A 43,951-nucleotide genomic window follows, 5' to 3' on the forward strand; every position below is an offset into this window, starting at 1 on the left:
TGCGCCATCATGTGCTTATCGTACATTTTGATGGCAATTAATGTAGATAGCAAATAGCCAAATCCATAAAAATCCGTAATCTGAATCGTTGGGAAAAAATAGAACGATAAGTAACCGAGAACCATCTTATATGCAAAACTGACATTAAAAAATAATAATAATTTATAAGCGCCTTCAATGTTTTTATGCCGGAATAATCGTGACTCTAGTAGGGCAGACGAAAGACCCAATATAATAAATGCTTCAACAAAAGAAGAGACGATTTTAATAGGTTGGTACCACTGCAAAGCCAACAAGGCTGGAATTAAAATGCCATTATATTCCCATCCATAGCGAAGATTTAATCTCGAGGCAATAAGAGCTGTGACGATTAAGATAATATAGGATTTTGGGCTTGCCAGCATGGACATAGCAATATTGGCGTACATGTATTGCAAATTGCTGACATCAAAGTTGGTCCAATCAATGAGAATATAGCGAACAAGACAATAAGTTACTCCAAGCGTAATCAAAAGCTGAAGTAAGCCACGAGTTAACCCAGCCTTCCAGAATTGGTTACTGATCAAAGCAACAATAATTAAACCAAAACTTTGCAAACTTTCACGATAATCAAGTTGCATCCCAAAATAAAGATTGATGTAGCGTGCTATTTCTGGCAAAACCAAGCCATCCATCGCAACGCGTACCAAAACACTGGCAAGAAATAATGCAAAAAAACGATCACGGCCAAATAAGTAATTAAAATAATAGGTTCTAGTGAAATAGTGAGAATACATCCATACAAACCCGTAAGTTAGGATGGCTTCTAGGAAAATCACGAATACCGATAAGGGTTTAATAATCAAAAGCGGGACTAAGTATCCTGGAATGACAAATCCAGACAACAACCATCCTAATCGTAGATTAAAAAACGCAATCACAAACACCCCAATCCAAACTGTGGTAATCACAGAACTGGATAGCGCATAAGGAAAAAGTTGTAATGGAAAAATATTCATTTTAACCTAAGGGTTCATTCAGATAGTACAAGCCATACCTAATTAAGGCTTATCTTCGATATTAATCAACTCGCATAAAAAACCTCGTCTTTCAAGTTCAAGCATTCCCTCGGCATGCATTTTATAGGGTTCAATGTCTGCATTGGGTACCGAAAGACGTAATTGGAAACGTTGTTCGTAATGGTTTGGCAGTTGAATCTCAAAATTTTTTTCAGTACCTTTTACAATGAGTTCTTGCAGAACTTCACGTGCCTTATCTAGATTCAGTTCGGTAATGCTTTCCAACAAATCCAGAGCAGATATTTCTTCGATGGGTATTTCAGCGCGCTTAAAAATTTGTTCAATCCGTTTATTTGCCAGTAATTTCCTTCCAAAGAGATCAAAATAAATGCAGCCCGTGCTCTGAGCATTTAAAAAATCTTGGGTAATGGTTAAACGTCGCTCCAATTGCTCAAGTAATAATTTCATTTTTTCAGCCACGCTATAATGACGCTCCAGGTTTAAAAAGCGAAGTATTATATTTTCTTTATATTGTTCTTCTTGAAGCCATTGTTCTCGAAGGTGTAAAAAAAATGCAATTTGATGACCTAGTTGATTAATATAAATTTTTTTATCGCGGCTTAATTTTTGTTCTTTTTCTATGCAAAACGCCCAAAATCCTAAAACCTCATTCATATGAATTAACGGAAATAAAAATTGATTTTTGCCATCACCACAGCGAATGAACGCTTCCACTTGTATTAATTTCTGTGTTTCAATTGCGGTTTTATAGGGCTCACGATGATAATCTCGCCGCCGTTCATTGATGTGACTTAGGCTACAATTTAAGGCGCTTACTTCTTTGAGTCGGTGGGAGTTTGGAATGCACTCAAGAAAGATAGCACAGCTTAATTCAAGCGTTTGGTTGAGCATCACAATAACGTTTGACCAGTATTGATCGGATGCATACAGTTTGCTGTACAGAGGTTTATCTTGAATTTTGCTTGATAACTCAAACAATGCTCTTAAAGATTTTTTCTCTTCATCAATTAATCGATAGCGTGTTAAGACCACATAAAGGGCGATATGAATGAGCCATAACCCAACGAGTGGGATCCACAACTTAAACCAGGCAAGAATTGCCCAGGCTAGTAGAAAATCTAGGATAAGTAGACTGAATAATAATATCGTTGTGGTTTGCCTGTACGTGTTATTCAACATCAATAAACTGACCATGCTGACTAGCACGAGAAGTAGAAAGCTAAAAAGAGACCCCATCCATCGAATGGTTTGTTGCGACAAAAGAGTCTGTAGGGCATAGGCATGAAATTGAGGTTCTGAAAGAGTTTGACCGTTTCGAATCAGTGGGGTAGTTAAATCATTTGAGCGTTGCGAAGCAACTCCAATGATTACCGCGCGATTTTTTATCATTTCAGACACGAGATCACCTTGAAATGCTTGAAAGAGCGTTAGAAAAGGAAGCGTGGCTGATCCGGATAAAAAATCAACATAATATCGTTTCGCTTTAGGTAGTTTGGTGCAAAGCCCCAATTGTTCTGCCACACGGACTTCAACGGCGGGTAGAGATTGATTGTTTAAAGAATAAACCGTGCGTTGAAATCGGTAAACACCGTATTGGTTTTCTGGAAGAGCCTTAACACCAAAAGGAAGATTAAACGCTTTAGCACTTTCTGGCCATGGCTCAAGCACAGAGCCTTGAGTATCTGATAAAATTCGGCGACCAAATACGACATTTTTATATTGTTTGGCTTTTGAATAAAACAAGGTGCTGGCTTGGGTAGGAAAAAATAAAAAAACCACCTGACTTGGTTTATATTGTTCAATACCCTCCAAAAACTGTATCCAGGACGCCTCACTAATTGCATGAACTCCTTGATTGGCTTGAATTAATAAGACATTAGAGTTACTCTCACTTTGAAAGTTCGGGGTTGAAACGAGCATATAGTCATAGACGTACCCTTCCACCAATTTAAAGACGTTTAACAAACTAATACCCCAGACTAAGCTGGCTACCAGAACACTAAACAGCAGGGCAGGAGGAAGATTCGTTTTAAAATCAGACCATTTCCTTTGTTTAATCACACCCAATCCTTGGTTCGTTTGATGTTAAAATACGCGGATCATCCAATATTAACGTTTTTTTATAGGAATAAGCTATATACCCGTAATCTTTCAAAATGCGAGTTTTATACTTTTCCTTTTTTAAAATTGAGCAGGAAGAAAAATAAATGCGTTTAAAATCTCGCATTTTGAAAGATTACGGGTATATCATTTAAGGCAAGATCACGAGCGAAACCTTAACGCTTTTGTGACATTTGAATATAAATAGGGAAGTGATCAGATCCTATGGTTTTAAGGCGTTTTAAAGCTTTGCATCGGAAATGAGCGGAATTAAATATATGATCTAAAGGAAAACGAAGAAAAAAATACTTGGCATTAAATGAGTTAAACATTCCTCGCCCTTGCCTTGGATCAAGAAGTCGACTGGTGGCTTGGAATTCACAGGTTGTTTTGGACCAAGCGACGTCATTTAAGTCACCTAAAACAATGGTTGGCTCATTCGTTTTAGCCACCATCTCAGCAACTTTTAATAATTCAACATCACGCTCCACACTATCATTGTTTCCATCTGCGGCAGGTGGCGTAGGGGGGATAGGATGCAAGCATATTAATTTGAAGTTTTGCTCTTTAGCTGGTTTAACGTAGGTATGAATAGATGGAACTTCAGAGGTGATTAAAAATTTAATTTCAGGGTTTACTAACTCGAATCGCGATAAAAGCAGCATCCCATAAGTATTTTCTAAGGGATGAGAGACTTGATAAGGATAATTGCTTATGACTTCGTCTAATTGTGAGACCCACCATTGGTCGACTTCTAGTAATAAAACAAGGTCTGGCTTATATGTTTTAATCATAGAAATGCATTTTTCAACCTGTTTGTTGCATTTTTGAACATTTGCGGTAATCAAGGAAAGACTTTCTTCGTGAGCGTTACTGTCTTTTACTTGTTTTGAATAGAAAACCGTGTAAGGAAGAATTTTATAGCCTTGGTACAAAGCAACTAGGATGAGCAAACTAAATATAATATATATGGTCCAATGATTTAATGAATCAGTAATAAGAAAGAGCATCAGCGTTACAATTGAAACCAGGAAAATCTGTAACCTCGGAAAATCAAAATTTCGTACCCACCATTTTTTTGAGTTATGAAAAGGCAATAACGTGCTAATAATCAGAAGAAGGCTAAACATAGATAAAATAGAGCTCCACATAACTACCTCTGGGTTATGGGTAAATAGTTTAAAAACCAATTTTTGGTTCGTTTGGCTACTTCATCTAACGCTCCAGGTTCTTCAAATAAGTGCGTTGCACCAGGAATAATTTCAAGTTTATTTTCACAATGCATCTGACTTATGGCTTGTTTATTTAGATCGATCACGACATCATCAAGTCCACCCACAATTAAAAGCGTTGGTGTTTCAACTTGTGCTAAATACTCCCCTGCGAGATCAGGCCTTCCTCCCCGCGATACAACCGCTTTGACTGTCAATCATCACCAATATAGAGCCATTCCATCATCACCTAATAGAGCCATCTGATCATCACTTAATGGAGCCAGTTTGATCATCACCTAATGGAGCCATTTCGTCATCACTTAATGGAGCCATTTGATCATCACCCAATGGAGCTACCCTAAATACTCAAATTGAATTTAGTTTTGTACTCTGATGTCAGCAATGAAGGCAATCAGGGAGCAAAGCATGAGCAATAGGAGTATTCCAATGTATGAATATCGTCAGGTTATTCAAAGTATTCGTTTAGGTGAGTCGTGTCGCTCAATAGCCAAGCATGGCTTAGTTGGGCGCCATAAAGCAGAGCAAATTAAAAAGGTAGCCAAGGAGCAAGGCTGGCTGATAGCTGATTCTAAATTGCCTGAAGAGCCTGTTTTAGCGGAGTTTTTTAAAAACTCATCCACCAAAGAGCCAAGCTCACCGGTACGAGCATACGAACAGGAAATTCGTACCTGGACAGAGCAAGGCATTCAGGCCACCACCATGCTTTTAACTTTGCAGCGCAAGTATAACTTTACGGGGTCGTATAACTGTGTGCAGCGACTGGTAAAGAAAATAAAAGAAGAAACTCCCGTATCTATCACGACAGTTCTGGACTTTGTTCCTGGAGAGTGTGCTCAAGTTGACTTTGGTCAAGGGCCAGAGATTGTTGATGCTATAACCGGTGAGAAGAGCAAAACATGGTTTTTCGTAATGGTGCTTTGTTGGAGTCGACATCAGTATGTTGAGTTAGTCACAAACCAAACCGTTGAGACCTGGGTTGGTTGTCATCGTCGTGCTTTTGAATTCTTTGGTGGTGTTCCTAAAAAGATAATCATCGATAATCCTAAATGTGCCATCACCAAGGCATGCTACCATAACCCAGAAGTACAAAGGTCTTATGCCAGTTGCGCCGATGACTATGGCTTTATCATATCACCATGTCCCCCAAGAGATCCTCAGAAAAAAGGACGAGTTGAAGCTGGGGTGAAGTACGTTAAAAAAAACTTCATGCCACTGCGCGAGTTTCGCAGCCTGCACCAGGCCAATGAGCAATTGACTGAGTGGGTTCTTGAAACAGCAGGGAATCGTAAACATGGAAGCACTTACCAAAAACCTCTTACCCAATTTACAGAACTAGAAAAACACGCGCTTAACTCACTGCCTGCACAACCATTTGAGTTATCTGTATGGAAACAAGTAAAAGTCCATGGGGACTGCCATGTTCAATATGAAAAGTGTCGTTACTCTGTTCCTTATAAATATGTTCGACAGGCATTGTGGTTAAGGGCTTGTGAAACAAGTATTCGCTTATATCAAGAGCACGAATTGGTCGCCATTCATCCAAGACTCAATAAAGCGGGAACTCGCCATACGCTTGATGAACATATTCCACCAAATGCATTGGCTTATAAAATGCAGGATACTCAATGGTGTTTAAGCAAGGCAAAAAAAATAGGTACGAGCTGTACCCTAATAATAGAAACGTTGTTGGCCAACAAAGTGTGTGAACATCTGCGCTCTGCTCAAGGGATCTTAGGGTTAACTCGGCAGTATGGCGATGCACGCTTAGAAGCAGCCTGCCAGCGGGCACTTGAATTTGACACGATCAATTATCACTCCATTAAAAATATTCTAAAAGCTGGTCTTGAATATGAGCAACTTCCAAGCGAAGTCGCTTTTGACAAGCTTGCGGCCACCTATACTGGAGGTGGTCGTTTCGGTCGTAATACACAACATATCATTCAACAATAAATAGGAGAAAACATGAGTAATCATCCAATGCCAGATATTGAGCCATTGTTAAAAAACCTTAGGCTTTCTGGCATCAGTGAAAGCCTGGCACAGCGTAATAAAGAAGCCATTGAAAGCAAAATGAGTTACGCCGAGTTCTTAGCGTTACTGTTACAAGATGAAGTTCAGCGACGTGAAATGAAAAAGTTTTCGGCTCGCTTTAAGAGGGCTAGAATCAATATGAATAAAACGATCGAGCAGTTTGACTTTGGTTTTAATCCCAACATAGATCAGAAAAAAGTCAAAGACATCGCTAGCTGTCGCTTTATTCATGAAAAAGTACCAGTTCTTATTGTTGGACCCTGCGGCACAGGCAAAAGTCACTTAGCACAAGGCATTGCTCACTGCGCAATAAGGAATGGCATTGATGTGCTATTTTTTACTCAGACTCAACTACTAAAAACCCTTCAAGCTGCTCGTGCGATTGGAGAGTATGATAAGAAATTCAAGCAACTGGTGAATGTACCTTTGCTAATCATTGATGACTTCGGTCTTAAGCCTTTTAGGACACCACAAGATGAAGACTTTCACGATTTGGTTGCTGAGAGATATGAAAATGCCTCCACTATAATAACTAGCAATCTTGAGTTCTCTGAGTGGGGCGATGCATTTCCAAATAAAATTCTTGGAGCAGCAACTATAGATCGTCTCGCGCATGGGGCCTATAAAATTGCTTTTGATGGACCTAGTTATCGAACAATGAATGGAGGAAAAAATGATAAAAAATAACGGTTTGATTTTGATAAAAAACACCGTTTTATGATACCTTAATTTACGTGTATTTGGGGTGGTTTATACTGGCTCCATTAAGCGATGATCGGTGGCTCCATTAGGGTGATGATTGACATTTGACCGCTTCTTTTCTGTGTGCGGCTGCAACGAGTGCGGCCCCCCCTCCGGTACTTGAACCAAAATAACCACAGTTTAAATTAGGAAATTGCTCCTTACTCCAATTAGTCACTTCAATAAGTCTCGTTGCTAATAATTCAATATCAAACCGATATTCGCGAGTATACGCATCCACCGATTCTTCATCTGGAGTCAGTAAATCAAATAAGAGCGTTGCAAGTCCAGTTTGGTTTAAATACTCTGCAACATATTGATTACGAGAGCTAAATCGACTACTGCCACTACCATGAACAAAAAGCACGATCCCTTTCGCATCATCCGGTGTAAATAAAAATCCATCTAAGATATCGCCGCCGCTTGGTATTTCCACTGCGTGTTTTTTTCCCTGCGAATAGGTCATGAAATCCATTCCTCTTTAATATCTTTCCAATAGATTATTATTATAGAAGAGAAAATTTAATTTGAAGGTTAAGCGATTGAGTTTGCCATGGGAATGGAAAAATGAAAAAAGGATTGAATGAGAGATTCTAAAGTCACTTAACGCTGGGCTTCTAGGTTGCCCAGCGAGTTCTTAAGTGTTTAAGCAAACATGCCAACCCACTTCAGCCCTAGGTATGGTCCTTGAATACCAAAATCGGAATCAAGGACATGGTTATGACGCTGACTATCTCTTAAAGCATGGAAATAGTTAACAAACATATAACCTAGATCTACACCAAAGTTTCCTGCTCCAAGATTGCAGTCGTAAGTAAGACCTATTTTCAATTCAAGTTCTGGTATTAGCATCGTTCTACTTCCGCTATCCGAAATGGAAGTAACGACAGATAGAAAATCGCCAGTGCGTTCAATAGCATCTACAGTATCTGTTGCAGTTCGACTAAATTTACTTCTACCCCAAAGCGTGGTTGCAGCGCTTTTGGCATAAACGCCAAAGCCATATTCCATGTCATATGCTAAGTCTAGGCCAATTCGAGGTCCGATCCCTGAATATTCTAGTGAATGATTAACGGTATACGTGGCTGTTTCGGTTATGGTTCTAGCAACGTTTGTCCATACGGTGACCGTTCCTGTGCGAACTATATCTGTATCAATTTCAGTGTATTGAAGGCCACCGTGAAAACGGATGTTTTTAAAAGGGCCAAAATCAGCATGTTGGCCAAATTCAAAATTTACTGCATCCCATTGGGGTTTAATACTAAATTGTATTGTTTCTGGAACGTGATGATTTACCCAGGGAAGCTCTCTTAAACTAGGGCTGATCACGTTTGCAACGCTGGTCGTTGTGGTTTGAGGTGCAAGATGATACCAATTTAATGTGAGATCATTTCCCGTTAGAAAAAAGTAAGATGCTTCAAGCTTAAATCCCCAATTAAAATCTGGTTCGTTGGTGATATCAACAGTAACATTTTCAGGTCCAAAAAGCCCATAAGCGCCAGTTGTTGTGGAAAGGACTCGTGAGGCTATTACATTCAAGCTTCCGCTATAGGAAGGTTTTAAATACAGCGCCTGTGCTCCGATAGCCCACCCATATTGCTCACAAGGAACGGTCACATTCTCAGCAGTACACATTGTTCCCATCCCACCGGCGTAAGCGGAGCTAGCGGTCGCAATCAAAATCGCCGTGACAGTTTTCTTAAAACTTAACATCCAAAGTACTCCTTTAAAAAAATAAATTTCCCTGGCATCCAGATTTGTGCCGTGCAACTATATCAAGATATTGTGCTTAAAAAAAGAATGATCTAAACATTAATTCTGTACATGACCGATTTATTTTGTTATGTAATGAGAAACGTTAGAGTATGGATTGAGTTTTAAAGCGCAGCCTAACTTGATTGGGAGGAGAAGCACAAAAGACTTATGCTCCAACTTGCATCGGGTTAAGCACCTTTTCCATTTCCAAAACAGGTTTTGTGAATTCGTTTGGCACTGTAAATAAGCGAAAACGGCCTGTTACGAAATAGGTTATAAAGCAGCTGGCTACGGTTAGTATCGCGCTAGCAATATCCGCTAAAATTTGTTTCCAATGAAGGTGACTTCCTAATGTTGACTTGGCAGTATCAATAGCTCGTAAAGCATTCGTTTTAAATTGTTCAAGTCGCAAATTAAGCGGTTCATCTGAGTCTAAAAATTGTCGTTTGGCCTCTAGAAGATTAAAGTAAAGCATCCTTGCTTTCGATGCGCTTTTCTCATATTTGATTTTATTGCGAGCTTTGACTTCTAAAATCTTTGTTTGCTCATCAATGATTGCTAAATAATGATCAAACTTCATATCAGCTAATATTGCTTCAGCTTCTTGTTTTAAGAAGGCGACTTCTTGGCGTTTACTTGTTTGACGAATCGAATCTATTTGACTTTGAATGATCTCATTAAGATAGGTATCCGATTGATTTAAAACATTTAATGCCTCATGCAGATCAGGGTCATGTTCTATACCGCGTAATCGATTAATTAATTCAAACTCATGGTTTCTTAGTTGAGTTAAGGATGTAATATCCTTTAAATTAAACACAACCTCTGCAATGCGCTCTCGGTATTGATTTAATGTATTTTCCGCTTGCACTTGTAATAAACGTTTCTCTGCTAATGTGATGATCTCTTGTGCTTTGCATTCCAGGGCTAACGTAATGCGAGGAGGAAGTTGATTTTTAAATCCAAAGATTAAAGCGCTCTTTTGCAGTTGCGTTTGGTCTTTTTCGGTTAACCTATACAACTCCTCTAGAAGATGAGAACAATAACTATTAATGTCCGATTCGTTTTTAAATAACTGGAAAGTTACAGGAAAGGTTTGAATGTTACATTCAACAGAATGAATCGTTGCCTCTGCGGCGGTTAAGCTTTCTTTGCGGGCACGACAGGCCGTATCAATCTCGCGAAGCTTTGCCGTTAAAGCGGACATAACCGCCGGATGAAGTTCGTTTTCTAAGCCCAAGCTTGCCTGTGCTTCTCGTAATTGAGGATTGTTTTCAATATAACAATTTATCGTATTTTTTAGTACATTTTGGTGAGAATGTATATCTTGTAAGCTGTAGCAGTTGTGGAAATAGACTTCAAATAATCCAATCGTTTTCACAATGGTCGCGATTTGAGCTCTTGCAAGCGCAAGCATGCGGATTTGATCTTCCGCTGCTTGATAAAGTTCGCTAATTTTGTGTTCAATTTCTCGCTCAAAAGCTTTTAGTATAGGGTTAGAAGTTAATAGGCTTTTTGCAATCAACAAATCCTGCTTAGATTCATACAATGCCTTAAACTCTCTAATGCGTTCATCTCGATAATCTTCTACTGAATCAACAATGCCTGAAAAGGAAACGGAGAAAAGTTGAATGTTCGTGATGTAAGCCGATACGGTATCTTCTGCTCTAGTAACCTCAGAATCTGAAACCAATGCAGTACGGGTATCAATAAACCATGTACTAAAGGGACTTGGGATCTCTTGTTGAATTTCAAGACAAAAGGCATCAAATGTGACTGAGAAATAAGCAGGAAGTGTCGCTTTACTGTACTGATAAAGTGCATTGGCTAAACTCGGATTGATTTTACTTAAACGATGCAACCCGATGTATAAATCACGAGGTTTTTTAGCGGCGCTTTGTTGAATTATGTCTGCAAGAATAGAAGAATGGGAGAGATGAATAGAGCGCAATCGATTGTTAAGATAGTCTGGATACGAAGCCGAATTAATAACTTGGGCTACCATCGCTATCATAAATCCTTGAGAATCTAGCGTTCGTTCAAGCAATACAGGGGAGTAATCGGGAGCTGAAAATAGCGTGTGTAAGCTTGGGTAAGGCTTCAAAACGTTTTTATCACTTGATAAATAATAATGAAGCAATGCGCTACGGATATCGTCACCTGCACGGGTGAGACTTATTTTTTTAGCTTGCGCGGTTTCAGATATTGCACAACTAAATACAAGCTCAAAGAGCGCGTGCTCATCAAAACTATAATCTGAAGAAGATTTTGAAGGGCCAAAATAGCGAATAATTTTCTGTAATCGTGCTACATCAATAGAAGAAAATTGCGCTTCGAAATTCACAAATGCTCTGAAATGCACATTTCGCTCTAGTTTGAAAAGTGATAGCTGAGAGATAAGATCAACTTCAGGGCTTACTAATTCTTGATAGAGTTCAAGAGAATTTGTACTAACGGCCCTATAGAGGGCGCTTTGCGTGGTCATAGAACAAGGCGGTTGGATTTTAGCCGCTGAGCTTAATAAGCTCACGGCTACATCATCGCGGGGAATGTCTCTTAAAAACGCTTGTAAAAATCGTTCTCGGTTGCCTGCGGCCAGGTTAATTATCTCTAATATTTTCGCTTGGTGCTCAGAAGATACTTTTGAATAGACCTCACAAATGATTGGCAAAGCGCGGTATAAATTAAAGCATTGTTCAATTGCAAAACCCACTGGACTCTTTTGTGCGCGGCAGGTGTACTGTTTAACTTCAACCATAAGCTTGGTTAATTTAGTATTTGATAAAATTTCAAGTCCCCAATCTTTGGGGAAATTTAATAATAGCTTGGCTAGCTCATATTTTTCTGGAGAAGTTTTAAATACACAGCAGTGATAACGACGTTTTGTGATTTCATCTAAGGTAAATATCTCGCGTCGAGAATTATCCCAGGGATTGGCCAAGAGAAAATCATAACCTCCAGAAAGATTGGGTATAAGTTTATCAACACGTAAAGCATGACAATTATGAATTTTGCCATTTTGATCCGGTTGTCCGTAGTCTATATGAACATAAACAGGCAGATCAGAATAGATGGATTTTAAACGAATGATTTCGTCAATGGGCTTTTTGTCTTCCGTCTCCACACCCAATAGATTTCCCACAAAGGTTGGGGCGGTACCTGAATATCTATCTCTTAAATCATCGTGAGCCTTCATGCTTGCATGTAAAGGAGCAGGATCCCAGTCTGCGCGAAAATAATAAGCGCTGATTCTTTCTAAAACTTTTACGGCTAAAGAGTTCGTGCGTGCTCCATTCGGGGCTTCATCAATTTCTTTAAGTCGCGCATTACTAATAATAAATACATCTTCATTACGCGCTTTATCAAAGTGGTAATCGTATTTCCCTGTCATTTTCTGGGGGCGTAAATAGGTGCTATGCTGAGACCGTTTTATACGTAAAGTGACCCCATTATCAGTTTCAGTGAATAAGGACTCAAGCTTTTGATAGCCTTCTTGCGTGCTCAAAATGCAATCTAAACTCGCAAGAAGATAACAATCACCAACGGTTCCTTGCTTAATAGATACCCATTTATTTGCTGTCCTTGGAAATAAGGAGGTTCGTGGCATGATGTTCAAAATTCTCCAAGCACGGTTCGTGAAACTTCAATAAAGCCCTGATTTTATGAGGCATTAATTAGAATTCGACTTGCATGTAAAATTGACACATTATACAAAAATAACCCAATAAAGGCAAGTTTTTACAATAAGTACAGGTGCTTAAATAAATGAATACGATAAAAAAAGCTGAAGCTTAGGTATGCCTACACCGCATCAATGAACTTCCTTAGCTTGATTTAGAAAATGAAAATTCTAAGTGATCATCAACTGTTAAGTCTGTTATGGGCGGTTTTACTGGTGAGTACAAGGTAAAATGGCCACGAAATGTTGAGTTAGAAGTAGGTGGTGAAGGAGTTTCTCGAACAACATCGGTACTCGCTCTTGCTGCAGCTACCTCTACTACCATGACTATAGGATCTTCATAATTTTCCCAATAAATATTTGGATTTTTGATAACATTAATCATCAATCTTTCAAGTTCGTCGGGTTTTAAGGGTTTATCTAAGCGAGTATTAGCCCCTTGGAATGGAGCAAACTCGCTGTCTGAGCAACTAAAAATAACACTTTCAGGCCCACCAAAACGCTCTTGCTCGATTCTTCGTATTTCTAGAGTTGCTTCTCTTCCACCCATTTCTGGCATTAAGCCATCCATGTAAATAATATGAAATGGATCTAGGGAATTTCTTACAAATTCACATGCCATAAGCCCATTATCAGCAGTAATAATATTGGCATCGACTACCCCTTTTCTGGTGAATAATCTTTTGGCCTGCTTTTGGTTGACCATACTATCTTCGGCGATTAGAACACGCAGATCGGCGGGAGTAGCGCTTTGAGGTAGAGAATTTGATTTACCCATAGTAATCGTCTCAAGGTTAAGAAGATGCAAGAAAATTTTAACTCAATTGTTGGGTTAAAATCAATCAACTTGGATTTTTATTTGTAATTTTTAGCGTTTAAGTGGAACGCCAGTCATATTCACTCCAAATAATACTAATATAAGTGTTATAAAGCCCGAAAGGGCCATGCAGGATAAAGCAGCTGGAAAGCCGTATCCTAAAGGTTCAAATAATGCATAAACACCAAAAACAACTTGTCCGCAAACGGCGCCACCTAAATGACCTAAACCGTCCGTGATTGAAATACAAGTTGCGCGAATCGTGGTTGGAAAGTGTTCCGCTGTATAGGCATACATAATCGGGATAATGGCCGCTATAGTTATAGAAGCAATAAATCCACAGGGAATGATGATCCAGGCTATTGGAAACCAACCAATGGCTAAGAGCACCAAGCTCCAAATAAAAGCCGTAGCTGCTGCAAAATATTTTCGCTGTATTCTATCGCCATAAAACACAGGAATTAAGCTACCCAGAATAAATCCTAAGGAGCCAATAGCAATAAATTGTAAGCTCTTGGCCAGTTCAAATCCTTTATCAATCAACAATTCGGTGCTCAAAGTGAGCCAAGCGTAGTTTCCAAGATAGTAAAAAAACCAGATAGCAACAAATAAAATAAGACGGCCGCTATAAGGAGAACGTAGCATGTGAAGCATGCCATAACGAATAGGGGCTTCTTCTATCTGTGGCATGAAAGGGGGTAACTCGGTTCCCATTTTTTGTCGAGCACGCTCTTCCGCTTTCTCGACGATCTCCTTTGCTTCGAGAAATTTTCCTTGCGCGATAAGCCAGCGTGGCGACTCTGGAACCCACCAACGGGTAAACGCAATCACAAGCCCTCCAAGACTTCCTAATGCAAATAAAATCCGCCATCCCCATTCGTAATGAGGCACAAGCCCCATACCAACAAAAGGTACCAACGCAAAACCAAGCATGCCAAAAGCCGAAGCACGGCTTGTGTATTGACCCCGATAATTTGCAGGTGCTAGCTCACCCATTATTGCAGTCACTAACGCAATTTCTGCTCCAAGACCTAAACCAGAAATAAATCGCCATACTACAAGTTGAAAAAAGGTTTGGCTAACGGCACATCCGAGTGAGCCTAAAGAGAAAAATAAAATGGAGAGGTATAAGCCTGGACGTCGTCCAAAATAATCGGCAATTCGACTATCTAGAAACGATCCAATGATGTAACCAACTAAGCTACTGGTGATTGCCCATGCAGCCATTTCATTTGATATTTGAAAATCTTGTTCGATTTTAGGTAAAGCAATGCCAATTGAAACGATATCAAAAAATGCGAAAAAAAATCCCGCGCCTACAGAGAGTAGAACTGCGGTGGAGTAAGGCCAAACTGGAATTCTATCCAGACGATTTAAAATAATGGCGCCTTTTGAGGATTCAGACTGCATGCACACTCCTTGTTATGGCTAAGCAGAATGAATAAGCTTAACTTTTTTTTATTCGGTTTAGCAATTGAATTGTAATCAATCCTATTTATCAGATGTTTGTCTTGTCAAATTTTGATTGGCAGCATCAAGAAAAGATTCCAGGGCGTTTTCTAGTGGAGTTTTGGGATTAAAAAATCGGAATTTATTCAAAAAGGCTGAGCTGGCTCCCGCAGAGACGCCAAAAGCAAGGGCGCCTGCAACAAGCGAACCTGGCCCAGCCCAAAGATGTGTGGCAATTCCGATTAAAGCGATAGTTAATGACAAAAAGGCCGATATAACGACAACGGCTACTTTTTTCATGATGGACCGATTGGTCGGAGCAGAAGCGTCTTTTATGGATTCATGACAGTCTTGATGAAATTTTATAATCGCCTCTTGTTTCTCTTCTAAAGTGTATTGAATCGATTGCAGGGTATCGATTAATTGTTTGGAGGCATCAATAATTGGCTTTTGTTGTTGGACTTTTAGGGGCTTGATTGCCTCATTTAACTTCAATAGTGGGTTGTATAAAATCGAACCTTTCGGCACATTTTTTAATATAGAAGACATGGGATAAAATATGGAGGTTTCTGGTTTATCTAGAAGGGAGTTTTTATCGGCGTTCTCTACAATGTTTTTGATTTCAGCAAATAACGTATCCACATGATCATCTGCTTGGGCAGAAGTGATTATTGGCTTACGACAACGATTTTCTGCTGCAAATTGGCTTAATTGTTCACTTGAAGTTTGAGGATTCGCTAGATCAGATTTCGTTCCAACCAGCAAGACCTCAACTTTGGAATTTTTTTCTCTAATTAAGCGCAGTTCTTGTTCTATAGCCTCTTTATCAAAGGGCTTGGAAAGATCAACACAATACACGACTAAGGCCGCTTTTTCATAATGCCTAGGCTTAATGAGTTCAGAAAGACGGTCATCTCTTAAATCCCATATTTTTAATCCAATATCGCCACGTCTCACGACATAATAAACTGCTTCATCATCTGAGGATTTATCTTTAGAAAATAAATTTTTCCATGCTCTTTTAATAAGAGATGTTTTTCCTGAATCTTGTTTTCCTAAAAAGAGCGTTATAGAAGCACTGGAGGTCATCAGGGTCTCATCATAGTTGGGTAATATAATTATAAAAAAACAATCAAAATGAGTCAAATTAATAAATTGTGGTTATTTATTTTTCTTTTGGTGTGAGTTGTCCTGGTTAATAATGGTCAAGTTTGCATTATGGATGTTGCTAGTATATATTTTGTGACCATTCTAGCAGGTAAAAGATCACTGGAAAATTGTTATGTTTAAAAGTCAGCATTCAGAGGCATCGCGTCCAGAACAACCATGCTCTGTAGTCATTTCAGAGCACCCAAAGGCTCTGGCCCATCCGAAATTCAGGTTAAGACGCTCTAATGCACTTAGCATTACAAGTGGTCATTCTGAGAGTGATGGGACACCTTCGGCATCCGTTCTTGCAGTTGCTGAAGCCGCAGCAGCGCCTGAAACCACGGCAAAGCGTCCGCGAAAAAAAGGCATTGGATTTTTTGATTTAAAACATCCTAGTAACAGAGATTTATTAAGTCCAGACGTTACACCTGAAACCAAATCCAAACACTCTGAACAACCCGGTGCTCAAGCTTACCTAGGTAAGTAAACTCCTATTTGCGTCAGAGTTGATTCGTCGGGCAGGGTCTTTTAACCACTAAACGTCAAACTAACACTAACCAATGAGTCTGGCTTTTTTTCTCTCCCAGTAAATGTGCAGGAGTGTTGATGAGCTATATTGATATCATCGGATAGCTCGGACGAGGGGGGTGTTTCAATCAAGACTTGATACACCTCAGACATTCTTTCCAGTTCATCCTCGCCTAATTTTTCTCTTAATTGTTCTTGTAACTCTGAAAAACACGCGATCAAGCACGCCGCGTTTGGGATATTTTCTGGGTGGATAGAGGTCATAGAAGCAACAAGAAATCTTAAAGTACCACTTATATCGTTTTTATCCAGACCTCTAAATCGCTCTTCAAAGCTTAAGGGATAAGAGGTAGCAGAGGTAGCTTTTTGCGCTTTATGAAATTCTAGGCCTTTTATCATAAGATATTTCCACGGCATTTTTAGAAAAAATTCTTGATAAAAAATTCGGGCGCCCGGATAAAGAAGGAGTTTTAATGTTTGGCCTAGCCCATAAATATCACTATAACTTCTGGCTGACTCTGAATTTTCTACCATGCCCGCAGGATGAGAAAAGTAAAATGTGCCTTGTAACATTTCGTTACTATCTTTCCTAGTAGAACAACCTAAATCAAACAAGCACCAGCGTCCTAAATGAAAGCCAATATTTTCAGGTTTAATATCTCGGTGAACCACATTGTTACAATGCATGTAATCCACTGCTTTTAATAAGTCCAGCATCAACTGGATGATAATAAAATAAAAGAATTCGGGGTTTAATTCTTTTATTTTCTGTAAAGTTATCATCTGCTTATCTAGTGTGGTTTCACATAAGGGAAAGAGAGCGTATTCTTGAACGCCATCCTTAAAATTTGAAATGATTTTTATGATGTTGTGATCGGTTGAGGATTCATCAGCCTCAGTTAGAGCAAGGTTAATAGCCGTTTCTTTCGCTTGACTCTCATTTCCCATGGATTTCAGCACACACCATCGATAGTCATTATCAGGGAGTTTTACTTTAACTAAATATACTTGTCCTTGAGCTCCACGACCTAAATGACTCCAGCTTTCTTTAACAATCTCAGCACTACTATCTGCGATTAACTGAGAGATCATATGAGATGAAACTCGGTGAATAGGGGGCGAAGAGCAAGGAATTTGAAAAAATCGATCGGATCTTGGCATAAAACCTCCCCTGGTAAAAAAACTCCTAATCGGTATTAGCGTATTGCTATAAACCAATATCCAGCAATTATTTATGAATTACAAGCCATTTTTTTCAATAAAAGTTATCTGCAATTAGCGAATGTCTGATTTTGATTAGGTTCATAATTATCAGATTCTTTAGAGGTATTTTTAGAACGATGGTTTGCGGTAAGTCTTTCTAGGAAAGATACTGATGGAGTGGACACAGATAGTGGGCTATCTACATTATCTTCATAGACACCACATAATTCTTCAATATATTCCAATAGTTTGGGTAAAACTCTCCGGGAGTTTCTCAAGCACTGCTCCTGCTCCGCTTTCATATCCTGCCAGTCATTTTGTTCATATATAGCGATTCGTTGTCTAATGACGTTTTCTTCCTTTTCGATTACTGTGGATGCAATCTTATAAATAGATAGCTCTGTTCCTGGGTTTTTTGAAACAAAATCGCCTACTTTTTTTAGCAAATTGCTGTAGCCATTTTGCCGATTAAAATTAACGACTTTGCTGGCTAATACATTATATTGAGTGCGTTCCGCTTCGGATCTAAAACTAAACAAACCACAAGGATTTGAGCTTCTCCCGCGAAGTTTGCTATGAAGTTCATGGTAATGAGCAAGTTCCTCTAGTTCTTTCGCTTCATGCTTTCTTAAAAGCGCTTCTAAATCGACGGTATGAGGGGTATAAGGTGAAATTCGTAATTTCATGGTATTTCTATCAACAAAATCAAATTTGTTTATTATAATGCCATTTGATTCATTTTGGAAGCAAAATGATTTTAATCTGACTTTTTATGAACGCATCACAGAATTTATAAAAATGAGCCATAATTATATCTTCTAGGTAAAAATAAGAAAGATAACAATGAAAAAATATATAATAAAAACAAAGCGGTTAGGCATGCGGTTTCTTAAACAAGATGATATAGATTTTTTAAGAACGCTCGATAAAGACCCTAAAGTCGCTAAGTTCTTTCCAGATGGTACATTAAGTGATGATGAAATTAAGCAATTTGTAAGAGATTGTGTAGAAGAGTGCAAGAAAGAAGGTTTGCCTTGTTTTGTTATTTTTAACCTAGCGACGTCAAATTTTGTTGGCGAAGCCTATTTTGATGCGCTTCAATCTGGCGAAGTGAAAGTAGGATACCTTTTTCATAAGAAGCATTGGAATAAAGGCTATGCAACTGAAACATTGTGCGCGTTATTGGATTGGGCTAAAGGGCATATTGAGGCGGATTATATTATTGCTTATGCTCACAAAGACAACAAAGCGTCTATTCGCGTCATGGAAAAGTGTGGTATGCACTACTATAAAACGGAAAATCACTTAGGGATGATGAGTGAGTTTTATCGCATTAAAAATAACTAAGACGTGTTGACAATTCGTCGGCAATCCACGACCTGTCTACGTTGTGCGGCTTGACTGCGCAATCCATAGGCCCCGCGGAAAGCCGGGCGCGTAGGGCAGAGGTAAGTTGTCAACAGGGCCTAATTTCCTGTTAAATCACAACAAAATAAGGTCACAATATTTCTAAGCACATGTTCACATAATTTCAATTGTTCTATTGAAATATATTCATTAGGACCATGCGCCTGCTCAATATTTCCTGGCCCGCATAAAATGGTAGGAATATGGGCGTCTTGAAAAATACCTGCTTCAGTGGAGTATGAAACCTTAAGTCGTTCATTAATACCAGTGACTAACCGTGTGAGTCGAGTAATATTAGCATCTTCCATCGCCAAAAAGCCTGGTTCATCGGAAATGGTTTCAAAATAAATATTGGCTTTTGCGTAGGATTTCTTCATTTCAGGAACAAGAATCTCTTTAATATGTCGTTCAATTTGACAACGAAGATTGTAGATAGGAAATTCAGGTAAATATCGAATTTCAAGCAAAAATTCACAAATACCAGGGATAATATTTGAGGCAATCCCACCACTGATTAGATTGGTTGTTAGGGTGGTATAGGGAAGATCAAAATCATAATCAAAAGGCCCTTGTTGCTTGAGCATTTCCGAAAGAGTATGGATATAATGCACCAAACGGCAGGCATATTCGATGGCATTGCACCCTTTAACACTTAACGAAGAATGCGAAGCTAATCCTTCAATCTGACCATGATAAACCTGGCGGCACTTCTCTCCTACCACAGGTTTCATACTGGAGGGCTCTCCCACAATGCATCCTTCGGGTTGTATCTTATGCTTTTGCAAATATTCCACAAAATACTCAGCGCCCACGCATCCAACTTCTTCATCATAAGTAAATCCGAAGTGAATAGGTTTTGCCAAGTTAAGTGCTTTAAATTCAGGAGCTAAAGCTAATAATACGGCCAAAAATCCCTTCATATCACAAGCCCCTCGACCATAAATATTGCCATTTTTTTGTTTGGCCGCAAAAGGATTGCTATTCCATAACTGTCCACCCACATCAACAACATCGGTATGCCCAGATAAAAGTAACCCTCCTTTTCTTCGCCCGTTTTTTGCAGGAATCGTTGCTAACAAATTTGCTTTACCCATCTCAGGCCCTGGGAGAATAAAAGAAAGAATCTCATGTTCTTTAAACCAAGTGTCAATACGCTCAATTAATTCCAGATTAGAATGACTGGATACGGTATTGATGCTAATTAATTCCGTGAGCCATTGCTTTGAATCCATTCTGTACCTAGTTATTCGCTTAGTGAAACAAATCAGTACTTTAAGTGTAGGACATAACCTGAATTGCACAACCTGTGCGAGGAGTGGTTTTATTACTATCTGATCTATAATAATACTATAGCTATCTTGTAGGAACTAAATGATTCAGTCAAAATGCACAGTAGGATTACTCGCTCATTTCGCCCAGGCAGCCTATCGCGTTAAACGCAGAGACGATGGGAATGACTCTTTTATTGATCCAACCGATCGTAAATCTGGAACAAAATATGCTAGAGGGTTGATGCTTTACGCAGAGAATGGCTATGCCATCACAAAAGCTATAACCCCAGAAAAAAAAGGCACTAATTTGCCTACAGGAGATAAAAAGACCAATGCTTCTTTGGCTGCTTTGTGTTTTGAACCACAGGATAATCAAAGTCCTATTGTGATTTCTTATAGAGGTACAAAAACGCTTCGAGATGTTGGTTCTGATATGTCGCTTTTATCAAGAGGTGTCGTTGGAAAAAAATTTCGTGATGCGGCTTATGAGTTTTATCAAGAAGTAAGAGCACAATACCCAAATCGTGAAATCATTCTAACAGGTCATTCCTTAGGTGGGCATATAGCGCAGTATGTGGCGACAAAAGCTTATCATGAGAATCAATTCCAGGAGCGTGATAAAGAATCTATTCTGGTGCGAACGTTTAACTCAGCTCCAATTCGAACAAAACACAGTGTGGTATTTAAAGACTATCCTCATCTAAAAGAACAGTATAAAAACTACAGGATGTCAGCAGATATTATAAGTGACTCACCTTTAAAAGATTACTACGGTGATAGTTTTGTCTTTAAAAGTAATCGGAAAAAAGCACACTCTATGGATACAGTGCATCAAGTTCTTCCTGAAGAGGTTAAAGCACTTTCGGTAGGCAAAACACCTGATAACTGTGCGATGCACAATAGACTTCTCGAAGCGCTCCAGGGGGTTAAGCATAGTTATCAGTGTCGAGTGAACGGTCAATATTTCTCTCGCCATCGTGCGGGGCGAATGAATTTGGATAAAATGGATAAAGCGTTCCCTGAAATACAGAAAGACATTCAGAATAAAGATTACGATGGTGCATTAGAAAAACTGGCTGCATTAAAAGAATCAGTGAAGGGTAAGAGATCTTCAACACTTATTCAGGCTTTAATGGAAACGACGCTGGCCACGAAACTTAATGATCAAAAAGAATTATTAGAACAAACTGTACAATCCAAAGAAATTCCTCAACCTACGGAGAGTATTAAGGCAATTGAACCTGAAGCAATACAAGGCTTTCGAGCAATTAATCATGCTTTTAAGGCTCAAATGCAAGCAGGTCGAGAAGAAGAGCGACAGAAAAAAGATTCTGAAGCAAACGATTCTTTTGTCGTTGAAAAAACTGTTTCGCCGTTGTAGTGAATATTTATCTAATCTGAAACTTGATAACCTACGCCTTGCAGACGCTGTTTAAATGCATTTAAATCCCGCTCTGTATCAAAAATCATGGTAATTTTTTTACCGTCCGAACTAACATCAGGCAAGTGATACCAAGAGCGTTGATTATAATGCAAATCGATTGCTAATTTATCATATGCTTCAAGTACATCTTCCAAATAGGGGAGTTTAGGTTCTGTTTCAAAGATTGCGGTGATGGTATGGCTTGAATCTTCAGGAAGACGATGACGGGACTCTACCGTAAGATTATGTTCGTTTAAATCTTCTTTGATGTGATCGTCGACTAAAGGTGATAGCTTTTTTCCTTTATCCGCTAGCCTTATTTTATAGGTTCTTTGTTCTGGTTTCATAATCATCCCTGTGGTTAAAGTCATTCTTAATGATTCAGTATAGCATAGCCCACTTTTATGGTTGTCCGTAGCCCCTTCACCCGCTAGAATAGTTAGGAGGGTATTTTGTGTTTAATATGTCCCTGTTTGGTAACATTCACTTATGAGATAACTAGTACCAAAAATTGCTTTTTTGTGTCCAGAAATCCGCGCCTATATCATTTATGGCCTAAGCTGTTGAGGAGACGCGCCTACCATTTCTTCTGCTATTCTCTGCTCACCTTCAGTTAGGTCATTCTTAACCTCATCATTATACTCGGAAGTCACAACAATGCCTTCTTGTGCAAGAGCTTCTCTATCCACTGGCGCATTATCTGATTCCTTCGCGATGCCATCAAGAAGCTGAGGCTTACCTTGTTGGGAACAATCCACCATGACTTCATTGCCTTCTCGGAAATTAGAAAAGTCACCACTATTTGCAGCTTGGTTTATTAGTCCTTGAACAGCATCAAGATCTTTTTGGTTGGTAGCTTTTAACTTATCCTGATTAACAGCAAGATCTTTGAGAAACTGACCAATCCCCTGACGTTCTTCCGCTGACGCACTAAGTATTTTCTTTTCAAAAGGTGGCATTGCAATTCTAATACACCATTTTGTTTTAAAACCTTGGAAAAGCCCTATCTTCTTCCCAGCTTCTAGTAAATTAATCAAATTTGCTGACTGGCTTTTTAGCTCACTAAGGTGTTCTTTACGATGAATTTTAGGTCCTTTTCCGTGCTCACTCTCACATTGTTTAGCTAGCGATGACTTTTTACCTATGAGGTTGCTGTATCCAACTAATTTTTTTAGACCACCAACCGCATGACGCATCGTATGGGAAAGCTTATCCCTAAAGCCATAATCCTCTCTTTTAAGAACCAGGTCAAAATCTCCCCCCAGCTTATTACTTCCATCTTTGGACGTAGCTACCATAAGGGTATGACCAGCCCCTCGTGGGGTAAATTTTCGATCACTTTCATTGACAACGTCTTTTCCCAGGCCATCCTCAAGTCGGGTAGCAAGAGCATGCGTGGAGCTACGGTAAGGAGCTCCAGCTGTTTTAAACGCTTGGTATATTTTGGGGCCAACGCTTTTAGGAAATCGTACACGAGCGACACCGGAATCAAAGGACTCTATACCAGTTAGTGCCTCAATACCCCATTGCATTGAGATATTATCATTTTGGTTGGGATCTCCATTTATTAAGTCCAAAACTAACGTATCATCGGGTTTGACAAAGAAAATTTGCTCACCACGCTGAATATGGTGAGTAAATTGTTCATTGGTCATGTCTTCATTATATCTCAGCTTTGTCAGCCAGGCTGAAGCGAGGCTGTCCTGGCCAAATTGGCTATTTGCCAGCTCGGGACATTGATTGTTAAATTCAGTAATAAATTTTTGTTTGGTAACTTGGTATTCCGGCTTTGTCAAAAAATCGTGTGGACTTATCTGGCCAGCCATGACTTTGGCAAACGTTGTATCATTTTTTGCTAACTGGGCGATAGGATCCGCAGCCTGTTTTTGCATTTCAGATTCTCGAGCCAAATTTCTTTTCTCGATTTCAGCAATTGCAGGTGGATGTTGTAACTCAACTAATTTCTGTAATATATCATCAGGCATATTACTAAAGTCATGTTCCATAAACATACCCTTTCAGAGTAATCTTCATCTGTACTTTATATTATAGAATAGATATTAAAGGTAACAATGGACTGATAGCGAACGTTTCTACGTTTTTGTGTTCTCATAGAATATGGTATCTAAGCCAAGTATTTGATAGCCTCCATCCGCCTTAATAACTTCCTGGCCAGTCGCTGTCGTGAATGTAGGTAAGCCATACATTGGCTTTTTTTCCTCATCGGGAGGCGTAAGAATGTCTTTAATTCCTCGATATTCTAAAATGAGGATAGACTGACCATCTTCGCTTTCTGCTTCAAATTTTCTGACTAATTCTTTCATATTCTTTCTCCAAATTTAGAGTGTTTGGAAGTTATTATAGGTTAATTTTTGTTTCTTCAGATAAACGTCGAGAAGGCGTTATTTCTTTGGGCCTTTTTGAAGATAATGTTGTATTAATAGTTGCTCAATTTCTTCTGTAGAGGACGGTTTCCCTAAATAATAACCTTGAATGAAGTCGCATCCATTTTGTATTAAGGAATTAAGTTGTTCCTGAGTTTCTACCCCCTCTGCGATAACATCTAAATGAAGACTATGTGCCATTTTAATAATAGCACTCACAATAAGCCCATTATGCGGAATTGAATCGATAAAGGATTTATCAATTTTTAAACTTGTTAAGGGAATTTTAGTTAAATAATTAAAATTAGAATACCCTGTTCCGAAATCATCCATTGCTATGGATATTCCTATATTTCTTAAGTGATTTAGGAGGGAAACTACCATGTTCCGATTCGACATTATTAACGATTCTGTGATTTCTATTTCTAAGCGATGGGGTGAAAGATTAGCTTTCTTAAGAGCATTCGTAATTTTTTCTAACGCATCGATTCGATACATTTGCATCACGGAAAAATTAATAGCGATTTTGAAGTGATGCGGGAGGATTTTTTGATCTTCCCAGTGTTTAAATTGATTTAATGCTGTAATTAAAATCCAATCGCTTATTTCTGTGATTAATCCTAATTTTTCTGCAATTGGAATAAACTCTGATGGAGGTACAATACCCAGCTTAGGATTTTTCCAGCGCAACAACACTTCAAGACCTGACATTGGAAAATCAAGTTCTGTTGAAAACTGGGGTTGATAGTAGAGATAAAATTCTTCTTTTTTTAAAGCCGTAGGCAATTGATGTTGGATAGTTAAGTGATAGTCTTCATTTTCGGCTAGCTCTTTATCAAACACTTCAATGTGATTCCCACCTAATTCTTTTGATTTTTCTAAAGCTAAGTTGGCATAGCGTACAAGTTTTGAAAATAGGTTTGCATCATAGGGAAAAGTGGCTCTACCAAAGCTGCAGGTAATTAGTATTATTCCTTGATCATCAAACACATAAGGCTTTCTAATCTGTCTTAGCAGCTCATTGAGGTCAAACTCTTGACTATAAAATACAGAGAATTCGTCATTGCCAGAACGCGCAATGAGACTATGATTTGAAAAGAACTTTGTAAGTCTTGAGTGCAGTTGAATTAATATAAAATCACCTACTTCATAACCTAGTGTTTCATTAATACTATTGAAGGAATCGATATCTATGTGCAGAAGAAAAAAGGGTTTTTCATCCTTTTCTTTTAATATATTTTCAACTTTATCGGAAAACGAATAACGATTGAGTGCGCCAGTTAAACCATCGTGATAAGCACGATATCGTAATTTCAAACTTCTTTTTTTCTCTTTTTCTGAAATATAAATTAAGACAATTAATACAAAAAGCATACCAACAATGGAAATAAATAAGCGTGGGAAAAAGTAGGTGCTTTGAAGAAATGCCACCGAAACGATGAGTTCACTAAAATTATAAAGCCCTAAAATGATTAACCCACTGACTATACTCCAAGCAAAGCAAGAATAAATCCCTCCCGTTATTAAATTGATAATGGGAGGAAGAATTAGCCAGTAAGTTGAAGGAGAGACAATTCCTCCTAAAAGGAAAGAAACGATTGTAAAAAGCACGGTCAGAAAGAAGGTAATGCTTTCTCGCGCAAGCATTAAGCTGCCGGTATACCTCATGATTATTAGCGAAACGAAAACTGCAAGTGCAATTAAATTAACAACCACAGAAAGCAGTGGAAAACTTATGAAATAATAAAATAACGAAAAAAATGGAACTGCAATACTTGCGGTTATTCCAACACCTACTAAGGTTTTAGCATTATTATATTGAATGATATCTTTCCTAAGATTTTCAGGAATAAACGCATCAAATAAAATCTTTGTTGGGTTCATCAACGAATATCCTTTTCAAGAAAACTATGATCTCCTAGGTAAGGGGTTTTGCTTTTATAAGTATAGCAATAGATGGAAATTCAAAAAGAAATGGTTATTTCAGGGAATTTAGAAACCCAGAAGCTTTTAGAAAATTAGGTAAACTAAGAAGCTTCATTCAAATTAGGCGTTTGCATTATTAACAAAAGGCTTGGAAGATAAGAAGGTAAATATCATTGTAATGAATCATGATTATGGTTTAAAATATGATCAATAAATACATGTAACGCCCTATTTGTTTATTCTTTATTGATTGGGCGGTTAATCTTGTTAAAAAGGAAATTCCGTGTCCAGTTATATTGATTTTAATCCCCAAAAAAGCTTATTGCCTCAGCTGCAAACGTATTTTAAAACGCATGCTGACTTAGAAAACAAATTTCATATTATCACTCCCGAAGTTCTTCCGGCTTCAGATCAACGTGGCGAAACATGTAAGTTAAAGGCACTTGCTGATGCGATGGGGCATACGGCTAAAGCGACACATTCTCATGCTTTACCGCTCTATAAAAATAGAGAATATGGGGTGTCGTTAAGACAGATTGCGAAAAAAAAAAGGCAGTGCAGTAGGTGAAATCTACTCACTAGAATTGTTAATGAGTGTCTGTAGAACCGCGGGATTTAAAGCTGAAGCCTATGCCCCAAACCATGAAGAGGACTACATTAAAACACTCATTACACTCGTGGATGACAATCAAGCTCCAATCGTTTTTTTTGATTTGGATAAAAGCTGGGATGGCCAAAACGAACATGCCGCTGTTGTGGTAGGTTACTATCATAATCAATCTGGCGAAACCCATTTTATTATTACCCAATTTGGATTATATTATGATTTCAATGGAATGGAGCTCGCACGCTCATCACTTTATTCGCTTAAAGAACAACGTGAAGCAGAAACATTTACCAAAGTTTGGAATGCAAGTAACTCGGCAACCGAATGGAGATTATTCCCCCAAAAGTCTATAAGCGGTATGGTTTTGCCCGTTCCTGAGCGAACTGCTAAACCAAAGGCTGAAAGTGAGACGGCTTTACGGGGTAAAATAATGGTGGTTACGGGACCAATTATCACGCCTTTCATTGATAATAGCTTTTTTGCTCAAACTCATATCAGTGACGAGCCAGTTGAGGTGGTGCGTCGTTATAGTGTTTAAAGGTTGTCAGATAGACTAATTGCTAAACCAATCGAGGCTAAATATGGCGCGAGTAAAAGTTAATGATATTGAGCTGTATTATGAAACGCATGGAACTGGAGAAGCCATTGTTTTTATATCCGGGTTTAGTGCCGATCATACGCTTTGGAGAGAGGTAGTTGACCGATTTAAAAAAAATTACCAAGTGATTTTGTTTGACAACCGCGGGGTGGGTAGAACGGATGTGCCACTGGGTGAATATACCATTACCCAAATGGCAGAGGATGTCGCAGCGCTTTGTTCACATCTTGATTTGGCTAAAGCCAATTTCATAGGCAATTCTATGGGAGGGTTTATTTTACAAACGTTGATGCACCGCTATCCTCATCTAATCAAAACAGCGGTTATTAGTAATTCAGCTTCGACCATCAATTCGTGTTATAAAATTTATCTCGCATCGCAATTAGAATTTTTAAAAGCAAATGTTCCTATGGAAGCGTTAGTTAAGGCTTCTTGCAGTTGGGTCTACTCGTACCAATTTCTTGCCAAAGAGAAAGTATTTAACAACTTAATTCAATTGGCCTTGGATAATCCGTATCCTTTTACTATCGCAGGCTATCATGGGCAATACGCAGCGCTTAAGGGGTTTAATTCCGAGCCCTGGCTAAAATCGATTCAAATTCCAACATTGGTGATAGGTTCGGATCAAGACTTAATTTTTAGGGAGTCTTCAATAAAAGCACTTTCAGAACAACTGCCTAATGCCACTTATTATAGTTTTAAGGAGTGTGGCCATTTACCTCCTTTAGAATATCCTAAGAAGTTTTATGAACTCGTGCGAGGTTTTTTAGCCGACAACTGTAAGTAATTGGTTTAGGTTTGAATAATAATCGCTGTTGCTGCAGCACCTCCATGAACAGGTGTGATAGTACAAGTTCCCTTGCCATTGGTATAAGTTAAAACAGTTGTTCCTGTTGTGAACAGTGATGAATCTAAACCGCCACCAGCTTGTAAAAGATTATTGGCAATTTGCGTGCAAGTTAATCCTGTTGTAGTCCAACACTGAGGTTTACTATGGATACACGCTGCAAAATTTAATACACTTGCGGAGCTTAACGAAGCAGCTACAGCTTTAGCGCCGGCTTCATTCGATTCGCTTTTTAAATCAACAAAATTGGGTATTGCTACAGCAGCGAGGACCCCAAGAATTACCACCACAACCACTAGTTCCATTAATGTAAAACCTTTTGAGTTCATCATGTTCACCAAGCAATTAATACTGAACCTAATTAAAGTGTAGTGTATGAGTAATTAGTATTCAAAGTTTATACATTATGCCTAAATATTTTATAAAATGCTCTGAAGATGATTTTGGCATTAATTTTGATACAGAGACAAAAATTATTCATTTGTCAGGGTAAATTATTCAATAAAAACCACTTTTGCTAAATCTTCTGATTGCTGCTACTTTTTTAAAAAGGAACTAAGGAGTTAAAAATGGATTTAGATGTGAAACACGATAAAAAAAATCAACGGTTCTATGTTGAGGTAGATAATAAGCAAAGCGAATTAAAATATAAAAAAATCAACGAGGAAACGTTAGATTATTTCACGACTTTTGTGCCTGAAGAGCAAAGAGGACAAGGGATCGCTGCTGACATTACCGAATTTGCATTGCAATACGCCAAAGACAATCAGCTTAAAGTTCGCCCAAGTTGCCCTTTTGTTAAAAGCTATGTTAAAGATCATGCTGACTATCAGGATTTGGTAGTCAAGCTTGATGAAAAAGAGAAAAACAACACGTCATTAACACAATATTGGCCTTTAATATCACTCATTCTTGTTTCAATGTTGGCGGCTTTTGCTATTAACTGGGGGGGTGATGGCGAGATGCGAGCGTGGATGCATTATTTTATGGGGGTCTTTCTTGTTATTTTTAGCACCTTAAAAATTTTTCACCCATTCGATTTCGCGGATGGCTTTGAGATGTATGATATTATCGCCAAACGATCGCGCGTTTATGCTTACTGCTATCCTCTAATTGAATTAGGCTTAGGGCTTGCATTTTTATCATTTTTTTTACCCATTTTAACCTATCTGGTCACAATCGTGCTTTTAACTATAGGCTCAATTGGCGTAATTCAAGCCTTGCAAAAAGGCCTTGATATCAACTGCCCCTGCATGGGAACGGTTTTAGATGTTCCTTTGTCAACCGTTACACTGACTGAAGACATCGGTATGGCTTTCATGGCGCTGGTGCTATTGATTATGAGTATTATTTAAAGGAAATTGCATGATGATTTAAATCGATACCAACCAACTTCACTTGTATGTCTTTAGTCTTTGCATTTTCTAGAAAATCCTGAATAACTTCCTTGACATCTGAATCAATTACTTTTGAATTTGAACCATCAATGGTAACAATCGCGCCTTTTTTTAAGTTTTTTAGCTCATGAATAATGCTTCCTTTATTCAAAAAAGAAACTTCTTCAGCAAGTTGTATGTGATATTTTACGGTATTTTCTGTGGTTACATGTAAGATTTCATGAGAATGTAAGTAATTGTGACGTAAAATAACAAAAACCGCGAATGAAAATCCAACTAAAATTCCCAAAAGAAGATCATAGAACACAATACCTAAGACCGTAATCAAAAAGGGTGCAAATTGTTCCCAGCCTTTTCGATACATGGCTTTAAATAAAGCGGGTTTTGCTAGTTTATATCCAATAATCACCAGAATTGCTGCAAGGGAAGCGAGCGGTATTTTATTTAGAAGTTCTGGAATGGTCACAACAAATGCAAGCAAAAATACCCCATGCAAAATGGCAGACATTTTGGTTTTAGCCCCAAAGGTTATATTCGCTGAGCTTCGAACAATCACTTGGGTAATTGGCAATCCACCGATAAAACAGGATACTAAATTACCTAGCCCTTGTGCTTTTAATTCTCGATTGGTAGGAGTTATTCGTTTACTAGGATCCATTTTATCGGTAGCTTCCACGCATAATAATGTTTCAATACTGGCTACAAGCGCAATAACTAGTGCAACTTGATAAACCATTCCATTGGTAAGTTGGGAAAAATCAGGAAAAGTGAAGTGATAGAATAACTCCAAGGGACGAGAAATTGCTGGGAGCTGAACCAGCTCAGATTTTTCCAGAGAAAATGCTAGTAAACCTGCTTCATAAGACCAGCTCAATGCGACGCCAATAATAATCACGGCTAAAGGCGCTGGAAAGAACATAAACACTTTATGTTTTTTAGCAAGAATTTGTTCCCAAACAATCATGATTACTAAGGAAATAGCACTGATTATAACAACACCCGGGTTGAAAAATTCTAACGCTTTGATCGTATCAAGCAAATTCGGAAAGCCTGTCCAGTCAGCAGAAATAAGAGGTGTAATATCATAGCCTATGAGATGGGGGATTTGTTTAATGATAATGAGTATACCAATCCCAGTTAACATGCCTTTGATAACTGAGGATGGAAAATAATAAGCAATGATTCCTCCACGAAAAATACCAGCTATTAATTGTAAGAGTCCTGCAATAACGCCAGCTAATAAAAATGCTTCCCAAGAACCTAGCTTTTCAAGTGAGCTGATGATAATAGCCGCCAACCCTGCTGCAGGACCACTAACACCTACGGCAGAACCACTGGCTAAACCGACAATTATGCCTCCCACAATTCCTGCAATAATCCCTGAAAATAAAGGTGCATTCGAAGCCAGAGCGATTCCAAGGCAAAGCGGTAACGCAACAAAACTGACTACAAGAGAAGCGGGGAGATCAAATTTTAAATTAGACCCAATCTTATTATTCATGCGTCCTTCCTATAACCTTATCAAATAGTTTCAGTTAAAGGCTCTAAAACCAGTTTTTGAGTATGAGAGCTAGGCTTTCTGGATAAGATGGCTAGACCAAAAATTAATAAACTAAACAGCAATAAGTAGAATAAGTCCCAATATTGTGGCAAGACATGTTTACCACCATAATTGCCTAGATATGAGAAAATTCCAAGCCCTAAAAGATAACATAAAAACCAAAGCGCTTCTTTGCCATCGAGTGCATCTTTTGTGTTTTTTATGAAACCATAAGCTCCCAAACACAAAACGCCAAGGACAGTAATCACGAGTAATTTTCTTACGCTGTGAAAACCTGCCCAATAAACGCCAACAGTACAAACGTAAAATCCAATAAACGCAATTAAAGTGCTACCTCGCAAGCAAAAGGGTCTTTTATGATTTGGCAATTGTTTACGTAAGCAAACCATACCAATTGGCCCTATAGAATAACTCACCATTAGTAGTACAACGAGAAACGAAGACATTTCTTGCCAGCTTTTTAATACAATAGACATGATGGCCGCTAGAAGAAAGTTAATACTTAAGCTCACCCAGGGAACCTCATGTTTATTTAGTTTAGCTAGGACTTTGGGTGCTCGAACGCTTGAGCTCATACTCGACAACATGTGCGCCGCGGTGGTTGAATAAACGAGTCCGGTTGAATAGGGAGATACAAATGCATCGGAATATAATAATACGCTTAACCAAAATAACCCCGCTAAGGCAGCTAAGGCTGCAAACGGACCTGCGTCACCAGTAAACGATAATTGCGCCCAGCCATTGGCCAGTGCTTCTGCACTGACACTACCAATAAAAGACCATTGTAAGCCTGTGTAAAGCAGGCTTGTAAAAAATAGTGAGCCCCCTAAAATTAAAGGAATATATTGGCCTGGTTTTTCAATTTCGCCCATCATGACCACAACTTGTCTAAACCCTAATAAGGAAAATAATACGCCTCCACTCGACATGGCAGCCATGACACCTCGCCATCCATAGGGCATAAACCCCCCATATTGAGTGAAATTATGAGGGTGATAACTCACAGTGATAAGGCTTATGATCGTGAGAAGCGGTATAATAATTTTCCATATGGTAAAAGCCGCATTAATACGTGCGAAGAAACCAATACCAAAATAATTCAACAAAACAAAACTCAATAAGATAGCTAGAGCCATCGCATAACCTAAAGGTGTAGTTTTATAATACACACCAAAGTCTGTGATTAACCCGGGAATATAATTTCCGGCATATTGAATAACTCCCTGGGTTTCAATCACGGGTAGAATAGCTAAGGAAAACCAGGTTAGACTGCTTATAATCAGGCTAGTTAATCGCCCATGTGTATATAAGGGTAAGGATGCCAAAGTACCTGAGTGAGGAAACATCGCCCCAATTTCAGCATAAGATAAAGCAATAAATAACAAGAGAAAACCTGCAATTGGCCAGGCTATTATCGCTGCGGGTCCTGCAAAGTGCGCAGAGTATAACGAGCCAAATAACCAGCCTGAACCTACCATGCTGGTTATGGAAATCCATAATAAACCCAAAGCACTTAAATTTTTTTTCATATCGAATTATTGCGGTCCTTATCGTTCTATTTCAAGTCCAATTTAAGGTCTGGAAGAAGGATTCTGTTTAAATCCTATTTAAATTTGGCGAGCTTTGATTAAGCACTTGATCATAAATAAAAAAAATATTTTTGTAAAAGCGATTATACTAATAGAAAGTAGGGACAGTGAGATAAAAAACTTTAAGAAGGAGAAGAGAAATGTATATTAGAACTTCCGCTGGTTTACTTGGTGTGTTATTCATTTTAAGTTCAACAATGGTTCTTGCAGATAAAATGAAAGAGTGAAAGCCTCAACAAATTAAAAGATGTGAAAATTTTTGTACTCAGCATGAAGGAATGCAATCTTGTCTAATCGATCTAGATAAACGAACCGGCACATGTACTTGTAACGACAAAACATCAATCACAAAGTAAAACGTTAAGTTACTCGAATACATTACAGGTTGACTTTAGACTATAGCCTGTTTGATACAATTCCTGGCAAGGATGTAATGGTGTGTAACTCTATTCTTAATTAGATGTAAATCGCATGGATCTGCCTCAAAGAATATGAAAATTTAATAAGGAATGTATAATGCAAGAAAAGGAAAGGACTGCAACAAATGCTATATTCCCTCAGCGAAATTTACATTTTAAAACCCAACTAACAACCGGTGTTATTTTGTTGCTATTGGCGTTTTTTGGCGTGATTCTGACGAATTGGCAAAGTTCTTATGCTCATATCTACTGGGTCTCTTTAGCCATCATTTATGCACTGTCTTCTTTATTTTTGAGTTGGCTTGTGTCTCGTCAAGAGCCGCCATTGACGGTATCAGAAATTTGGCGGGAGGTATTACATTGGTTCGGTCTAGTCATAACGATTTATTTAGTCGAACTCTTTCGACACTGGGGTTTTTTTAGTACACCAGTAGCTAGCTTAATTGACTTACTTCTATTGGCTTTAGCTACTTTTTTAGCTGGAGTTCATTTTGACTCGATGTTTCTATTAGTTGGCATTTTTTTGGGATTAATTGCGTTGTTGTCAGTGATTATATTTGAATACATAAGCTTCATATTATTGCCTGTTTTAATCCTTTTTTTAGTCATAATGTGGTGGCAATTGCGTCGAAGCGGTAAAAAATCATAATAGCTTTTTAAAGTGCATAGTGAGAAAGCATAGATGGAAACAATTTTGGAATCATTGAAAATGATTGGGATAGGTATGATTATTTTTATGTATGCAATTTTTTTATTAAGAATTGCCAACACAAGGATACATCTTAAAAGACCTTTTGATTTTGTAATTATAATTTTAATTGGCTCGTTGCTTAGTAGAACGATAAACGGAGGTGCCTCTTTAATTCCTACGTTATGCACTACGTTTGTTCTTATTATGCTTCATAAAATATTTTCATTGTTGTCCTTTCATTCTGATTCGCTTGGCAATGTTTTAAAAGGAAAGTCTTCTTTATTAATAGAAAATGGTGAGATCAATTGGAAGCAAATGGAAGAAAGTAAAATTACGAAGGAAGATTTATTAGAGGAAGTAAGAAAAAATAACATGTTAGAGATTAAGAAAATCAAAAAAGCTTATTTGGAAAGAGATGGGAATATTAGTGTAATTCCAGAATAGTGCTAATCGTTATCGAACCAGAAACCTTGATGATGTCCAATGGGAAGGATAATCGAAAGAAGTCAAAGAGGCCTGTTTTGCGTCTACAACCTTCAAAATGTGTCAATTTTTACATGATGTGGTAAAAGGTAAACAAGAGGAAGCAGAAAGCGTTTTGAATGCTTCGCAGGATTTTCAGGTTCTTCTCAGAACTGCGGGTGAGTGTAAGTAAATTCTTTACTCTCGCCTTATGTCACTAAGAACTTTTGTAGCTTTTTCCTTGAACATTTTATCTTTGCTAAGAATTGTATTAGCCCTATTGTTTGGCTTTCCCATGGAGTTGTTCGATTAACTCGGAGAAGGACTCCCAAGATACGCTCTCATAATTCTTTCTTTTTCCTCTAAACGTTGAATATAAAGGTCTTGCGCTTCAATATAACGCTTATTTCTGTCAACCGTACCTAATTTTTGAAAAGCGGTGACTTGCTTTTGATATTCTTTAAATGAATCTTCAGCTCCTGTATTTTTATAACAAAAATTAATTAATGCAAATAAGGCTGCATGCATTTGCAATATAGTGGGAGGGTGCGTCACATCCATTTCGAAATCTATTGTCCTATCAGTTCGCTTGGCAAAATCAATATACCAGTTTAGCGTATTCGAACATCCAGGTTTAATTAAAATAATTGTGGATGCATAATAGATTTTTTCTTGAGCCTCTTTCGATGTAATCAAACTGTGTTCAATGTCATCATAGGTATGTTCAAAGATTGATAGACCTGCATTTTCTAGTGATTTCTTTATAATACATTCTGCAGCGATATGACCATTCTTAGCTAAAAAAACTGTTCTATCAGGACTTCCGAGGCTAGATCTATTGAAAATGTCTGCTAAAAAAACCTCAAATAATAATGAACAATATTCAAAAAATAATGAAGAGCTATAATTGTTTTCATTAAAAAAAATGGAGCTATTCTGATAGCTACCCTGGGCCATCGGGGATGGATTAGGTGAAAAAGTAGCTTTGACAATATGGATGGCGTTTGGTTTGTCCCGATTGCTTTCTGGATCGATTTTAGAGTTCGCAGCGTCGATAATCTTATCTGAGGAGTCTATTTCGGAGTTTGATTTTGAGGTAGAAAGCTTCAACATTTTTATCTTATTGATTAAATATAAAACATTTCAGGAAGTATAAACTCTGAACTTAACTCAAGCAAGTTCTAGCTTTTTGTTATAGGTTAAATAAGCAGTGCAAAGTATGATTTTGCCCTGTCATACAAGTAGATTTGAACTAAAAAATTCTCTAAATTCGCATAAATCTAAATAATTAAAACTTTAGTTCCAGGATGGGTTTTTACCCAATTAGCCACATATTGAATATGGTTATTGTTACCAACAGCAATGCATCCACGCGTTGAGCTTGGTAAATGGTTTAACCAACCAAACAAAGTGGATGACTGTGTAGGCCCATGAATCCCCACATCTCGTCCTGTATACCCTGCAGCTAATTGCTTTGAAGTCGGATAAAGAATTGGAATAAAGACTTTATATTTAGCAGAGTTTCTTGGATGAGCCAATCCATACAAACCCACTGGAGTTTTATTATCACCCGCTCTTTTTTTACCAACGCCATTGTTTCCGAGAGCCACTTTAAAGGTTTTAACTACAATGCCCTGTTTACAGATATTTAAAATTCGCTTGGTAGTGTGTACATTGATTCCATTGGATAAAGGACAAGTTGCAATACTAGCGAATAAAGTAGCGGGAAAAAAAATAAAGACCATTAGATAAAATGCTTTTATTTTCATACAATCAGACAAATATTACTAACTATGACTAATAATTATCCCATACTATTAACTTTATTCATAGAGTGCAGATAGCCTTGCTCGAGCTCATGGCATTAAACCTTCTAATGCCATTTTATTCCCATTCATAATATCTAAAACGTGCGCTTTAATTTGTTCGTTGCGAATGACTTGTGCGGTTTAAATTAAGAACGATAATCCAAAAAACACAGAATCTTCGCGCGTTGTTTCACCTAATTGCCGACGTATGGACTTTAGTGCTCCATAATACTGTTGGTGTTCATACTCCACAAAAGCGACGATCCCAGGTGCTAGCCGATAGTTTGGGCCAGCAATGAAATACATCTCATTTAAACCATTTCCAATTTGATCTTCCCTGACTGTTTTAGTTGCAGCGATGGCTCGAATTTCCACTCCGAAAAAAAGATTATTCGTTAATTGAATGTTACGGCCAAACTCAATATCTGCTTTAAAACTTCCTTTGTGGTAATAAAATCTGGAACTATTATCAATAAAATAGTACATCAATCCTTCAAAACCAATTCCAGGTTGCCAGTAAGGTGTTTGAGAAGGTCGATAAAAATAATTAACTCCCCCTTTAAGAGCCCAAAATTGGCTGATTTGACGCCAGTAGAATACATCAATATCTGCATTTGAAATGCTACCTTTTTCCATTTCTGCGTCGTTTATAAAAAGTTGTAGCTTATTAAAATCAGGGCCATATAAACCATAATAAGTCAACATTTGTCTGTTATGTGAAAAATCCCCACCAACATCTATCCAAGATGCCGCAAAAAACTTATTCGGGGTATGCACGGGATGTTTTACTATGGATAACGGTATAGGACGCACCTCATCCACTCTGACAATGGGACGATTATAATAAGGGGTTTCTTGAATAATATCTTGAGGTTTTTTTTTGCCTTTAGCTACCTCTTCAAGTGAGGCGTATTGAAAAACCCGAGCTAGCCCTGAAACCATATGATTTAACATATGGCAATGGAAAAACCATTGTCCGCTTGCATCCGTATCTAAATCAGCAGTAACCTGACTACCAGGCGGAACATCGATGGTATGTAAAAGAGGATCATAGCTTCCATTTCCGTTTCTTAAAATCATCCAATGTCCATGTAGATGCATGGGGTGGTGCATCATTGAGTTATTGGTAAACACCAATCGGTATCGTTTTCCCGGCACCAGCATGATGGGTTTTGCATTGTATTCCGGTACGCCATTAATAAACCAAATGAATCGATCCATAAAACCAAAGAGTTTTAAATCAACGGTTTTATAAATGGGCTTGTCTGGATCATTTGTTTTTCGCCACGATTTTAAAGTTTGATATTTCGTCCCTATTGTGACGGTGTTTTGTTCTTTTTTATCTATTTTTGATGCATTGTTTTGTGCTGAATTCGGAAGATGAGAGGCGACCATTGTGTTTATTTTAGGTTGTTGGTTTAATGTGCTTTGCATACCCATATTTTTCATTGGCTTTAGTCCGCGCTTATGTTCGTTAGCCATTTTTTCGCGGGTAACGGGTAAAGGCTCAGGAAAGGGTTTTACTGCATTATAAGGAACAAGTTGATTCGGTTTTGTGACTAAAGCTCCAAATACTTTACCTACTTTATCGGTTGATTCAGCATATATAATATAAGGCTTATCTTTTTCAATTTTTACTAACACATCATTCGTTTCGCCTGGACCCATGCGAAAACTGTTTACCGGATAGGGAACAACATCATTACCTTGCACATGCACCATTTGCATATTGGCATCAGGCATTTTGATATGAAAAAAAGTATTGGCGCCAGCATCAATGAAGCGAAGTCGCACAACATCCCCTACCTTTACCAATTTAGTCCACGGATTATGTTTTGTATGGCCATGCATTAAAAAAGCATCATAGGCTACATCATTAATATCAAATATTCCCATGCGCATGAATTGCATCATTTTATAATCCATCCACAGCTTTTTTCTTTCTTTTGGGTCAGCTTTGCTATAACTGCGCAAAAAATGAGAAAGCGAGGGTTGCAAAGGAAAAAGAGGGCCATAATACTCACCAGTTTTTTTTAAATTTGCTTGAATATGATCGGCTTTGGTATTTTTCCAGTCGGACAAAACAACAACATAATCTTTTGTATATTCAAAGGGGGGTGGATATTTTGGCTCAATAATAAATGCACCATATAATCCCTCTTGTTCTTGCAAACCGGCATGGGAATGATACCAGTAGGTTCCCGATTGGCGCAGTTTGTATTTATACTGGAAAGTTTCGCCAGGTGGAATTCCTTTTTGAGTAATATTTAATACCCCATCCATTTGCCATGGAAGAATGATTCCATGCCAATGAACAGCCGCGTCTTTATCCAAGTGATTGTGGACATTAATTATTACGGTATCTCCTTCCTTAAATCTCAGGGTAGGAGCGGGTATTTGATTATTAACAGTAATGGCTCTTGCAGGCTTGCCATTAAAATTAACCGTATTGTATGAAATGGTTAAATCAACTGTCTTCTCTTGGGCCCATAAGCTGCTTGCAAGCATCAAGGTTAATAATCCTACCCAAAATCCATTTTTCACAAAACTGATTCCTTTGTTTTTTTAGATACTGAAAATAACTATATCAGTTAATAGCGATGAGGGGTTAAGTCTATTTATAATGCTCTTTATTTTGGTCCAAAAGCCAGCTCATTAGACAACTTTTTCAACTGGACATATCTCTAACTGCAACTGACTCAAATAACACGTTTAATATACTGTACATTCTTTATTTTTACAAAAACGCATCGCTGTAAATTTTAGATGAAGGAACGCCAGCTAAAAAGACTTTTGTTTTTAGTTTATTGGTTGTTTCTTTCGGTCCACATACATAAATTTGAACACTATCGGTATGATTTAACTGTATCAATAATTGCTGCGTGATATCTGATTCCTGGTAACGTCCATTACTCTTTAATACGCAGGGTATATATTGAAAGTTCTGGTAAAACACTGCCAAAGTTTTCAGTTCTTCAGCGTAATAAATATCATCATCCTGACAGCCCCCATGGATTAAGGTGATTTTGCCTGGATGCTGTTTGCTTAGTGCTGTTTTGACGATGCCTAATAAAGGCGCTAATCCAGTACCGGTTCCGGCTAAAAGTATGTCGAAAGAGGATTGGTCCGGATTCATATAATAGCATTTACCAAAAGGCCCTCTGATATGAACCATTATGTCAATGGTTGCCTTTTCCCGAAGCCATTGGCTCATTGCCCCATCGTCTTTAAGCTTGATATGCAGTTCAATATAGCCTTCTTTTTCTGGTATGTTGGCAATGGAATAACTTCGTGATATTCCTTCAGGATTTAATAGATTCAGGTATTGACCTGGTATCCAGTTTTCTAAATGCTCTGCTATGAGTTTTAATCGAATGACATTGTGAGTGAGGAGCGCTATCTCTGTGATCATGGCTTGTTGTTCACACTCAGCTGCATCCGGGTTTTTGAGATGAAGGGTATTTGCGGGCTTGGCCTGACAAGCAAGAAAATATCCTTGGGATTTTAAGGTCTCAGGCAAACCTTCCTGCCATTTTGACTCAATTGGGGTGTCGGTGGTTTTGATCAAACAAGCCTGACAAACTCCGGACCGACACGAATTAGGATAATCAACATCATGTCGCAACAAGCAGTCAAGCACTGACTCATCTTCAATTGATTGTAAGATTTGTTCGTTGTAATGCAGTTCGGCCATACCATCACCTATCTAAAACATCATCACGCACGCTGTTAGCAATAGCAGCTACTTCCTGAATATCTTTTTCATTTGCGCCTAACTCTTGCAACGTTGCCTCCAAATGTTCAATGACAATATCTACATGGGTATCATTTAATCCACGTTTGATTAAATGACGATGACCTTCGCGCATATCTTTTCCGTTATAATGATTAGGGCCACTAAAAACCATGGTTAAGAAGCCTTTTTGTTTGAGGATTTGTTGTTCCATATCCACATCATCAAAAAAATGACTGACTCTATCATCGGTTAACATTTTGCGATAAAAGATATCAACAGCAGAGTTGACGGCGTTTTGGCCACCTAAGCGCTCAAATAACGATTCAGACATGGTATACTCCTTAAAGATGTATTTGAAATACATCTTATAAAAAGAAATAATACCCGTCAAGAAATGATTTAGAGGTTACGTATGCAATTAACCCAGTTCACCGATTACTCATTAAGAGCATTGATATATATTGCGCTCAGAAAAGACTTGTGCACGATTAATGACATTGCCAGCGCTTATTCAATTTCATCCAATCATTTGCTTAAAATTATTCATAATTTATCAAAGATGGGGGTGATTAGAACCCTTCGGGGCAAAAGCGGTGGTATTACAATGGCTCAAAACCCCTCTGATATTAATTTGGGTGAATTGGTTATCAAGCTGGAGCCACATTTTGATTTGGTGCCTTGTTTTAATCAAGAAAAGGCAAACTGTTGTATTGCGCCTGCTTGCAAGTTAAAACGTATTTTATTTGATGCCAAAGAAAGCTTTTTGGCTGTTTTGAAGGAATACACGTTTGCGGATATTCTCGATAATCAAATGGCGTTGAAAGGGTTACTTTCTATTGATGAGAAGACGTAACCAACAAATCCAATTTCGGTTTCTTCGGCCAGTAATCAAGAAAAGCTTTTAATACTTTGGCATGATTGTGTTTTTTATCTTTTTGCAGCATAAAACAATACGACTTCCTTGTTTTTGGCTTGTGTCAGTATTTCTTCAACCAATTCTTGTTGTCTACTAAGTTCATCGATATATTGACTTGCAAAATCTAGCCATTTTCTCAGCTCAGGACTAGGGGCTATTTCTTTTAACCACGCATCAATTGGAAGCTTATCTTTAACCCGGGTTTCACTACTTTTCACCCAGGCTAACTCGCGGCAAAGTGACGCTAAAAACTACCTAGAGTTAATTTCTCGGTGGAACATAACAGTCGCTTGACTGAGCATTAATGTTACAATATGCTCTGCCTCACTTAAGAAAGATCAATATGTTACCTAAATTAGAAACGTTATCACAAGACGAACAAGATTATATAAAGAGGAGCAACAATCCTGAAACTTGTGCTGCATGGATAGTCCGCACACACAAAGATCAGGAAGAACTCCGTGAAGCTATCTGTTTTTTGGAACAATTAGCTCCAATTAATAGTTTAGAGCAGGCACTCTTGATTTTTGATGCGAGTCATTATCCTTACCGTAGAACTCATTTTCATTATGTGCAAACTCTTGCAGAAGTCTTGGCTAATCCCTTGGCACAAACTATTTTTTCAGCACGCCTTCGTTGCTTCGGTTGGTATGCTACACCCTCTGATCCTTTGGAATCTCTGGACAACATTGATAAATTCATCGAAGAATTATATCAGTTGAAAACAGAGGACGAGAAAATCCGCTATTTCTTTGATTATTTTGCAATACTTCGCCCACACCCTTTCAGCCAAAGAGACATAGAGGAAATAAATATAGACGACACAGTATGTGCTGTTTTATCTTGCCATTGTGAAGCACTTGTCCAATCGGTGCAAACCGCTGAAGAATGTGAGGCTGCAAAGCGTTTTATAAGACAGTTGAGATTTTACGGAGGAGATAGGGTTTTATTTAACAAGCTAAAATATCAAATAGCCAGCCAAATTGAATCTAAAGAATCAGGCGTCACTCGTAGGTATGATGAACTCATGGATGATATATGGCAGCACTTCCAGACTCCTAAACCCCACATGATAAAATTCTCAAAAATGTTCGTAAATTCTCAATATTCCGCTCAGCCCCAATCTCTGATAACTATGTTTGCTGTTCCGGTCAGTTCTAGTTTTGAATGCCTCGTGAGTCAAGAAGCCATGCAGATACAAGATAGTAATCAGTTCCAATCAACATGAGCCTTCAGGAGAAGAGCTAAATGGCACTTATTTAATCCCATAACTTTATGAAATATATAAAACGTTCAGAGTCAGACTATGAACCACTATATGAAGGCAAAAGGCAAGCCTCGAATTGATATGTAATTTTTAAAAATGCCCGATCGTTTTTTAGCTATATCCTTGAATTGCAATTATTAATTTTGGGAGTGTTGGGGATAATAGCTACAAGAATTATTAACTTTACTGGAGATTCTTGTAAGGAATGCTTGTGCAACTACCTTAAAAAAAGAAATAGGAAAGAGATAGAATAGTAGAAGGATTGCTGCGCCAGATATTTTCTGGCGCATGGAGAAGATTACATGCCCATATGTTTAATTAATTCAAAATAATAGGGCGCAGTAGTATTTCGATGTGTGTCTTTAGGATTAGCTTTAATCCCTTGAGGAGTGTATTTATAGCGTACTTCTTTTAAATAATCCGCAACTATTTGTTTAGACTCTGGTTCCAGTAAATTTTTCCCTGTGCCTTGATAACCGATAGATAATGGACCAAACAAATAACTATCCAGATCAGAATTGTTAGCCTTACGAAGTTCATCAACTATGGATTTTATATAGATAGGTTGAAGGTCTTTTGATTTGTGAACTAATGTGTACTTCAACATGATGGATGAATAATGGCCTGTTGTTGGTAACCATTTATCAATTTTATCTCGGCTAATCATTATTTCTTCAGAAGAATGTGTATCAATGAAACCCCTGATCGCGTCATCAGCCATTTTTGGGTTTAAGGATTTGGAATCAAGTAACTCAGCGAAGAAACCCTTAAGTAAGGGCTGGTCATTTTTAATGTAAGACTTAACATTTCTATGCCTTTGATTATAAAGCATCAATCCTTGAACAATTTTATTTTTTACTTCTATGTTGTCCGTTTCATTATATAGGTTTAATAATTTTTTGACTAAATCGGTTTCAGTATCATCCGCAATGAGCCTATCAATCATAATTCCGCGTTTAACATCGTTTAAATTTGAATTATAAGCAAATTGCATTTGTACAGTGGATGGTGATGTTACATAGTGAACAGGTGGAGTGTCCATTATCATTTGAAACTCCTCATATGGCATTTCATTAAGCTCTTCAGCGGTCACATTTTCTAAAGATTTATGCGCTAAAATTTCTGGCGGTTGTTCAGATGATTCTAGAGCGAATCTTTCATCATTATAATAAGGGAAAAAATTAAATAAGTTCCTTGGTAGCCATATCTTTCCTGGCATTGTATCTAATCCTTGGCTGTAAAAAGCCCACCAAGTATATGTATCACAACGCCAAGTTCCACATTCAATAACCTGGCCTGTTGTGGGAATTCCAGAACCAATATGGTAGTTAGTATCGTTGGTATATTTAGGACACCACCACCTCTGGTGATTAGCTTCAACGAGGATATTGTAGCCAATAACTCCTCTGTCCGCGACTCCATATTTACTACCCCAATATTTTGAGCGAGATTTAAAGTTACTGATTGAATTAACTTGCCCTACAGGATTTTCATTAAGTACTTCTATCACTTGATCTGCATTGTTCCCCATTCCTGCAGGAGACATCATATAAGTGGTAGCAATACCAACATGTCCCGCCCAACCAAGCCCCGGGATAAGCAAATCTCTTCCCATGATTTCAGCCATAGGTATCTACACAAATGCTTCTCCTATTATTTGGCGAAGCATTTGTTTAAGTTCTCCTGGGTCATATCGTTCTAATAAATCGAGTGCATTAAGAAGAGAACAAAGCCCTGTAAAAAGAGCTGGTTTTGTATATTCTACGCCATATTTCATTTGTTTCCCGCTTAATCGCACTAATAGAGTCCGTAGTTCTCCGGCTTCGGGTCCCTTTGCTGCTGCTATTTGCCAGACTAAAATACAAGCCATACAAGCTACTAATAATCGACGAGCAATCGCCTCGCCTGTTTCTTGTTGCCATGATTCTAAATGCAT

Annotated in this window: 40 protein-coding genes and 1 pseudogene (1 of these 41 running past the window's edge); 13 read left to right on the forward strand and 28 right to left on the reverse strand. The window is 38.2% G+C overall.

Annotated features, from left to right (window positions below; all coding sequences use genetic code 11):
- From E1O41_RS06005 to E1O41_RS06020, 4 genes are all read right to left on the reverse strand, one after another.
- On the reverse strand, positions 1–998 hold the 5' portion of the coding sequence (locus tag E1O41_RS06005) for a poly-gamma-glutamate biosynthesis protein PgsC/CapC (protein ID WP_131776416.1). It extends 2,182 nt beyond the left edge of the window; only the first 998 of its 3,180 coding nucleotides appear in the window; its start codon is at positions 996–998; its stop codon lies beyond the left edge, outside the window.
- 42 nt (positions 999–1,040) lie between these two features.
- Positions 1,041–3,080 (reverse strand): CHASE2 domain-containing protein, encoded by a 2,040-nt coding sequence (locus tag E1O41_RS06010; RefSeq protein WP_165481129.1) that lies wholly within the window; start codon positions 3,078–3,080, stop codon positions 1,041–1,043.
- 215 nt (positions 3,081–3,295) lie between these two features.
- Positions 3,296–4,270 carry an endonuclease/exonuclease/phosphatase family protein gene (locus E1O41_RS06015; protein ID WP_131776418.1) on the reverse strand — a complete coding sequence of 325 codons (975 nt, stop codon included), beginning with the start codon at positions 4,268–4,270 and terminating at the stop codon, positions 3,296–3,298.
- 2 nt (positions 4,271–4,272) lie between these two features.
- The gene (locus E1O41_RS06020) at positions 4,273–4,548 is read right to left on the reverse strand and encodes a dienelactone hydrolase family protein (protein ID WP_308423383.1); all 276 of its coding nucleotides are present in this window, start codon (positions 4,546–4,548) and stop codon (positions 4,273–4,275) included.
- A gap of 232 nt (positions 4,549–4,780) precedes the next feature.
- Between E1O41_RS06020 and istA the strand changes: the two genes are divergently transcribed.
- Positions 4,781–6,304, forward strand: coding sequence for an IS21 family transposase (gene istA / locus E1O41_RS06025; protein ID WP_131776458.1), 1,524 nt, complete (start codon positions 4,781–4,783; stop codon positions 6,302–6,304).
- Positions 6,305–6,331: 27 nt separating this feature from the next.
- The gene (gene istB / locus E1O41_RS06030) at positions 6,332–7,072 is read left to right on the forward strand and encodes an IS21-like element helper ATPase IstB (RefSeq protein ID WP_278040867.1); all 741 of its coding nucleotides are present in this window, start codon (positions 6,332–6,334) and stop codon (positions 7,070–7,072) included.
- Positions 7,073–7,172: 100 nt separating this feature from the next.
- Here istB and E1O41_RS06035 read toward each other — a convergent pair whose 3' ends face one another.
- The 6 genes from E1O41_RS06035 to E1O41_RS06060 all read right to left on the reverse strand — a co-directional run bounded on the left by E1O41_RS06035 (position 7,173) and on the right by E1O41_RS06060 (position 15,915).
- Entirely contained in the window at positions 7,173–7,592 is a 420-nt protein-coding gene (locus E1O41_RS06035; protein ID WP_131776420.1) for a hypothetical protein, read from the reverse strand.
- A gap of 179 nt (positions 7,593–7,771) precedes the next feature.
- Positions 7,772–8,839: an Lpg1974 family pore-forming outer membrane protein gene (locus E1O41_RS06040; RefSeq protein ID WP_131776421.1), complete on the reverse strand. Its 1,068-nt coding sequence runs from the start codon at positions 8,837–8,839 to the stop codon at positions 7,772–7,774.
- A 208-nt stretch (positions 8,840–9,047) separates the two neighbouring features.
- Positions 9,048–12,488 carry a hypothetical protein gene (locus E1O41_RS06045; RefSeq protein ID WP_165481130.1) on the reverse strand — a complete coding sequence of 1,147 codons (3,441 nt, stop codon included), beginning with the start codon at positions 12,486–12,488 and terminating at the stop codon, positions 9,048–9,050.
- Positions 12,489–12,705: 217 nt separating this feature from the next.
- Positions 12,706–13,338, reverse strand: a complete 633-nt coding sequence (locus tag E1O41_RS06050) for a response regulator (RefSeq protein WP_131776423.1) — start codon at positions 13,336–13,338, stop codon at positions 12,706–12,708.
- 90 nt (positions 13,339–13,428) lie between these two features.
- Positions 13,429–14,787 (reverse strand): MFS transporter, encoded by a 1,359-nt coding sequence (locus E1O41_RS06055; RefSeq protein WP_131776424.1) that lies wholly within the window; start codon positions 14,785–14,787, stop codon positions 13,429–13,431.
- Positions 14,788–14,868: 81 nt separating this feature from the next.
- Positions 14,869–15,915, reverse strand: a complete 1,047-nt coding sequence (locus E1O41_RS06060) for a GTPase domain-containing protein (RefSeq protein ID WP_131776425.1) — start codon at positions 15,913–15,915, stop codon at positions 14,869–14,871.
- A 193-nt stretch (positions 15,916–16,108) separates the two neighbouring features.
- Between E1O41_RS06060 and E1O41_RS06065 the strand changes: the two genes are divergently transcribed.
- Entirely contained in the window at positions 16,109–16,462 is a 354-nt protein-coding gene (locus tag E1O41_RS06065) for a hypothetical protein (protein WP_131776426.1), read from the forward strand.
- 41 nt (positions 16,463–16,503) lie between these two features.
- Here the strand turns inward: E1O41_RS06065 and E1O41_RS06070 are convergent, their stop codons facing one another.
- Both E1O41_RS06070 and E1O41_RS06075 read right to left on the reverse strand, forming a co-directional pair.
- Positions 16,504–17,664: a protein kinase family protein gene (locus E1O41_RS06070; RefSeq protein ID WP_131776427.1), complete on the reverse strand. Its 1,161-nt coding sequence runs from the start codon at positions 17,662–17,664 to the stop codon at positions 16,504–16,506.
- A 104-nt stretch (positions 17,665–17,768) separates the two neighbouring features.
- The gene (locus E1O41_RS06075) at positions 17,769–18,392 is read right to left on the reverse strand and encodes a hypothetical protein (RefSeq protein ID WP_131776428.1); all 624 of its coding nucleotides are present in this window, start codon (positions 18,390–18,392) and stop codon (positions 17,769–17,771) included.
- A gap of 157 nt (positions 18,393–18,549) precedes the next feature.
- Between E1O41_RS06075 and E1O41_RS06080 the strand changes: the two genes are divergently transcribed.
- Entirely contained in the window at positions 18,550–19,053 is a 504-nt protein-coding gene (locus tag E1O41_RS06080) for a GNAT family N-acetyltransferase (RefSeq protein WP_131776429.1), read from the forward strand.
- 119 nt (positions 19,054–19,172) lie between these two features.
- Here the strand turns inward: E1O41_RS06080 and argE are convergent, their stop codons facing one another.
- On the reverse strand, positions 19,173–20,345 hold the full coding sequence (argE, locus tag E1O41_RS06085) for an acetylornithine deacetylase (RefSeq protein WP_131776430.1): 1,173 nt from the start codon (positions 20,343–20,345) through the stop codon (positions 19,173–19,175).
- 139 nt (positions 20,346–20,484) lie between these two features.
- Between argE and E1O41_RS06090 the strand changes: the two genes are divergently transcribed.
- Complete coding sequence (locus tag E1O41_RS06090) at positions 20,485–21,765, forward strand: lipase family protein (RefSeq protein ID WP_131776431.1); 1,281 nt, start codon at positions 20,485–20,487, stop codon at positions 21,763–21,765.
- A gap of 11 nt (positions 21,766–21,776) precedes the next feature.
- On the opposite strand, the gene E1O41_RS06095 is transcribed toward E1O41_RS06090, so the two are convergent.
- The 4 genes from E1O41_RS06095 to E1O41_RS06110 form a co-directional block, all read right to left on the reverse strand.
- Positions 21,777–22,154 carry a hypothetical protein gene (locus E1O41_RS06095; protein WP_165481131.1) on the reverse strand — a complete coding sequence of 126 codons (378 nt, stop codon included), beginning with the start codon at positions 22,152–22,154 and terminating at the stop codon, positions 21,777–21,779.
- Positions 22,155–22,355: 201 nt separating this feature from the next.
- Entirely contained in the window at positions 22,356–23,813 is a 1,458-nt protein-coding gene (locus E1O41_RS06100) for a hypothetical protein (protein WP_131776433.1), read from the reverse strand.
- An 87-nt stretch (positions 23,814–23,900) separates the two neighbouring features.
- The gene (locus E1O41_RS06105; protein WP_131776434.1) at positions 23,901–24,131 is read right to left on the reverse strand and encodes a hypothetical protein; all 231 of its coding nucleotides are present in this window, start codon (positions 24,129–24,131) and stop codon (positions 23,901–23,903) included.
- A 78-nt stretch (positions 24,132–24,209) separates the two neighbouring features.
- Positions 24,210–26,075: a putative bifunctional diguanylate cyclase/phosphodiesterase gene (locus E1O41_RS06110; protein WP_131776435.1), complete on the reverse strand. Its 1,866-nt coding sequence runs from the start codon at positions 26,073–26,075 to the stop codon at positions 24,210–24,212.
- A gap of 325 nt (positions 26,076–26,400) precedes the next feature.
- Here E1O41_RS06110 and E1O41_RS06115 point away from each other — a divergent pair, with 325 nt between their 5' ends.
- From E1O41_RS06115 to E1O41_RS06125, 3 genes are read left to right on the forward strand one after another with little or no spacing between them, the layout of a single operon-like run.
- Positions 26,401–26,685, forward strand: a complete 285-nt coding sequence (locus E1O41_RS06115) for a hypothetical protein (RefSeq protein ID WP_131776436.1) — start codon at positions 26,401–26,403, stop codon at positions 26,683–26,685.
- A complete protein-coding gene (locus E1O41_RS06120) occupies positions 26,654–27,262 on the forward strand; it encodes a hypothetical protein (protein WP_131776437.1) in 609 nt (202 codons plus the stop codon). Before E1O41_RS06115 ends, E1O41_RS06120 begins: the two co-directional genes overlap by 32 nt.
- Before the next feature lie 43 nt (positions 27,263–27,305).
- The gene (locus E1O41_RS06125; RefSeq protein WP_131776438.1) at positions 27,306–28,109 is read left to right on the forward strand and encodes an alpha/beta fold hydrolase; all 804 of its coding nucleotides are present in this window, start codon (positions 27,306–27,308) and stop codon (positions 28,107–28,109) included.
- 5 nt (positions 28,110–28,114) lie between these two features.
- Here E1O41_RS06125 and E1O41_RS06130 read toward each other — a convergent pair whose 3' ends face one another.
- Positions 28,115–28,501, reverse strand: coding sequence for a prepilin-type N-terminal cleavage/methylation domain-containing protein (locus tag E1O41_RS06130; protein WP_131776439.1), 387 nt, complete (start codon positions 28,499–28,501; stop codon positions 28,115–28,117).
- 237 nt (positions 28,502–28,738) lie between these two features.
- Between E1O41_RS06130 and E1O41_RS06135 the strand changes: the two genes are divergently transcribed.
- Positions 28,739–29,524, forward strand: a complete 786-nt coding sequence (locus tag E1O41_RS06135) for a GNAT family N-acetyltransferase (RefSeq protein WP_131776440.1) — start codon at positions 28,739–28,741, stop codon at positions 29,522–29,524.
- Here the strand turns inward: E1O41_RS06135 and E1O41_RS06140 are convergent.
- Together E1O41_RS06140 and E1O41_RS06145 are read right to left on the reverse strand one after the other, a co-directional pair.
- A complete protein-coding gene (locus tag E1O41_RS06140; protein WP_131776441.1) occupies positions 29,517–31,067 on the reverse strand; it encodes a SulP family inorganic anion transporter in 1,551 nt (516 codons plus the stop codon). The genes E1O41_RS06135 and E1O41_RS06140 overlap by 8 nt on opposite strands.
- A 20-nt stretch (positions 31,068–31,087) precedes the next feature.
- Positions 31,088–32,656, reverse strand: a complete 1,569-nt coding sequence (locus E1O41_RS06145; protein ID WP_131776442.1) for an APC family permease — start codon at positions 32,654–32,656, stop codon at positions 31,088–31,090.
- A 576-nt stretch (positions 32,657–33,232) separates the two neighbouring features.
- Here E1O41_RS06145 and E1O41_RS06150 point away from each other — a divergent pair.
- Complete coding sequence (locus tag E1O41_RS06150) at positions 33,233–33,784, forward strand: hypothetical protein (protein ID WP_131776443.1); 552 nt, start codon at positions 33,233–33,235, stop codon at positions 33,782–33,784.
- Between the two features lie 33 nt (positions 33,785–33,817).
- A complete protein-coding gene (locus tag E1O41_RS06155; protein WP_131776444.1) occupies positions 33,818–34,270 on the forward strand; it encodes a DUF421 domain-containing protein in 453 nt (150 codons plus the stop codon).
- Between the two features lie 327 nt (positions 34,271–34,597).
- Here the strand turns inward: E1O41_RS06155 and E1O41_RS06160 are convergent, their stop codons facing one another.
- The 5 genes from E1O41_RS06160 to E1O41_RS06180 all read right to left on the reverse strand — a co-directional run bounded on the left by E1O41_RS06160 (position 34,598) and on the right by E1O41_RS06180 (position 40,163).
- On the reverse strand, positions 34,598–35,401 hold the full coding sequence (locus E1O41_RS06160; protein WP_131776445.1) for a hypothetical protein: 804 nt from the start codon (positions 35,399–35,401) through the stop codon (positions 34,598–34,600).
- A 167-nt stretch (positions 35,402–35,568) separates the two neighbouring features.
- Positions 35,569–36,057, reverse strand: a complete 489-nt coding sequence (locus E1O41_RS06165) for a L,D-transpeptidase family protein (protein WP_131776446.1) — start codon at positions 36,055–36,057, stop codon at positions 35,569–35,571.
- 180 nt (positions 36,058–36,237) lie between these two features.
- Positions 36,238–38,604 carry a multicopper oxidase domain-containing protein gene (locus E1O41_RS06170; RefSeq protein ID WP_131776459.1) on the reverse strand — a complete coding sequence of 789 codons (2,367 nt, stop codon included), beginning with the start codon at positions 38,602–38,604 and terminating at the stop codon, positions 36,238–36,240.
- A 229-nt stretch (positions 38,605–38,833) separates the two neighbouring features.
- Complete coding sequence (locus E1O41_RS06175) at positions 38,834–39,790, reverse strand: FAD-binding oxidoreductase (RefSeq protein ID WP_131776447.1); 957 nt, start codon at positions 39,788–39,790, stop codon at positions 38,834–38,836.
- A 4-nt stretch (positions 39,791–39,794) separates the two neighbouring features.
- Positions 39,795–40,163, reverse strand: a complete 369-nt coding sequence (locus tag E1O41_RS06180) for a group I truncated hemoglobin (protein ID WP_165481132.1) — start codon at positions 40,161–40,163, stop codon at positions 39,795–39,797.
- Between the two features lie 81 nt (positions 40,164–40,244).
- Here E1O41_RS06180 and E1O41_RS06185 point away from each other — a divergent pair, with 81 nt between their 5' ends.
- Positions 40,245–40,685 (forward strand): Rrf2 family transcriptional regulator, encoded by a 441-nt coding sequence (locus E1O41_RS06185; RefSeq protein WP_131776448.1) that lies wholly within the window; start codon positions 40,245–40,247, stop codon positions 40,683–40,685.
- 74 nt (positions 40,686–40,759) lie between these two features.
- On the opposite strand, the gene E1O41_RS06190 is transcribed toward E1O41_RS06185, so the two are convergent.
- Positions 40,760–40,966, reverse strand: coding sequence for a DUF488 domain-containing protein (locus E1O41_RS06190; RefSeq protein ID WP_131776449.1), 207 nt, complete (start codon positions 40,964–40,966; stop codon positions 40,760–40,762).
- 86 nt (positions 40,967–41,052) lie between these two features.
- On the opposite strand from E1O41_RS06190, the gene E1O41_RS06195 reads away from it, so the two are divergent.
- The gene (locus tag E1O41_RS06195) at positions 41,053–41,976 is read left to right on the forward strand and encodes a hypothetical protein (protein ID WP_165481133.1); all 924 of its coding nucleotides are present in this window, start codon (positions 41,053–41,055) and stop codon (positions 41,974–41,976) included.
- Positions 41,977–42,313: 337 nt separating this feature from the next.
- Here E1O41_RS06195 and E1O41_RS06200 read toward each other — a convergent pair whose 3' ends face one another.
- Both E1O41_RS06200 and E1O41_RS11745 read right to left on the reverse strand, forming a co-directional pair.
- Complete coding sequence (locus tag E1O41_RS06200) at positions 42,314–43,642, reverse strand: hypothetical protein (RefSeq protein WP_229669394.1); 1,329 nt, start codon at positions 43,640–43,642, stop codon at positions 42,314–42,316.
- Between the two features lie 6 nt (positions 43,643–43,648).
- Positions 43,649–43,951: pseudogene (locus E1O41_RS11745) on the reverse strand (IS4-like element ISRba2 family transposase); the annotation flags it as partial.

Source organism: Legionella impletisoli, assembly GCF_900639875.1.
Classification (GTDB): domain Bacteria; phylum Pseudomonadota; class Gammaproteobacteria; order Legionellales; family Legionellaceae; genus Legionella_A; species Legionella_A impletisoli.

Excerpts from the sequence above, each read along its gene's own strand:
- istB (WP_278040867.1), top strand. The coding sequence starts at position 6,332 with ATGCCAGATATTGAGCCATTGTTAAAAAACCTTAGGCTTTCTGGCATC.
- E1O41_RS06105 (WP_131776434.1), bottom strand. The coding sequence starts at position 24,131 with ATGAAAGAATTAGTCAGAAAATTTGAAGCAGAAAGCGAAGATGGTCAG.
- E1O41_RS06070 (WP_131776427.1), bottom strand. The coding sequence starts at position 17,664 with ATGCCAAGATCCGATCGATTTTTTCAAATTCCTTGCTCTTCGCCCCCT.
- E1O41_RS06140 (WP_131776441.1), bottom strand. The coding sequence starts at position 31,067 with ATGAATAATAAGATTGGGTCTAATTTAAAATTTGATCTCCCCGCTTCT.
- E1O41_RS06090 (WP_131776431.1), top strand. The coding sequence starts at position 20,485 with ATGATTCAGTCAAAATGCACAGTAGGATTACTCGCTCATTTCGCCCAG.
- E1O41_RS06175 (WP_131776447.1), bottom strand. The coding sequence starts at position 39,790 with ATGGCCGAACTGCATTACAACGAACAAATCTTACAATCAATTGAAGAT.
- E1O41_RS06155 (WP_131776444.1), top strand. The coding sequence starts at position 33,818 with ATGGAAACAATTTTGGAATCATTGAAAATGATTGGGATAGGTATGATT.
- E1O41_RS06080 (WP_131776429.1), top strand. The coding sequence starts at position 18,550 with ATGAAAAAATATATAATAAAAACAAAGCGGTTAGGCATGCGGTTTCTT.
- istA (WP_131776458.1), top strand. The coding sequence starts at position 4,781 with ATGTATGAATATCGTCAGGTTATTCAAAGTATTCGTTTAGGTGAGTCG.
- E1O41_RS06195 (WP_165481133.1), top strand. The coding sequence starts at position 41,053 with ATGTTACAATATGCTCTGCCTCACTTAAGAAAGATCAATATGTTACCT.
- E1O41_RS06035 (WP_131776420.1), bottom strand. The coding sequence starts at position 7,592 with ATGACCTATTCGCAGGGAAAAAAACACGCAGTGGAAATACCAAGCGGC.
- E1O41_RS06050 (WP_131776423.1), bottom strand. The coding sequence starts at position 13,338 with ATGGGTAAATCAAATTCTCTACCTCAAAGCGCTACTCCCGCCGATCTG.
- E1O41_RS06110 (WP_131776435.1), bottom strand. The coding sequence starts at position 26,075 with ATGAACCCAACAAAGATTTTATTTGATGCGTTTATTCCTGAAAATCTT.
- E1O41_RS06150 (WP_131776443.1), top strand. The coding sequence starts at position 33,233 with ATGCAAGAAAAGGAAAGGACTGCAACAAATGCTATATTCCCTCAGCGA.
- E1O41_RS06075 (WP_131776428.1), bottom strand. The coding sequence starts at position 18,392 with ATGAAATTACGAATTTCACCTTATACCCCTCATACCGTCGATTTAGAA.
- E1O41_RS06170 (WP_131776459.1), bottom strand. The coding sequence starts at position 38,604 with ATGCTTGCAAGCAGCTTATGGGCCCAAGAGAAGACAGTTGATTTAACC.
- E1O41_RS06100 (WP_131776433.1), bottom strand. The coding sequence starts at position 23,813 with ATGGAACATGACTTTAGTAATATGCCTGATGATATATTACAGAAATTA.
- E1O41_RS06135 (WP_131776440.1), top strand. The coding sequence starts at position 28,739 with ATGGATTTAGATGTGAAACACGATAAAAAAAATCAACGGTTCTATGTT.
- E1O41_RS06200 (WP_229669394.1), bottom strand. The coding sequence starts at position 43,642 with ATGGCTGAAATCATGGGAAGAGATTTGCTTATCCCGGGGCTTGGTTGG.
- E1O41_RS06160 (WP_131776445.1), bottom strand. The coding sequence starts at position 35,401 with ATGTTGAAGCTTTCTACCTCAAAATCAAACTCCGAAATAGACTCCTCA.
- E1O41_RS06185 (WP_131776448.1), top strand. The coding sequence starts at position 40,245 with ATGCAATTAACCCAGTTCACCGATTACTCATTAAGAGCATTGATATAT.
- E1O41_RS06095 (WP_165481131.1), bottom strand. The coding sequence starts at position 22,154 with ATGAAACCAGAACAAAGAACCTATAAAATAAGGCTAGCGGATAAAGGA.
- E1O41_RS06055 (WP_131776424.1), bottom strand. The coding sequence starts at position 14,787 with ATGCAGTCTGAATCCTCAAAAGGCGCCATTATTTTAAATCGTCTGGAT.
- E1O41_RS06125 (WP_131776438.1), top strand. The coding sequence starts at position 27,306 with ATGGCGCGAGTAAAAGTTAATGATATTGAGCTGTATTATGAAACGCAT.
- E1O41_RS06180 (WP_165481132.1), bottom strand. The coding sequence starts at position 40,163 with ATGTCTGAATCGTTATTTGAGCGCTTAGGTGGCCAAAACGCCGTCAAC.
- E1O41_RS06065 (WP_131776426.1), top strand. The coding sequence starts at position 16,109 with ATGTTTAAAAGTCAGCATTCAGAGGCATCGCGTCCAGAACAACCATGC.
- argE (WP_131776430.1), bottom strand. The coding sequence starts at position 20,345 with ATGGATTCAAAGCAATGGCTCACGGAATTAATTAGCATCAATACCGTA.
- E1O41_RS06040 (WP_131776421.1), bottom strand. The coding sequence starts at position 8,839 with ATGTTAAGTTTTAAGAAAACTGTCACGGCGATTTTGATTGCGACCGCT.
- E1O41_RS06165 (WP_131776446.1), bottom strand. The coding sequence starts at position 36,057 with ATGAAAATAAAAGCATTTTATCTAATGGTCTTTATTTTTTTTCCCGCT.
- E1O41_RS06045 (WP_165481130.1), bottom strand. The coding sequence starts at position 12,488 with ATGCCACGAACCTCCTTATTTCCAAGGACAGCAAATAAATGGGTATCT.
- E1O41_RS06145 (WP_131776442.1), bottom strand. The coding sequence starts at position 32,656 with ATGAAAAAAAATTTAAGTGCTTTGGGTTTATTATGGATTTCCATAACC.
- E1O41_RS06130 (WP_131776439.1), bottom strand. The coding sequence starts at position 28,501 with ATGATGAACTCAAAAGGTTTTACATTAATGGAACTAGTGGTTGTGGTG.
- E1O41_RS06060 (WP_131776425.1), bottom strand. The coding sequence starts at position 15,915 with ATGACCTCCAGTGCTTCTATAACGCTCTTTTTAGGAAAACAAGATTCA.
- E1O41_RS06015 (WP_131776418.1), bottom strand. The coding sequence starts at position 4,270 with ATGTGGAGCTCTATTTTATCTATGTTTAGCCTTCTTCTGATTATTAGC.